Raw genomic sequence first — 55,187 nt, 5'->3', positions numbered from 1 at the left:
CACGCTGGTCGACACGATCATCTCCGACACCAATCGCCTCGACTTCCGTGGCTGCCCGTTCATCAACGCGGCGGCCGAGTTCCCGGATCCGGCTCACCCCGTCCGCCGCGCGATCGTCGCGCACCGCGACTGGTTCACCTCCTTCCTGGAGTCGCTCCTCGAGCGCGTCGGCCATCCGACGCCGGGCGCGGCGGCCGACGAGCTCTACCTGCTGCGGGACGGCGCGATGGCGGGCGGCTACGCCGGCGACCCGATCGCGGCGACCTCCGCGCTCACCCGCGCCGCCGAGCGCGTGCTCCGCGAGGCGCTCGGCTGAACGCTCTCCGCTGAGGGCTCTCAGCACGAGTTGCGGCGGGTCCGAGGAAGGGCTGGGTTCGGCGGTGATCGGGCTGGGTTCAGCAGGCGATCGGGCCGGGTTCAGCGGTGATCGGGCTCGGTTCAGCAGGCACCGAACGCCTTCAGCAGTGACGGCAGGGCCGATTCTTCCTGCTGAACGCCCCGGATGCCTGCTGAAGGGCTTGTCGCCTGCGCGCCGGCCGGCTCAGCAGGCACCGGGCCGGCTCAGAAGGCACCGGGCGGGCTCAGCAGGCACGGGGCGGGCTCAGCAGGCGCCGGGCCGGCTCAGCAGGCACGGGGCGGGCTCAGCAGGCGCCGGCCGGGCTCAGCAAGCGCCGGGCGGGCTTCAGCAGGCACCGGGCGGGCTCAGCAGGCACGGGGCGGGCTCAGCAGGCACCGGGCCTGATTGGGACCCTGGTTCAGCAGGAACAAACCCGCCTCAGCAGTAGCCGGCGGTCAGGTTTCGCCTGCTGAATGCCTTGCGTTCCTGCTGAAGCGATCCCCGCCTCGATCGAGCTGATCCGCCGGGCGAGACGCTCCGCAGATCCGCCCTCGCCGTCAGTGCTCGGAGGCGCGGTCGAGAGCGGCGACCTGCGAGCGCGTGAGGTGCACCTCGGCGGCCGCGACGAGGTCGGCGACCTGCTCGGGCCTGCTCGCGCTCGCGACCGGCGCGGTGACGAGCGGCTTCGTGAGCAGCCAGGCGAGGGCGACGGTCGCCGGAGCGACGCCCTGCTGCTGCGCCACCTCGTCGAGGGCCGACAGCACGCGGAAGCCGCGCTTCGTGAGGTGCTGCTCGATGAGCGCGGACCGGGAGTGGGCGTCGGCTCCCCGGCCGCTCCTCGACCGGTACTTGCCGGACAGGAAGCCGTTCGCGAGGGCGACGTAGGGCAGCACCGCGAGACCCTGCGCCTTCGCGACCGGGAACAGCCGGTGCTCGAACTCCTCGCGGTGCAGCAGGTTGTAGTGCGCCTGGATGCCGGCGAACCGGGGCAGGATCAGCTGCCCCGAGGTGATGCGGGCCTCCATGAGGCGCTCCGGGGAGAACGCGGATGCGGCGAGGTGCCGGACCTTGCCGCTGCGCAGCAGCGAGTCCGCGGCGGTGAGGCTCTCCTCGAGGGGGACGCTCGGGTCGTCGGCGGCGAAGACGAGGAGGTCGACCGAGTCGACGCCGAGCCGGGTGAGGGACGCCTCGGCCGAGCGGACGATGCTCTGGGCGGACAGGCCCGGGTTCTCCGCGCTGCCGGAGATCTTCGTCGAGAGCACGATCCGGTCGCGGTTGCGGCGGGAGCGGAGCCAGGCGCCGACGAGGGTCTCGCTGCGGCCGGCGGAGTAGGAGTCGGCGGTGTCGATCGCGTTGCCGCCCGCGTCGACGTAGGCGTCGAGGATGCCGGCTGTCGCGTCCGCGCTCGCCGTCCATCCGAAGGTGCTGCCGCCGAGGACGACGGGGAACACGGCGAGGTCGGTGTCGCCGATCCGCCGCAGGCGGGGCCGGCGCTCCGGCGGGTCGAGGAGCGGACGGGTCTCGGTGGCCGCCATCTCCGCCAGCGAGCCGGCGATGACGGTGAGCGCCTCGTCGACCGCGGGCTCGACCTCGCGCACCTCGACGGCGACGGGCGACGGCTGCGGGGCCACCGGCGCGGCGGTCTGCTCGTGCTCGGCCTCGGCCGGCCAGTCCCAGAGCGGAACCTGCAGAGTGCGGTTGCCGGGGTCCTCCCGGCGCTCCGGGCGGTGGTCCGCGTCGGGGCGCGGGGCGCGGTCGTCCGTCACAGGCGCCCCTCCGTCCCGACAGGTCCGCGCGGGACGCGCAGACGCTCGCAGAAGGCGAGTCTACGGGCCGCGAACCGGACGACGGCCGGGACCTTCGGCCATCAGCACCCCCAGTTCAGGCGGGCATCAGGGGTTTCGCGCAAAGCTCAGGCGGTGACGCGGTCGAGCATCGCCAGCTGGTGGCGGGTGAGCATGAGCTCGACGGACGGCAGCTGGTCGAGCAGCGCGGGCCCGTCCTTCGCCCGGACGACGACGGCGGCGATGCCGGGACGGCTGAGGATCCAGGCGATCGCGACCCTGCCGATGTTCTCCCCCACCTCGTGCGAGATGGTCTCGAGGGCCTCCAGCACCTTGTTGCCCCGGCGGCCGACGTACCGAAGCGCCCCGGCGAACATCGGGGAGCTCGGCAGGTCGTCCCGGGTGCGGAAGTCGCCGCGCAGGTAGCCGCTCGCGAGGGGCAGGCGCGCGACCGCGCCCAGCTGCTCGCTCGCGACGATCGGCGCCAGCTCGGTCTCGTAGCGCTTGCGCTCCATGAGGTTGTACTCGGCGAACACCGCCTGGGGAGCGGGCAGCCCGAGGGACGCCGCGACCCGCCGGGCCTCGAGAAGGCGGGCGCCGGAGAAGTCGGACACCGAGAGGTGCCGCACCCGGCCCGCGGCCATCAGCTCGGCGACCGCCGTGAGGCTCTCCTCGAGGGGCGTCTCCGGGTGGTCGCCGTCGAAGGAGAGCAGGTCGATGTAGTCGGTGCGGAGCCGCTCGAGCGACGCCGCGACAGCGGCGCCGATGCTGCCCGCACGGAGTCCCGGAGCATCGGGGTGACGGCCGATCTTGGTCGCGACCACGACCTGCTCGCGCTGCGGGTGCCGCGCCAGCCAGGCTCCGATCATGACCTCGCTGCGGCCGCCGGCGTAGTGGTCGGCGGTGCTGATCAGCGTGCCGCCGGCGCCGTGGAACTCGTCGAGCACGTCGATCGCCGCCTCGAAGCCGGCGGTCCAGCCGAAGACGGATCCGTCGATGCCGTACGGGAACACGCCGACACCGGTGGTGCCGATCTGACGGCGCAGCGGCGCGGGGGCCACAGGGCTCATCGCGCCTCCTTCTCGATGGGGTCCCTCGTGCGAGTGTATGGGGTCAGCTCCCCCACCCGCGCCCCCGAAGGGAGGCACGGCAACGGCGAAGGCCCGCCCCGCTTCGCGGGACGGGCCTTGTGGATGGGACCGGAATCAGATCGCCGCGGCGGGCTCCGACTCGGCGGCCTCCTCGATCACCGGGGCGAGCGACAGCTTGCCGCGGTCGTCCACCTTGGTGATCTCGACCTGGATCTTCTGGCCGACACCGAGGACATCCTCGACGTTCTCGACCCGCTTGCCGCCGGCGAGCTTGCGCACCTCGGAGATGTGCAGCAGGCCGTCGCGGCCGGGCATGAGCGAGACGAACGCGCCGAACGCGGCCAGCTTGACGACGGTCCCGAGGAACCGCTCGCCGACCTCGGGGTTGTGCGGGTTGGCGATCGCGTTGACCGCGCTGCGCGCCGCCTCCGCGGACTCGCCGTCCGTCGCCCCGATGTAGACGGTGCCGTCCTCCTCGATGGAGATGTCGGCGCCGGTGTCGTCCTGGATCTGGTTGATCGTCTTGCCCTTGGGACCGATCAGCTCGCCGATCTTGTCGACCGGGATCTGCACGCTGATCACGCGCGGGGCGGTCGGCGCCATCTCGTCCGGGCCGTCGATCGCCGCGTTCAGCACCGCGAGGATCGCCGTGCGCGCCTCCTTGGCCTGCGTCAGCGCGCCCTGGAGCACGCTCGACGGGAGGCCGGACAGCTTGGTGTCGAGCTGGATCGCGGTGACGAAGTCGCTCGTGCCGGCGACCTTGAAGTCCATGTCGCCGAGAGCGTCCTCGGCGCCCAGAATGTCGGTCAGCGCCGCGTAGCGGGTCTCGCCGTCGACCGTGTCGGAGACGAGGCCCATCGCGATGCCCGCGACCGGGGCGCGCAGCGGCACACCGGCGTTGAGCAGCGCGAGGGTGGATGCGCAGACGGAGCCCATCGACGTCGAGCCGTTGGAGCCGAGAGCCTCGGACACCTGGCGGATCGCGTAGGGGAACTCCTCGCGGGAGGGCAGCACCGGCACGAGGGCGCGCTCGGCGAGGAAGCCGTGCCCGATCTCGCGACGCTTCGGCGACCCGACGCGGCCGGTCTCACCGGTCGAGTAGGGCGGGAAGTTGTAGTGGTGCAGGTAGCGCTTGCTGGTGACGGGCGACAGCGAGTCGATCTGCTGCTCCATCTTGAGCATGTTCAGCGTGGTGACGCCGAGGATCTGCGTCTCGCCGCGCTGGAAGATCGCGGAGCCGTGGACGCGCGGGATGACCGCGACCTCGGCGTCGAGCGGGCGGATGTCGGCGAGGCCGCGGCCGTCCATGCGGACGCCCTCGCGGAGGATCCGGCCGCGGACGACCTTCTTGGTGACGGCCTTGTACGCCGCGCTGATCTGACCGAGGAGGTCGGCGCCGAGCTCGCCGGCCTCGACCTTCTCCGCGATCTGCGCCTTGACGCGCTCCTTGAGGGCGTCGTCGGCGTTCTGGCGCTCGACCTTGCCCGCGATCTGGTAGATCGAGGTGAGCTCCTCCTCGGCGAGCGCGGCGACGGCCGCGAACGCCTCATCGGAGTAGGGCAGGAAGACCGGGTACTCGCGGACCTCCTTCGCCGCCTGCGCGGCGAGCGAGGCCTGCGCGTCGACGAGCTGCTTGAGGAACGGCTTCGCCGCCTCGAGGCCCTGCGCGACGACGTCCTCGCTGGGCTTGGTGGCCCCGCCCTGGATGAGGGCCCACGAGCCCTCGGTCGCCTCGGCCTCGACCATCATGATCGCGACGTCCTCCGCACCCGACGCGTCGGTCACGACACGGCCGGCGACGGTCAGGTCGAAGACGGCGCGCTCAAGCTGCGACGCCTTCGGGAACGCGACCCACTGGTCGTCGATGAACGCGAGGCGCACACCGGCGATGGGGCCGTCGAACGGCACGCCGGAGAGCTGGCTCGACATGCTCGCCGCGTTGATGGCGAGGGCGTCGTAGAACTCGTCGGGCGCGATCGAGAGGACCGTGATGACGATCTGGACCTCGTTGCGGAGGCCGTCGACGAACGACGGGCGCAGCGGCCGGTCGATGAGGCGGCAGACGAGGATCGCCTCGGTGGAGGGGCGGCCCTCACGCCGGAAGAACGAGCCGGGGATCTTGCCGGCGGCGTAGGAGCGCTCCTCGACGTCGACGGTCAGCGGGAAGAAGTCGAACTGGTCCTTCGGCTGCTTGCTGATGCTGGTGGCCGAGAGGAGCATCGTCTCCTCGTCGAGGTACGCGACGGCCGAGCCCTGCGCCTGCTGGGCGAGGCGGCCGGTCTCGAACCGGATGGTGCGGGTGCCGAACTTGCCGTTGTCGAGAACGGCCTCGGCGAACTTGATCTCTGGACCTTCCAAGAGGTCACATTCCTTCCGTGCGGGGAAGGAGCAGACAGGACAGCAGGAAGGAGCGTGGCAAGCCCAGGTCGGGCTTCTGGTCATCAGTAGAAAGCCGCCGTGCCCCTGCACGGAAACCCACCACTAACGACCAGCTTCCTGCCGATCTGCTCCGGTGGTGCCCGGTCCTTTCGCGGACGGGCGCCTCGTGCATTCTAACTCAGGGGGGCGTGCCCGTCAGCCCCCGTCCGAGCGGCGCGCCGCTCCAGCGCGAACTCGACGGCGAGCACGAGAACCGCGATGGCGGCGCCCATGCCGGTGTCGACGATCCGCTCGGCGGCCAGGCCGGGCGCATCCGTGCCCGGCGCGCGAGCCGCGACGAGGAGCGCGAGCGGGGTGATGAAGACGAGCGCGAGCCCGTAGTGCCGCACGACGAGCAGCTCGACGACGTACTGGAGGGCGGCGAGCGCGAGGACGAGCAGCACGCCGTCCGGTCCGGCGAGGGCGAGCACGAGGAAGATGCCGGCCCCGAGGACGGTGCCGAGGATCCGGTGCGTGGCGCGCAGCGCGGTCAGCCGGCGGAGGACGCCGCTCTGCAGCACGGCGACGACGGTGACGAGCACCCAGTAGCTGCGGTGCAGGCCGAGCGGAATGCTCACCGCGGTGGCGAGGACGATCGCGACGGCGACGCGGGCGAGGACGATGCGAGACTCGTCGGTCAGGGCGAAGCGCAGCGGGGCGGGCGGACCCGCGTCCCGTGATCGGGCTCGGACGGCCGGCAGCGCGAGCGGGGCGAGCACGACGAGGTACGCGAACGCGAGCCCGACCGCGAGCACCCCGAGCACCACGAGCGGGTCGTCCCCCGCGCCGCCGAGCGAGCGCGGCGCGACGAGCGACCCGATGATGCCCGGCACCATGACGAAGAAGACGCTGCCGGGAGGGCCGGCGCGGTAGCCGAGGGTGAGCACGGCGGCGGCGAGAGCGATCCCGGCGAGCACGAGCGTGCCGAGCACGGGAACCGGCGCGGCGAGAGCGGCCAGCGCGGCGCCGGCGAAGAGCCCGGCGGCGACGAACGGCAGCCGGCGGGCCCGCTGTGCGGCCGGCCGGTCGCCGAGGTGGAGGGTGAGGAACGCGCCGTTCGAGGCGACGAGTCCGAGGGCCGGCTCTCCGGCGAGCGTGAACGCGAGAGCGGGCACGGCGAGCGCGATCGCGGCGCCCGTGGCGATCGGCCACCGCCGGGGCGACGGCCGCACCTCGATCAGGCGCCGCAGCCCGTCCCTGATCCCCATTCCTCCGACCCTACGTCCGAGTGCGACGCGCCCGTTGCAGCGGGAAGTGCCCGGTGCAGCCGTCACCCGGCGCCGCATCGGGCACCTCGGCACCGCACATCGCGGAAGCGGGGCGCAGGGTCTCCCCTGCGCCCCGCTCGCACTGTTCCGGCTACTGGATGCCGCCGACGCCCGTCGGGTCGAAGCCCGAGGGCAGGGCGAACGGGTCGCGGAGCGACGCCGTGCGAGTGGAGCGGCGGACCCTCTCCGCGAACTCGGCGGCCGCACGGTCGATGCGCTCCGGCAGCGGCTTCACCGCGTCGTCGGCGTCGCCCCAGTCGTCCGTCGCAGCGAACACCCCGGTGGTCGCGGCGTCGGCATGCAGGTAGGCGAACAGCGGGCGCAGCGCGAAGTCGATCGCGAGCGAGTGCCGGGCGGTTCCGCCCGTTGCGCCCATCAGCACCGGGAGCTCGGCGATCGCGCCCGGCTCGAGCACGTCGAAGAACGACTTGAACAGGCCGCTGTAGCTGGCGCTGAAGATCGGCGTCACGGCGATGAGCCCGTCGGCGGACGTCACCTTCTCGATCGCTTCGCCGAGGCGGACGCTCGGGAAGCCGGTGAGGAGATTGTTGGTGATGTCCTGCGCGAGGTCGCGGAGCTCCACGAACTCGACGGACACGTCGTCCCCGGTCTCCCGAAGGCGGGCGGCGGTCGCCTCGGCGAGGCGGTCGGCCAGCATACGCGTGGACGAGGGCTTGCTGAGCCCGGCGGACACGACGGCGAGGGTGCGGGTGGTCATGGCGCCCCTCCTATCGGGCCGACTCGGCGGCGGCGGCAACGGCCTGCCCGGCCTGCTCCGCGGCGCGCTTCTTCTCGAGCAGCGACTGGTGGGTCGGGGCGTCCGGCACCGACGCGGGGCGGTCCTTCGCGAGCTCCTTGCGGAGCACCGGGACAACCTCCTCGCCGAGCAGGTCGAGCTGCTCGAGCACGACCTTGAGCGGCAGGCCGGCGTGGTCCATGAGGAACAGCTGGCGCTGGTAGTCGCCGAAGTGCTCGCGCATGGCGGCGTAGCGGTCGATGACCTGCTGGGGGCTGCCGACGGTCAGCGGTGTCTGCGCGGTGAAGTCCTCGAGCGAGGGTCCGTTGCCGTAGACCGGCGCCTGGTCGAAGTAGGGACGGAACTCGTCGACCGCGTCCTGCGAGTTCTTGCGCATGAACGCCTGGCCGCCGAGCCCGACGATCGCCTGCTCGGCGGTGCCGTGCCCGTAGTGCTCGAAGCGCTGGCGGTAGAAGCCGATGAGCTGCATATAGTGCTCCTTCGGCCAGAAGATGTTGTTGGCGAAGAAGCCGTCACCGTAGAAGGCGGCCTGCTCGGCGATCTCCGGGGAGCGGATGGAGCCGTGCCAGACGAACGGCGGCACGTCGTCGAGCGGGCGGGGCGTGGCGGTGAAGCCCTGCAGCGGGGTGCGGAACTTGCCGCTCCAGTTGACGACGTCCTCGCGCCACAGCTTGTGCAGCAGCGCGTAGTTCTCGATGGCGAGCGGGATGCCCTGGCGGATGTCCTTGCCGAACCAGGGGTAGACGGGGCCGGTGTTGCCACGGCCGAGCATCACGTCGGTGCGCCCGTCGGAGACGTGCTGCAGCGTCGCGAAGTCCTCGGCGATCTTCACCGGGTCGTTCGTGGTGATGAGCGTCGTGCTCGTCGACAGGATCAGCCGCTCGGTCTTGGCGGCGATGTAGCCGAGCATCGTGGTCGGCGAGGACGGGATGAACGGAGGGTTGTGGTGCTCGCCGAGCGCGAAGACGTCGAGTCCGACCTCCTCCGCCTTCTGGGCGATCGTGAGGATCGCCTTGATGCGCTCACCCTCGGTGGGTGCGCGACCGGTGGTGGGGTCGGTGGTGACGTCCCCGACGGTGAAGATGCCGAACTGCATGATGCCCTTCCTCGCTCGATGCGTTTGCATCGATCGAGTGCTCAAACAGACCCGGTGCAGTCGTTATTCCCGAGCTGCGGACGCCGTTTTCCGGCGAGGCGTCAGAGGGTCTCGCCGACGAGCAGCTCGACGCGCACGCCGTTCTTCGTCTCGAGCACCTCGACGGGGATGCGCGCCGGCTTGCCCGACTTCTCCAGACGGCCGAGCGCGTCGAGGACGGGCGGCTCCAGCCCGCGGGGAACCGTGCCGACCGGGCCGACGATGCGGCGCTCGACGAACAGCCGCACCTGGATGGGCGCGTCCGAGCGCTCCTCCTCGATCGTGCGCTGGCCGCCGGCCGTCGTCACGCCCTCGACGCCGACGAGGTCGCGGAGCAGGTCCTGGTGCGGGTCACTGCCGGCGAGCCGGATGCGGACCCGCCGGTTCTTCGGCGTCAGGTCGAAGCGGTAGTCGTTCAGCGAGCCGCTGCCGGCGTCGCTCTTCGGGAAGTCCCCCGGGTCCTGCCGCCGAAACCATGCCATGTGCACAGGCTAGCCGGGGAGAACCGCGGGAAGCAGCAGGGCGAGACCCGTGAACGTCGCGGCGGAGAGCACGACGGCCGTCGCGAGCAGGATGGGGAGGCCGCGCCGGCGTCGGACCTCGGCCTGCGCGAGCTCGGCCTCGAGCCGCTCCCATCGGAGCGCGTGCCGGAGGGTCTCGGCGCCCTCGGGCAGCCAGGTGGTCGGCAGCTCGGCTGCGTCGGCCAGCCGATCGACGAGGAGGGCGGAGCACAGCTCCGGCAGCGACCGCAGCCACGGCACCAGCTCGGCCGCGTCGAGCACCTTCGCGGCGCGCGCCGGAGTGCGGACGACGATGCGCTTGGGCTCCCGGAACACCACGACAGAGGCGACGGCGACCCCGGGCACGAGCACCGGGCCGAGGCACTGCTCGATGCCGGTCACCGCCGCCTCGGCGCGCAGCAGGGCGTCGGACGAGGCCCCATCGACCGCGATCAGGTCGGCAGACACCCACACGGAGGCGTCGACGGCCGCCTGCGGGAAGATCGCGTACACACCGGCGGGGCCGAGAACCAGGTGCGGCACCACGCCGCCCGGCAGCGGCACCGAGTGCAGCACCGTCCAGTCGGCGGGCAGCCGGGTGAGGAGTGCGCCCACCCCGCGCTCGAGCAGGGCCTGCTCGCGGTGCGCGTGCGCCTCCGCGCGGAGCGGCACGATGCCGAGCAGCCGCTCGATCCACGAGCGCCGCGGTGCCGCGACGTGCGCCGCGAGGCACTCCTCGACGGCGGCGTACCCGGGCTCCCGCGAGCGCAGCGTCGGGGGCGGCGCCGGTGGCGCGGGCGCCGCCATACGCCGTGGCGCGCCCGTGCGCAACCGGATCCCCGTCATCTTCCCCCCACCGGTCCCGCGCAGGGTCACCCGCCTAGGCTCGTGCCATGCACTGGCGGACCGTGTCGGAATTCAAGCACGAGGGCCGCACGATGCTCGTCAAGCGCCTCGGCGCGGATGAAGGGCCGCAGTTCGTGCTCGTGCACGGCATCGGGGTCGGCACGAGCTACTACCACCGCCTCGCGCGCGCGCTCGCCCGGACGGGCGGCGTGCACGTCGTCGAGCTGCCCGGCATGGGACGGGCGCCGCGGCCCGAGTCGCCGATGTCGATCGGCGAGTTCGCGGACATCCTCTCCACCTATCTGATCGACGCCGACGTGGCGGATCCGGTGCTCGTCGGCCACTCCATGGGCACGCAGATCGTCGTGGAGGCGTCGCTGCAGCATCCCGACCTCTTCCGCCGGCTGGTGCTCATGGGCACGGTCGTCGACCCGCGCGAGCGCAGCGCGGTGCGGCAGGGGCTCCGGCTGCTCCAGGACTGCCTCTTCTTCGAGACGCCGCCGTCGAACGTCGCGGTGCTGAGCGACTACCTCCGGACGGGCGTCCGCTGGTACGCCGCCACGCTGCCCGCGATGCTCTCCTACCGCACGGAGGACGCGGTGCGCCGGGTGACCGCGGAGACGGTCGTGGTGCGCGGCGAGCGCGACCCCATCTCGCGCCGCTGGTGGGCAGAGCGCCTCGCGGAGGCGATCCCCGCCGCGCGCTTCGTCGAGGTGCCGCGGAAGGGACACGTCGTGATGTACACGGCGACCGACGAGGTGGTCGACGCCATCGTGGGGCTCGCGAAGGTCCGGGAGCCGGGGCTGGAACCGCGATGATCCGGCTGCTGGGGAACGGCTGGTTCTGGCTGCTCGACTACCTCTACGTCGGGTACTGGCAGGTGCAGGGGTTCCTCTTCCGGATCGACCCGAGCACGTACCGGCGGGAGGGGGCGACCCGCCAGCCGGTGCTGCTGCTGCCCGGCATCTACGAGACGTGGCAGTTCATGCGCCCCGTCGCCGACCTGCTCCGCGACCGCGGTCATCCCGTGCACGTGGTGACGACCCTCGGCTGGAACACCGCGTCCATCCGGTCGAGCGCGGACCTGGTCGCGGCGTACCTGGCGGAGAACGACCTCCGGAACGTGCTCGTCGTCGCGCACAGCAAGGGCGGCCTGATCGGCAAGTACACGATGCTGCGCTGCGACCCGGAGTCGCGGATCGAGCGGATGATCGCGATCTCGACGCCGTTCTCCGGGTCGGTGTACGCGCGCTACGTTCTGATGCGCTCCATCCGGGACTTCTCCCCCACCGACACGACGCTGCGGATGCTCCGCGAGCACCTCGAGGTCAACGCGCGGATCACGTCGATCTGGGGAACCTTCGACCCGCACATCCCGGGCGGCAGCCGCCTCGACGGCGCCACCAATGTGCTGCTCAAGGCGTCCGGCCACTTCCGGATCTTCGGGACGCGCGAGCTGCTCGACGCCGTCGATCGGGCGGCGCAGGGCAGGCCGCAGTCCGCCGCCGCCAGAGAGCGTGCCGAGGGGACTCCACCGGCGAGCGCGATCACGCCCGACACGGTGCCCCCGGCTGCGGCTCAGGAGTAGGCGCGGTCCTCGTAGCCACCGGGACGGTAGGTGTAGTCGGGCCCGTCCGGGTCCAGCTCCCACACCTCGTCCACCGACTCGCCGTTGACGTCGACGCTGCGGGTGATGGTCCGCTGCGGCGCGCCCTGGATGAGCTCGAGCTCGATGGTCTCGGAGGAGTCGCCGCGCGCGAGGGTGGCCGTATAGGTGTTGTCCGCCATGGCGGCAATCTACCCCGCGCCCCTCGGCGCTTCCCCGGCACGCCTCAGGGGTTGACGGGGCCGGCGCAGGAGGGTCAGGCGGCGGTCGGCGGGTCGGTCGGCTCCGTCATCGGCCACTCGGTGAAGCGGGACGCGCGGCCGTCCTCGCCGAGCTCGACCACCCACATCGTGCGGTAGACGTTCCCGCTCGTGTAGACGGCTCGCCCGTCCACGACGCGCGTCGGGCCCTGCTCGGCGACGGCCTGCCACTCGTACGTCCAGTCCTCCGGCGCGTCCTGGCTCTCCAGCCAGCTGGCCACGATGGCCTCGTGCCCGGTGACCGGGTCGTCCCAGGGGTGGTAGCGGTACTCCGCGTCCTCGGTGAAGAGCGCCCGGATGTCGTCCGGATCGTTGCTCGTCCACGCGGTCAGGTAGCGCTCCACCCAGCTCGTCAATTCGCTCGAAGCAGTCATGCCGATGGTCTACACGAAACGGGGGCGCGAGCGCTTGCTGCCCCGGGAATCTTCCGAGCGCAAGAGCCGTTGTACCCGCTGATGGGAAAGCAATTCGAAGAGTTCGAGGACGGCGGGGTCGTCCTCAAGTACCGACGTCACTCCAACGGGCGCGGCCTCGTCGCCATGACGGCCAAGGCCGACCCCACCGCATATGTCGCCCCCACGGCGTACATCGAGGCCGACTCCCGCGTCGACCGCGATGTGCTCATCGGTGAGGGCAGCTGGATCGAGCGCGACGCCATCGTGGGCCGCGGGGCCATCCTCGGCGCCAACGTGCACGTGGGCGCCGGCTCCGTGATCGGCCCGGGCGCCAAGATCGGCAGCCACTCCCGGGTCGGGGCGGGCAGCACGATCGGCGCGGGCTCGCGCGTTCCGCACGACTCCAACATCCCGGCCGGCTCGCGCATCCGGTCTCCGCACTCGAGCAACCTCGGTCGCGCGGCCTGATCCCCTTGGCAACCGTCGCACGGAGGTTCACGCTGTAGACAGCGCCCGCGGTGATCGCTCGGCGGACCCCGGCACGAGCCGGGAGTCCGCCTTCAACGTCTCCGGGCTCGGGAGGAGTGCGGCGTGGCACGGCAGGTATCGCTGCGGGTCGCTCTGGGGATCGCCGTCGCGGCGGCGACCCTTGCGGCGCTCGCAGCAGTGCCGCGCGGCCTGCCCGCCGACACCCCTCCATCGGGCTGTCCCGAGCCGTTCCCGCGCGCGGTGCTGCCGCTCAGCCTGGGCGCCGGGTCGTCGGGCGTCCGGATCTGCACGGATGCCGCCGGCGCCTCCACTCTCGTGATCAACACGGGCCCGGCCGTGTGGGTCCTCGACGGGGCTCCCCCGCAGCGGTCCATCCGCGTGCGGCTGAGCGACTCGACGCGATCCTTCGTCGACCTGGTCGGCGGTCCCGCTGGCGCCATCCCGAGCGGTGCGGCGGCCGTCGCTCAGCGCTCGCCGTCCGAGGTCGGCCTCCGCGTCGACGCGCGGCTCACCGTCGCGCAGCTCACGCACGATCAGCTGCTGCGGGCGCTCGACCACGGGCGCGGCCTCGCCGATGCCGCGATCGCGCCGCGCCCGAGCGCCGCGCGGCGCGCGCTCTCGGCCTGCCTGACGACGGTGCTCGACGCCCTGCCGCCGGCGGGCGAGGTCCTCACCTCGGCCGAGCCGGCCGGGACGTTCGCGTCATCCCTCCGCTCGGTGGATCTCGCCGACGGCTTCTGCGGAAGGAGCTGGCTCGAGGCGCAGGTCGTGTCCGGGATGCCGTCGGGCTCCATCACCGGGTTCGCGTACGACGCGTTCGGCTGGGCCGAGGACCAGGAGTTCACGATCCGGGTCGAGGGCGCCGCGCGCATGTACCGGCGGCTGCTGTCCGAGGACCAGGCCACCGCCTACCGGCGCCTCGAGTGGCAGGCGGGTCCGTGATCCGCCGCGTGCTCGCCGTGCTCGCCGCGCTGCTGACCGGGCTCCTGGTGCTCTCGGTCGTCCAGCCGGACCCGGTGCCCGCGGTCGAGCGGGACCGTGGCTGCCCTCGAGCGTTCCCGCAGCGGCTCACCGCCGACAGCGACGGCCGGCTGTTCTCGCGGGCCGTCGCCGAGTTCGTGGTCTGCGCGGACGCCGCCGGGACGACCACCCTCATCGCCAACGGCACCGAGGCGGTGTGGACCCTGCTCTCCCCCACCGGGGTCGCCGTGCACAGGGACTGGGCCGACGCGCTGTCGCGCTCGTTCCTCCGCTTCGTCGACTCGCCCACGCCCGTCGTGCCACCCGGCGCCGTCGTCGTCGTGGCCCGGCCGCCGTCGCACGTGCACGCCGTCATCGACCCGACTCTGACGATCGCGAAGCTCGCCCACGACGAGCTCGCCGCATCCCTCGCCGCTCAGAGCCCGCTGCTGCTCGACGCCACCATCGAGGGGGCGCTGACCGGCAACCGGAACGCTCTGACCCGCTGCCTGCGGGACGTGCTCGCGCGCATCCCGGACGCCGCCGAGTCGCTGCTGATCAGCGGCAACCCCGCTCCCCGGATCATCGACGCCGCCGAGGAGGTGGCGGTCCAGGGCGAGGGCTCCTGCCGGGAGTCCTGGCAGTCGGCGAAGATCGGCGCCGGCATCCCTGCCGCCGACGCGGAGTCGCTGGCCGCGGACGTCTCCCGCTGGCGCCAGGACGAGCGCTTCATCATCCGCGCCGTCTCCGCCTCGATCTCCTACCTGGCGCTCACCCGGCCCTCCGCCGCCTGATCGCGGCGAAGGCATGCGGCGACCGGAGCGACATCCGGCAGCCGGAGACCGTTGCCGGATGTCGTTCCGGTGCCGGGAACGCAGAACGGGCCGCCACCCGAAGGTGACGGCCCGTTCCGAAGAAGCTCGCGTTGTCAGCGAAGAGCCTGCGTGGCTCGCCCTAGCGGCGGAGGCCGAGACGCTCGATCAGCGACCGGTAGCGGTTGATGTCGATGTCCTGCAGGTACCCGAGCAGCCGGCGGCGCTGGCCGACCAGGAGCAGCAGGCCACGACGCGAGTGGTGGTCGTGCTTGTGCTCCTTGAGGTGCTCCGTCAGATCCTTGATCCGGCGGGTCAGCATGGCGACCTGGACCTCAGGGGATCCGGTGTCACCGGGGTGCGTCGCGTACTCTTCGATGATCGCCTTCTTGACGTCTGCTTCGAGTGCCATAGATGGGATCCCCTTCCTCTCGTTGCGCGGTGCCCGTCACCCGATGTGCGAGCTCTCTTTCTCCGCGGCCGTTCGAACGGCAACCGAAGAAGCTTAGCAGAGCGGCGCCCCGCCAGAACGGGCCGGGCCGCTGTTCTCGCGCGGCGGACGGGCCGTTCGGGCCTTCCCCCCTTCCTCCAGCACATCGTGCGGGCCGCCGGGCGGATGTGGGACACTCGGGCGCGATCGCAGTTCCGTAGGAGAGGAGACGGCGGTGCCGGAGGACAGCCAGAGCGCGGGCCGCGACGACGTTGCGGCGCGCCTCGCCATCGTGATCGGACGCCTCAACCGGCTCATCCGCTCGAGCGCCGGCGACCTGACCCAGTCGCAGCTGTCGGCGCTCTCCACGATCGAGCACCTCGGGCCGCTGCGCTCCGGCGATCTCGCGCGCATCGAGTCGGTGACGGCGCCCAGCATGACGCGCCTCATCGGCGGTCTGGAGACCGACGGCTTCGTCGATCGGACGCCCGACCCCGTCGACGGCCGCGCCGCCCTGCTCACCGCGACGCCCGCGGGCCAGGAGGCGGTGCAGCGCGCCCGCATCTCGCGCGCCCGCAAGCTCGCGGTCCTGCTCTCGTCGCTCGACGACGAGGAGATCGCCGTCCTCGAGCGCGCCGCACAGGTGCTGGAGACGACGATCACGGTCGACCCGCCCATCCCGGCGCGCGTGCCCCTGGAGGAGCCGGGCGCCTGACCGGGCCGTTCCGGCGTATCCGGGCCGCCGCGACGGCCCGGGGATGCCGAACCGGCCTGCGTGCTGCACCCGCACGCTGCTCCCGAGAAGAGGCGCCGCCTCCCCGACCCCCCGCGCGTTCTCGGCGTTCCTCCGGCTCCCGTGGGGCAGGCTGTAACCTCCGCTCGTAGGCGGACGGGCGAGGAGGGAAGGGACGTTGACGCTCCTCCTCGACGTGCTGCTGGCCCTGCTGCTGCTCGGCTACCTGCTGTACGGGCTCCGCGCCGGTCTGCTGCGCAGCGCCTTCCCGATCGCCGGGGTGGTCGCCGGCGGCGTGGCGGGGATCCTGCTGCTGCCCGTGCTCACCGGCATCGTGCCCGACCCGGGCTGGCGGATCGCGGCGTCCATCGCCCTCGTCGTCGGCCTCATCGCGATCGGCAACAGCGCCGGCGCCGCCCTCGGCGCGCTGGTGTCGTCGACGATCGCGCGCGGCCCGTTCCGGTTCGTCGACCGCATCCTCGGCGGGGCGCTCACCCTCGTCGTCGCGGCGCTCGTCACCTCCATGGTCGCATCGGGCGTCGGCACCCTCGGCGTTCCGTTCCTCAGCCGCTCGCTCGCCGAGTCCAGCGTCCTCCGCACCATCGACTCGCTGACCCCGGCGCCGGTCGAGAGCACCATGGCCCAGCTGCGCTCCCTCCTCATCGAGGACGGCATCCCGCGGATCGCGGACGCGCTCGGCGCCGCGTCCGAGCCCCCGGCGCTTCCCGACGTCGACACGGGCGGCCCCGGGCTGCAGGCCGCCTCCCGGTCGGTCGTGCGGATCACGGGCAACGCGTTCTCCTGCGGTCAGAGCCAGACGGGCAGCGGCGTCGTCGTCGCGCCGGGTCGGGTGCTGACGAACGCGCACGTCGTCTCCGGCGTCGAGGCCCCGGTGATCGAGTCGCCGAACGACGGCACCGCGGAGGGACGCGTCGTCTACTTCGACCCGGTGGACGACATCGCGGTCCTCGCGGCCGACGGGCTCGCCGCGCCGCCCCTGCAGACCTCCCCCACCCTTCCCGCGGGCAGCGACGCGGTCGTCGACGGCTACCCGCTCGGCGGCCCGTTCTCGTCGAGGGGCGCCGAGGTCATGTCGGTGCAGACCTTCGACGTCGCCGACATCTACGGCGACATCGACAACCCGCGCAGCGTGTACACGCTGGCCGCCGACGTGCAGCAGGGCAACTCGGGCGGTCCGCTCCTGACCACGGACGGCGCCATCGCGGGCCTCGTCTTCGCGAAGAGCGCCACGACCGCCAACATCGGCTACGCGATGACGATGGAGGAGCTCTCCCCCGTCCTGTCGCAGGCGCCGGCCCTCGCGGACCCGGTCTCCCCCGGGGCGTGCGTGCGGGGCTGAGCGCGCCAGGAAGAATGGACGCATGAGCGAAGCATCCTTCTCCCGCGAGACCGTCCGGCACGAGCTCGCCGCCCGCGAGCTGCGGGTGGTGCGCCGGGAACGGCTGACCTCATCCCTCACGAGGATCACCGTCGGCGGCGACCAGCTCGCCGGCTTCTCGGCACTCGGTCCCGAGGACCACGTGAAGCTCTTCTTCCCCTCGCCGAACGGGGAGCGCATCTCCCGGGACTACACACCCGCCGCCTTCGACGCGGACGCGCTGGAGCTCTCGCTCGACTTCGTCCTGCACGGCGACGACGGCCCCGCGAGCCGGTTCGCGAGCGGCGCCCTGGCGGGCGACCCGCTCGTGGTCGCGGGTCCGCGCGGCTCGCGGATGCCGCCGAGCGGCGCGAAGAGCTACGTGCTGCTCGCCGACGAGGCGGCGCTGCCCGCGCTCGGCCGCTGGGTCGCCGCGGTCGGCGTGGAGGCGCAGGTCACCGCGTTCGTCCAGTCCGACCACGCCGACGTGCTCGACTACCCGCTCGCGTACGGGAACCGGGTCACGGTCACGGCGATCCCCACGGGCGCGGACGCCGCACTCGCCGCCCTGGAGGGCCCCTCGATCGACGCCGCGACGTACGTGTGGGCGGCGGGCGAGGCGGCGGCGCTCATCCCGGTCCGCCGGGCACTCCGCGCCGGCGGGCTCGCCAAGGACCGCGCGAAGGTGGACGGCTACTGGCGGAAGGGCGTGGCCGGCCTCGACCACCACGCCCCGCTCGACCCCGAGAACCCCGAGGACTGACGCGGGCGGGCGTCAGTCGGGGACGACGTCGAGCGCGGCCACCCGCAGTCCCGGCACCGTCGCCCGACCTCCGAGGGCCGCGAGCTCGATGACGACGCTCGCCCCGACGACCGTGTTGCCGGCCTTCTCGAGCAGGCGGCGAGCGGCGGCGAGCGTGCCGCCCGTGGCGAGCACGTCGTCGACGAGGAGCACGCGCAGGCCCTGCGGAGTGGTGTCGCGAAGCTGCAGCTCCGCCGAGCCGTACTCGAGGTCGTAGGTCTCCGAGATCACCGGCGGCGGCAGCTTGCCCGGCTTGCGCAGCGGCAGCACGCCGACGCCGGCCGCGTGCGCCATGGCCGCCGCGAAGAGGAAGCCGCGCGCCTCGGCACCGGCGACCGCGTCGAACTCGCCCGCGAACGGCTCGGCGAGCCCGTCCACGACGGTGCGGAACGCGGCTCCGTCGGCGAACACCGGCGACAGGTCGCGGAAGAGGATGCCCGGCGTCGGGAAGTCGGGGGTCGTCGTGGTGAGGGCGCGGACCAGGTCGGATGCGGAGGCGCTCGTCACCCCTCCAGCCTACGGCGTGGGCACGGGCCCCGGCGCCGCTACCGCTGCAGCGCCACCGGGTGCCGCTCGGCCGCCCGGCGTGCCCGCGCCTCCCGCCGCAGCTCCCGCGCCTTCGCGGCGGTGAGGATCAGCACCGTGAGCGCGCCGAGCACGGCGCCCGTCGAGTTCGACCACACGTCCCGGATGTCGGCGACTCGGGTCGTGAAGACGAGCAGCTGCGCGAGCTCGATCGCGACGGACAGGGCGAAGCCGAGCAGCATCGCCATCCACCACTTGCCCCGACCGAGGAGCAGCACGAAGAACATGCCGACCGGGAAGAACATCGCGATGTTGGCGGCGAACTCCACGTCGGCGTAGTCGATCCAGCGCGTGCCGGGGATGCGCTCGAGCAGGCTGAGCACCGTCCAGACGAAGCCGTCCGTGCCGTCGCCCACCGGCAGCTGGGGCGACAGGGTCAGCCAGCCGACGAACCCCAGGTAGGCGAACGTGACGACGCTGAGGAGGGGATGGCGCCGGAACATCCCTCCATCCTGCGCCACCTGCCTCCGCCCTCCCTCGGAGACACCCGCGAATGCGTTATCAGGACCCTTCGCCCGGCAGGATCACCGTGAGCCGCTGCGTCGCGCGGGTGAGCGCGACGTAGAGCGAGCTGGCGCCGCGCGGCTCACCGGCGACGATGCCCTCGGGGTCGACGACCACGACGGAGTCGAACTCGAGCCCCTTCGCGGTGTGCGGGCCGAGCACGGTGATCCGCCGCGAGAGGGTGTCGAGTCCGCGTCCCGCCTCCGCGCCGTACTCCTGCGCGAGCGCCGCGTAGAGCTCGGCGACGCGAGCATCCGGCGCGATGACCGCGAGGGTGCCGCCGGCGTCGATCGCGGTGTCGAAGCTGACCGCCCGCACCGTCGCACCGGTGACCTCGGCGGGTGCCACCCGGACGCGCCGCGGCTCCCACTCGGAGTCGCGGACGGAGCGGGACGGCGTGACGTCGAGCCCGTGCTGGCGCGCCGCCGCCTCGGCGAGCTGCGCGATCTGGGTGGGCGTGCGGTAGTTGACCGTCAGCTCCTCGAGCGTGAAGTCGGTCGTGAGCGGCTTGACCGCGTCCGCCCAGTTCGAGGCGGCGGACGGCGAGCTCGCCTGCGCGATGTCACCGACGATCGTGAACGACCGCAGCGGCGCCCGGCGGCGCAGCAGCCGCCACTGCATGGGCGAGAGCTCCTGCGCCTCGTCCACCACGACGTGCCCGTAGGTCCAGGTGCGGTCGGTCACCGCGCGCTCCGCCGCCGTGAGACGCGGGCCGGTCGCCGTGAAGTTGTCCGCGAGCGACTCCGCGCTGACGAACCCCTCGACGCCCATGTTGCGGATCGCGTTCTCGGCGTTCTCGATGTCCAGCTGGCGCTGTCGGCGGGCCGCGGCCTCCGCGGCGCCGGACGCGCTGGGGGCCTCGCCGAGGAGCTCGGCCGCCTCATCGAGCAGCGGCACGTCGGCGACCGTGAACGGCGCCTCCCGCGGGCGGGCGAGCAGAGCTCGGCGCTCGGCGGGCCAGGTCGGGGTGAGCGACGCGAGCCAGGACGGCCGCGAGTAGAGGTCGCCGAGCAGCTTCTCCGGGGTGAGCGGCAGCCACGCGGTGTTGAGCAGCACCCGCACCTCCTGGCTGGTGCGCAGGTCCTCGCGCAGCATCCGCAGGTCGTCGTCCTCGACGGTGTCGCCGCCGTCGCGCAGCTGCTCGGCGAGCTGCGCCGTCAGGGCGGCGAGGGCGGCGGAGACGAAGGTGACGCGCGCCTCGTTGTGCGGCTTCCGGGTGTCCTGCGCGCGGCGGATGGCGCGGGCGATCAGCTCCGGCTCGACCTCGAGCCGCTCGCCGTTGATCTCGATGACCTGCGTTCCCTTGGGCACCACCTGGCGGGAGTGCACGGCGCGCTTCAGCAGCTCCGCCATGCGGAGGGAGCCCTTCAACGCGGCCGCGGCCGGGGCGTCCTCCTCCTGCGTGTCGAGTCCCGGGTAGAGCTGTCCCACGCTGGAGAGCACGACGCCGGTCTCGCCGAGCGAGGGCAGCACCTGCTCGATGTACTGCAGGAAGCTGCGGGACGGGCCCACGACGAGGAGGCCCGACGACGCGAGCCGCTCACGGTAGGTGTAGAGCAGGTACGCGGCGCGGTGCAGCGCGACCGCGGTCTTGCCGGTGCCCGGTCCGCCCTGGACGACGAGGACGCCGCGCAGCTCGGAGCGGATGATGCGGTCCTGCTCGGCCTGGATGGTGCCGACGATGTCCTGCATCCGGCCGGTGCGCTGGGCGGTGAGCGCGGCCATGAGGGCGCTCTCGCCCGTGAGCTGCCGCTCCTCGTCGTCGACGTCGACCTCGCCGAAGACCTCGTCCTCGATCCGGGTGATCGCCCGACCCTGGGTGCTGAGATGGCGGCGGGCGCGGATCCCGAGGGGCTGCGCCGCCGTCGCCTGGTAGAACGCGCTCGCCTGCGGGACGCGCCAGTCGAGCAGCAGCGGCTGCAGGTCCTCGTCCCGGAGACCGATGCGGCCGATGTAGCGGAGGTCGCCCTGCTCGGTCTCGAGCCGGCCGAAGGCGAGGCGGTCGTCGACCTCGCGGAGCTGCGCGATCCGGTCCTCGAAGATGCGCGCCATCGCGTCGCGCTCCGACCGGTTCTGATGCGTTCCCCCCGCCGGCGCACGGCGCACGCGCGCGAGCTCGTCGGCGGCCTGGGCCTTCACGGCGTCCAGGCGCTCGTAGAGCCGCGACAGGTAGGCCTGCTCGCGATCGAGCTCGCGGGACTGGCCGGACGCCGCGGTCCTGGAATCGGTGGTCACACCCTCACCCCGCCTCGGGAAGTGCGCGGGAGGGACTGCCGTCCACCGCGCGAAATCGGGGAACGAGTCTACCCGGGTTCAGGACGCGTTGGCCCGTTCCGGCTCGCCGCCGAGGATCTCGTCGGCCCGCGCGCACGACGACGGGTTCACGCGCTCGATGACCCGCTCGGCGAGCGCCGCCAGCGTGGCCTTCTCCTCGTCGGTCAGCACGTCGAAGAAGAGCCGGCGCAGCTCGGTCGCATTGCCGCGGGAGGCGTTCAGCACGGCCCGGCGGCCGTCCGGCAGAAGCGTGACCCAGCTGCCGCGGAGGTCCGTGGGACACTCCCGCCGCTCGACGAGGCCGCGGGCGACCATGCGCGTCACCTGGTGGGACACGCGGCTCTTCTCCCAGCCGAGCAGCTCGACGAGGTCACGGGCACGCAGCTGGTTGCCTGGCGCCTTGAAGAGCGGCAGCAGGATCTCGAAGTCGGGACCGGAGACGCCGGCGTCCTCCTGGAGCCGGTGCTCGAGGGCGCGGTCGAGCTGCCGCCGCATCATGACGAACGAGCGCCAGACGGACCAGTCCGCCTCGCTGATGTCGCTCACCTCGCTCATGGCGACCACGGTACACCCGTCAAGTTGACATGTCACCAAGTTAGGAAATAATGATGACACGTCATCCAATCGACGAACCGAACACAGGAGAAGAAGTGTCCGATCTGAAGATCGCCGTCATCCTCGGCAGCACCCGTCCTGGCCGCAACGGCGAGGCCGTCGCCAAGTGGGTCCTCGAGCAGGCCTCGACCCGCACCGCCGCCACCTACGAGCTCGTCGACCTCGCGGACTTCCCGCTCCCCCACCTCGACGAGGCCATGCCGCCGTCGATGGCGCAGTACGCGAACCAGCACACCCAGGCGTGGGCGCAGAAGATCGCCGGCTACGACGGCTACATCTTCGTGACCCCCGAGTACAACCACAGCACGTCGGGCGTCCTCAAGAACGCGATCGACTACCTCTACACCGAGTGGAACAACAAGGCCGCCGCGTTCGTGGCGTACGGCAGCGTCGGCGGCGCCCGTGCCGTCGAGCACCTCCGCGGCATCGCGTCCGAGCTCCAGCTCGCGCACGTCCGCCAGGGCCTCAACTTCTCGCTGTTCTCCGACTTCGAGAACTTCAACTCCTTCGTCCCGGGCCCGCAGCACGCGGCGGCCGCGGCGACGCTGTTCGACCAGCTCGAGTCCTGGACCCGTGCCATGAAGACGGTGCGCGAGCCGGAGTCCGTGCTCGCCGTCTGACGCTTGCGCTCCGGGCTCCCGCGGAGGAGCCTGGAACCACTCGTCCGTCCGGGATCCCCGGACACCCAGCGCTCGTCGCCCGGAAGAGAGACAGGCTCAGCCGCCTCCCCGGGCGACGAGTCCGTTAAGGGCCACCGCAGGCTCGGTGGGTCCGTCCTCTCGGCAGGAACTCGACCCCTTCAGCAGGAAGCCGTCCCCTTCAGCAGGAAGCCGTCGGCTTCCGCAGGAAGCGCCGCGGAGCTTCAGCAGGAGCCGAGGAGGCTCAGCAGGAAGACACGCCGGCGGGCTTCCTGCTGAACCTCACCGCCACCTGCCGGACCGGCATCAGGATGCGCGCTCGCGCTCCTGCTCCGCCTCCCGCACCCGTCGCCGCGCCCGCACCTTCGCCCGCCGGGTGCGGCCGAGCGGGCCGGACTTCGGCATCGCGCTCCTGCGCCTCCCGAGTCCCCAGCCCAGCAGCTCGAGCACGTGCAGCAGGTACTCGCCGAGGAGCGCCACCGCGCCGATCGGCAGGAACAGCACCCCGGCGTAGATCAGGACCCCGATCGCCGCAGCGTCCGCGCCCCAGATCAGCACGCTGATCGCGGGCAGCGGCAGGACCAGGGCGCCCCACCAGCCGAAGACGCCGAGCAGGGCCGCCCAGATGGCGGCGACCGCAGCGACCGTGTGCACCGCCATGGCGACCGCCTGCCAGCGGCGCGGCCCCCAGTACCGCTCGAGGGTGACCGCCGCGACGAGCAGCTTCGTGCGCAGCGGAGTGCTGCCCGACTCCCGCAGCGAGACCTCGAACAGCCGGTCCGCCTCCCGCCGCTGCGCGATCCAGACGTCGGCGTCCGGGTTCAGTGCCTCCCACCACAGCTGGTCGTGCAGCAGCGCGGGCGCCGTCTGCCGGCCGTGACTCGCGATGAGGCCCCAGAGGAACGGCGGCACCGACGCGAGATCCGACGCGTTCGACCCCTTCGCAGGGCGGCTCTCGTCGTGCGCACGGATCACGATCCGCTCCGACTCGGGGCGCCCCTTCTCGAGGAACGTGAACGGCTGCGTCAGCTGCCAGGTGCCCGGCGCCCGCTGGACCAGGTGGATGCGGTCGAGCCGGCCGCCGCCCATCCGCGCGAACGGCACGGCTCAGCCCGCGGAGGGGCGGACGCTGGCGCCTCCCGCCACGTTCAGAACTCCTCGTGGGTGTCCGGGTCGCCGTCCCACAGGCGCCCCGACTCCAGCCCGCTGATCGCCGCCACCTCGGCGTCGGTCAGCTCGAACCCGAACACGTCCAGGTTCTCGCGCTGGCGCTCCCGGTTCCCCGACTTCGGGATCGGAATGGACCCCAGCTGGATGTGCCAGCGGAGCACCACCTGCGACGGCGTGACCCCGTGCGCCGCGGCAGCCGCCCGCACCGGCTCAGACTCGAACACGTTCGAGCCCTTGCCGAGCGGACTCCAGCTCTCCGTGCGCACACCCAGCCGCTCGTGCACGGCCCGCAGATCGGCCTGCGGGAAGAACGGGTGCAACTCCACCTGGTTCACCGACGGCACGACGCCCGTCTCGTCGGCCACCCGCCGCAGGTGCTCCTCCGTGAAGTTCGACACACCGGCCGAGCGCAGCAGCCCGTCCTCGCGCAGCTTCACGAACGCGCGGAACGAGTCCACGTACTTGCCGACCCTCGGGAGCGGCCAGTGGATCAGGTACAGGTCCAGGTAGTCGAGCCCCAGGCTCGCCCGCGACTCCTCGAACGACGCCAGCGTCTCCTCGAAGCCGTGCGCGGCTCCCGGCAGCTTGCTCGTCACCACGAACTCCTCGCGCGGCACCCCCGAACGGCGGATCGCCTCCCCCACCTCGCGCTCGTTGCCGTAGTTGAACGCGGTGTCCAGCAGCCGGTAGCCCGCCTCGATGCCCGCCACCAGCGCGGCGATCCCCTCCTCACCCCGCAGGCCGTATGTGCCGAGCCCGATCACCGGGACCGACAGGCCGTCATTCAAGGAGTAGGAGCCCGGAGCCGTCATGCGTTCAGCCTACGCACCGCCGCGACCCCGTTTCGGGGCCCGATTGGGGCGTCGCGACGACTTGCCGCACCGCTCCCTCGGGCGCATGCTGAAGACCTACAAGGAACTCGTCGGACCGGATCGAGTCGGAGGCAGCGCCCCGCCACCGGACGGCGAGTTCCTTTTTTTGCGCCCTGTCTCGTTTCTTTGGCGCTACCGCGCTGGGCGGGGGCGTCCACCGCTGCTCAGACAGTTGCGCGCCAAGCGTGGCGCGCAAAACTCGCCTCGGCGGACGCCCCCGCCCACCGCTCGGTTTCAGCGGAAGTCAGCCGCCGCCAGTGGACGAGCGCTTCGCGCCGTCCGACGGCGGAGTAGGGATTGCTGGTGGCGAGTCGGGCGCTGCGCGCCCGACCTGTGCTGACGGCGCGGCGGCGCGCCGCAAGGGCGTGCACCAGCTCGCCCCCGTGAACGCGGAAGGCGCGCCCCGAGCGGGGGCGCGCCTTACAGGTCAGCGGTGGGTCGGGGTCAGGAGACGCCGAGGAGGTCGATCACGAAGATGAGGGTCTTGCCGCTCAAGCGGTGGCCGCCGCCGGCCGGACCGTAGGCGAGGGCCGGCGGGACGACCAGCTTGCGGCGGCCGCCCACCTTCATGCCCGGGATGCCCTGCTGCCAGCCGGCGATCAGGTTCGCGAGCGGGAAGTTGATCGACTGCCCGCGGTTCCAGGACGAGTCGAACTCCTCACCGGTCTCGTACTCGACGCCCAGATAGTGGACGTTGACGGTGGAGCGGGCGGCGGCCTCCGGGCCGTCCCCCACCACGATGTCGGTGATCTCGAGGGTGGCGGGTGCGGGCCCCTCAGGGGCTTCGATCTCGGGCTTCTCGCCTGCGGCAGTCATACCGCCAGTCAAGCGAGAATGACGGGGTGGAGCAACTCGCCGACCTCTGGGCGCGAGTCACCGCCCCCTCGCCCGCGCTCGACGCGCTGCCCCTGTGGGTGGCACTCGCGGTCGCGGTGCTCGCCGTCCTTCCGCCCGTCTGGCGGCACTCCCGCCATGCGGTCACCATCGTGCACGAGGCCGGGCACGGCTTCGCCGCGACCGTCACCGGCCGCCGGCTGAGCGGCATCCGGCTGCACTCGGACACCTCCGGCGTGACCGTCAGCGTCGGCCGCCCGCGCGGGCCCGGCATGGCCCTCACCCTGCTCGCCGGCTATCCTGCGCCCGCCCTCGTCGGCCTCGGCACCGCCTGGCTGACCGGGATCGGCCACGCAGCCGCCGCGCTGTGGGCGCTGCTGCTGCTCGTCGTGCTCGTGCTCGTCCAGATCCGCAACTGGTTCGGGCTGTGGTCGGTGCTCGTGGCAGGGGCCGCCGTGTTCGCGGTCACCTGGTGGGCGCCCACCGCATGGCACGGCTTCGCGGCCACGGCGGTCAGCGCGTTCCTGCTCCTCGGGGGCGTCCGCACGGTCGGCGAGCTGCAGTCCGCGCGCCGCCGGGAGGGCCGGGGCCGGCGCGGCACGACGGACGCCGACCAGCTGTCCCGCGTGGCCGGGCTGCCCGGCATCGCGTGGGTCGGCCTGTTCCTCCTGCTCGCACTCGCGTGCACGGCTTCGGGAGGTGCACTGCTGCTCCGGCTCCCCCTGGCCTTGCCCGCGGCCTGAGGACCGTCAGGCCAGCAGGATCCGCCGGTCGTCGCTGATCCGCGCGAGCAGCGACTGCTCGTCCGGGGCCGAGCCGATCTGGGCGCGGCCGACGAGCAGCCGCTGCCGGGTGTGCGCGAGCCGCGTGGCGTCCCGCACGAAGCGCTTCATCGCGGCCACGCGACTGATGCCGCCCGCCCCGCCCGGGTGGGTGCGCGCCCACTCGAGGGCCCGGCGCCGCCCGCCCGAGGTGGCGAGCAGGTCGACCTCGCCGGGGGTGAACCAGCCGACCGCCGCGTACTCGGCAAGGCGGGCCCGCGTGAGCTTCCGCTCGTGCACCCGGAGCGCGATCACGATGGCGACCGCGCCGAGGAACAGGGGCACCTGCACGAGGACGTAGTAGGCGATGATGTCCGAGAAGATGTAGAAGGCGCCGTTCCAGAGCGCGTGCAGCAGCACCGCCGGGATGAGCCCGAGCAGGTAGAAGCCGAAGGCGCCGGCGGGACCGGTGAGCCGCGAGGCGAGCCCCAGCGCGAAGCCCGTGCAGCTCGTGAACATCACGTGCGCGAACGGCGAGAACAGCCCCCGCACGACGAAGGTGGCCGCCAGCTGCCCCGTGCCGCCCTCGATGAGGGACTGCCCGAAGTAGAGGATGTTCTCGGTGAACGCGAACCCGCCCGCGACCGTGGCCGCGTAGACGAGCCCGTCGAGCGGACCGTCGAAGTAGCGCCGCGCCACCCAGAGGATGAGCAGCACGCCGAAGCCCTTCGCCCCCTCCTCGACGATGGGTGCCTGGATCACCGCGCCCCCGAACTCGCCGACGCCCGCCGATCCGGTGGCGTAGGCGGAGATCTGCAGCGTCAGATCGACGAGCAGCGCGACCGCCACGGAGACGCCCGCACCCCAGAGGAACGCGAACCACAGCGCCGACCGGGGTTCCGGCTCCCAGCGGTCGATCCAGCGGATCGTCAGCAGCACGATGGCGAGCGGGATGAGCGCCGCGATGCCGGCGATCAGGAGGCCGGCGGGACCGAAGCCGAGCACCATGTAGGCCAGCACCCCGAGCAGCAGGAGCGCGCCGAGCGCGATGCCGATCGCGGCGAGCACGACGGTGCCGGTGCCGGCTCCGCGGTACTGCTGTTCGTGCCAAAGAGGGGTGACCGGGGCCGGCGGAGCGGTGGGCGCGGGGTGCGTCATGGGCACAGATTAGCGACGGGGAGCGGCCCCGCTCGTCGCCTTGACAGCACGGGATCGGCGCCGCTCGGGCGCACATCCCCCGGTGGAGGCGCCCGCGCGAGCGCTCGGGTCGGGTACAAATACCGTGCGCACGCTCGCGTTCGGGGTACGAATGTCCCCCGAATGGGGCGGCATGGCCGCGCTCCCATCGATGGGGTCCTAAGTCCCTAGCCCGAACGGATGCGGCTCCGCTAGCCCCTTGTTGGCACCCGTGAAATCCCTGTATGCATAGTCGTACCCCTTTTCCGCGGGCGTAGCTTGGTGGCCAGCACGGCGATGTGCTTGGCCGTTGAGGGAGCAACCATGAGCATCATCCGTACCGTCGAGCGTCCCCTCGAGCAGTACGACCAGACGACCCCGTATCACCCGTTCGCACGGCAGATCGACGAGGACCAGTGGATCGTCGAGGAGCCGGGGGTGTCCCGGCCGCTGGGCTACGTGCGCTCGCGATTCTCGCCCGTCACCGGAATGCTCGAGTTCGTCGTGTTCCCGTGGCACGACGAGTCCATCACGGTGCCGCCGTTCGACGGCTCGCACCCGACCCTCTTCCACGCGGTCTCCTGGCTGCGCTGGCACGAGTCGCCGCACCGCTGAGCCGTCCGCCGCGCCCCTGATCCGACCGCGGGCGGGTCGGACCAGCGGCGCCGGGGTCACTCGGCCCCGGACTCCAGGGAGTCCATGGCGAGCTCCGGCTCCGTGTCCCGGAACGGGTGCAGCTCCTCGTCGACCGGCACTCGGCCGACGGTGTTGACGACGTTGATCGCGACGACGAGCCCGCCGAAGGCCACCAGCTGAACCCGCTGCGGCGCCGAGAAGGCGGCGGCGACGCGCTCGTACAGCTCGTCGGGGAGCCCGTGCGGGCTGCGGGCGAGCTGCCGGCCGAACTCGACGAGCAGCGCGTCGCGCTCGGTGCGCGGCTCCTCCGGATCCTCGCCCGCCTCCTCCAGCACCCGGCGGAAGAACAGCGCGCACGCCGTGTCGGCGTTCTCCGCCGAGATGGCGTGCGACAGGAACGCCACTCCGAGCTCGCCGATCACGGGCACGAGCTCGTCCTTCAGCGTGTACCACTCCAGGTAGGCGCGGAAGCTCGGCACGTGGCCGAGCAGCGCGGCCCGGACGTTCGAGACGCGGCCGCGGGATTCGAGGAGCTGAGCCCTGGCCGAGCGCGCCTCATCCGTGAGGTCGTCCGCGGGAGGGATGGGGAGGAACGCCATGGCGCCAGCCTAGGTCGCCCGCAAGCCCCTGCCCAGGCCGCGCCCGTCGCGGACCGATCCGCCTAGCATCGGGGCATGTCCGACAAGGCGAGCACCAGCCGCAGCAGGCCTACCGACTCCGGCCGCAACGAGACGGAGAACGAGCGACTCGACCGCAACTGGAACGAGATGCTGCAGGAGCTGCGCGTCACCCAGACGGGCACCCAGATCCTCACCGGCTTCCTGCTGACGCTCGCCTTCCAGCCGCGGTTCGCGGACCTCGACGACTTCCAGGTGGCCGTCTACCTGGTGCTCGTCGGCCTCGCGGCCCTCAGCACGGCGCTGGGCCTCGGACCGGTCAGCCTGCACCGGGCGCTGTTCCGCAAGCGCAAGAAGGACGCGGTCGTGAAGATCGCGGACCGCCTGATGATGGGGATCCTCCTCTGCGTCGGACTGCTCGTCACCGGCGTGGTGCTGCTCATCTTCGACTTCGTGCTCGGCCGCGCCGTCGGAGTCGTCGCCGGGATCGTCACCGCGATCCTCGTGGTGCTCGTGTGGATCGCGCTGCCGTTCTCGCACCGGCCGCGGGGCGGCGGCGACTAGGCCCGCTTGCGCTTCTTCGGAGGGGCGGGGGCCTCCTCCTCCGCCGGCTCGGCAGGAGCCTCGGCCTTGTCGCCCTCGCCGCGGTCCTGGCGGTTCTTCTCGACGCTGCGGCGGAGGGCCTCCATGAGGTCGAGGACCTCGCCGCCCTCCTCCTCGCCGCCCTCGCCGAACGTGGCCTGGGTGTCGATCGCGTCGCCCTGCTCGAGCTTCGCCTCGATCAGCTTCTTCAGCTGGGCCTGGTACTCGTCCTCGAAGTCGCCGGGCGTGAAGTCGCTCTCGAAGCTCTTGACGAGCGAGGACGACATCTTGAGCTCCTTGTCGGAGATGTCGACCTTCTCGTTCAGCGACTTGAAGTTCGCCTCGCGCACCTCGTCGCCCCAGAGCAGCGTCTGCAGCACGAGCACGTCGCCGCGCACCCGCAGCGCCGCGAGCCGGGTGCGCTGGCGGATCGCGAACTTCACGATGGCGGTGCGGTCCGTCTGCTCGAGCGTCTGGCGCAGCAGCACGTAGGCCTTCGGCGAGCGCGAGTCGGGCTCCAGGTAGTAGCTGCGCTCGAACATGATGGGGTCCACCTGGTCGCTCGGCACGAACTCGACGACGTCGATCTCGCGGTTCTGCTCGACCGGCAGCGACGACAGGTCGTCCGGCGTGAGCACCACGGTGCGGTCCCCGTCGTCGTACGCCTTCTGGATGTGCGAGTACTCGACGACCTCGCCGTCGATCTCGCAGATCCGCTGATAGCGGATGCGCCCGCCGTCCTTGTCGTGGACCTGATGCATGGGAACGTCGTGGTCCTCGGTCGCGCTGTACAGCTTGACCGGCACGTTGACCAGGCCGAACGTGATCGCGCCCTTCCAGATGGACCTCATGGACCCAGTATTCCGCGTTTGATCAGGCGACGGGTAGCGTTGACATCCCGGTTCGGCAGCACCTACCGCTCGGGAGGAAAGAGGCGGGATGGCCCGGTCGAGCGGCGACACCGTCGTGGTCGACGGCCGGCGCCTGCGACTCACCAACCTCGACAAGGTGCTCTACCCCGAGACCGGCACGACGAAGGCCGAGGTCCTCGACTACTACGCGCGGGTCGCGGACGTGCTCATCCCCCACACCCGCGACCGGGCGCTCACCCGCAAGCGATGGGTGAACGGCGTCGGCACCGAGGAGAAGCCGGGCGAGGTGTTCTTCCAGAAGAACCTCGACGACGGCGCGCCGGACTGGGTGCCCCGCCGCATCCAGCACCACAAGTCGCACACGATCGAGTACCCGCTGCTCAACGACCGGGCGACGCTCGCCTGGGTGGCGCAGGTGTCGTCGCTCGAGCTGCACGTGCCGCAGTGGAAGTTCGACTCCACGGGCGCGACCCTCAACCCCGACCGGCTCGTGCTCGACCTCGATCCCGGCCCCGGAGTCGGCCTGCCGGAGTGCGCCGAGATCGCGCGCCGCATCCGGCCGATCCTCCGGGGCGTCGGGCTCGAACCGTTCCCGGTCACGAGCGGCAGCAAGGGCATCCACCTCTACGCGCACCTCGACGGGACCCGTTCGAGCGAGGAGATCTCCGCGTTCGCGCACGAGCTGGCGCGGGCGCTCGAGGCGGACGACCCGGACCTCGTGGTCAGCGACATGAAGAAGTCGCTGCGGCTCGGCAAGGTGCTCGTGGACTGGAGCCAGAACAGCGCGGCCAAGACCACGATCGCGCCCTACTCCCTCCGCGGGCGCGCGCAGCCGACGGCGGCGGCGCCCCGCACCTGGGCCGAGCTCGACGACCCGGGCCTCGCCCACCTCGGCTTCCGGGAGGTGCTGGAGCGCGTCGCCCGGGACGGCGATCTGCTCGCGGCCCTCGACCCCGCCCGGGTCCTCGAGCCGACGCCCGAGCGGATGGCGACCTTCGAGTCGACGCCGGAGGCACGGGACCGCCTCGCGACCTACCGGAGCATGCGCGACGCGTCGAAGACCCCCGAGCCGGTGCCCGCGGATCCCGCCGTCCCATCCGACGGGCGCAGCTTCGTCATCCAGGAGCACCACGCGAGACGGCTGCACTACGACTTCCGGCTCGAGAACGAGGGCGTCCTCGTGTCCTGGGCGGTGCCGAAGGGGGTCCCCGAGACGCCCGCCGAGAACCATCTCGCGGTGCACACCGAGGACCATCCGCTCGAGTACGGCACCTTCGAGGGCCGCATCCCCGCCGGCGAGTACGGCGCGGGTGAGGTCACCATCTGGGACGCGGGCACCTACGACCTCGAGAAGTGGCGGGACGACGAGGTCATCGTGACCCTGCACGGACGGCCCGACGGCCCGCTCGGCGGTCCGGTGCGGGTGGCGCTCCTGCGCACCGGACGCGGCGGCGACGAGAAGAACTGGCTGATGCACCGCATGAAGCCCGAGCACGGGCCCCGGTCGGCCTCCCCCGCGGCTCCCGCCGCCGCGCGGCCGGTCACGACGACGAGAAGGTCGCCGGCGGCGGACGTCGTCTCGGCGGCGCTCGAGCGCGGCCCCATGCTCGCGACCCTCGGCAAGCCCGGCCTGGTCGGCGGCGGCGACCGATGGGCCTACGAGATGAAGTGGGACGGCATCCGCGCGCTCGTCGAGGTGCGGGGCGGCGCCGTCCGGCTCGTCAGCCGCAACGGCAACGACCTGACCGCCGCGTACCCGGAGCTGCAGGACGTGCCCGCCGCCGTCCGCGCCGGCACCGCCCTGCTGGACGGCGAGATCGTCGCGATCGGCCGCGGCGGCAGGCCCGACTTCGGGCTGCTGCAGCAGCGCATGAACCTGGTGGGCGCGGCGGACATCGAGGGCGCACGCCGCCGCGTCCCCGTGCACCTGATGGTGTTCGACCTGCTCGAGGCGGACGGGCGCTCGCTGCTCGACGAGCCGTACGACGAGCGCCGCCGCCTCCTCGCCGAGATCGTGCGCTCGGCCGGCGTCGTGCAGGTGCCGCCGGAGTTCTCGGGTGCTGGGCGCACCGTCGACGAGGCGATGGAGGCGAGCCGGTCGCTCGGCCTCGAGGGCGTGGTCGCGAAGCGCCGTGAGTCGACCTACACACCGGGCCGGCGGTCCGGGGCCTGGGTGAAGCTCAAGCACCACAGCGCGCAGGAGGTCGTGATCGGCGGCTGGCGGCCCGGGCAGGGCGGTCGGGAGGGCACGATCGGCTCCCTCCTGCTCGGCATCCCGGAGGGCGACTCGCTGCGCTACGTCGGCAAGGTGGGCACCGGGTTCACGAGCCGCAGCCTCGCCGAGATCGCCGCACGCCTCGCCCCGCTCGAGCGCGACGAGAACCCGTTCACCGACATCCCGCGCGCCGACGCCAGGGACGCGCACTGGGTCGAGCCGCGGCTCGTCGGCGAGGTCGAGTTCGCCGAGTGGACCGGGCCCGGACGGCTGCGTCAGCCCTCCTGGCGCGGCTGGCGCGATGACAAGGGGCCAGCCGACGTCGTGCCGGAACGCCCGTGAGCCGCGGGCACCGCATCGTCGGACGCTCCGACTGGGCCTACGCCATCCGGCGCACCGGGCACTCCTTCGCGCGCGTCCGCGGCTGGGATTCCGCGGCGTCCCTCACCTTCTTCTCCGCCCTCACCGTCTTCCCCGCCGCGCTCGCCGTCATGTCGGCGCTCGCGGTCGTCGACGGCTCCCGGGCCGTCGACTTCGTCCTGCAGGTGGTCGGCGAGATCGGCACGAACGACCTCGTGGACACGATCCGCCGTCCGCTCGAGCAGTTCACGAACCTGGACAATCCGGGCGGCGCCTTCCTCGTCGGCTTCGCGCTCACGCTCTGGACCGGGTCGGCGTACACCACCGCGTTCGGGCGGACGGTGAACACGCTCTACGGCGTGCAGGAGGGGCGGCGCATCTGGAAGTTCCGGTCGCTGATGCTCGCCGTCACGCTGCTGCTCACCGTGGGCATGACGGCCGCACTGCTGCTCCTCTTCGCGACTCCGCGCGTGGCGGAGGCGGCTGCTCGGGTCGCGGGCGTCGGTGAGCCGTGGCTCACCCTCTGGAACGTCGCGCGCTGGCCGGCGCTGCTCCTGCTCGCCGCCGCGCTCATCGCCATGCTCTACTACTTCACCCCGACGGTCGACCGGGAGACGGCGCCCTGGTTCTCGGCCGGCGCCGTGCTCGCGCTCGCCGGCTGGACGCTCGGGACCGGCGGCTTCTGGCTGTACATCGTCGGCCTGGCCCACTACGACGAGCTCTACGGCTGGGTGGGCGGCGCCGTGGTGGTGCTGCTCTGGCTGTTCCTCAGCAACCTCGTGCTCGTGCTCGGCGCGGGCCTCGACGCCGAGCTCACCCGCGTGCACCACCTGAGAGCCGGCATCCCGTCCGAGTCGACCATCCGCGTGCCCATGCGCGACACGAGCCGCAACCTGGTGCTCGCCCGCTCCCTCGCGCGCGACGAGGCCGAGGGACGGGCCATCCGGGAGCAGTCCGAGGCGCTCCTGGCAGCCGGTCTGCCTCCCGTCAACCTCCCCGTTCCGCTCCAGGCCGTCCGGCGTAGGCTGAGCGCCATGAACGAACGCGACCGCCAGATCCCCGACGAAGGAGCAGTCGAAGGGGACTTCTCCACGCCGGCGGACCCCGATCTCAAGGGTCCCGGAAACGCCGACTACACCACCCCCGGCGAGCCCATCACCGACTCCGAGCACTCCGTCGAGAACGCCGAGGAGGAGCGGACCGCCCGCCAGTCCACCCCCGGCAACCCCATCGAGGAGAGCTGACGGTGCGCCTGCGACTCCTCCTCATGTCCGGTCTCGCCGCCGGCTACGTCCTCGGGGCGCGAGCCGGCCGCGAGCGCTACCTGCAGCTCAAGGAGCGCGCCGACGGCGCCTGGCACGACCCGCGCGTGACGAAGGCGCGCGAGGACGCCCTCCGCTACGCCCGCGAGCAGGCGCCCGTCCTCCGCGAGGCGGCCACCGGCGCCGCCGCGAAGACGGGTGAGGCGGCGATCGACGCCGCCTCCCGCGCCGCCCACCTCACGTCCGAGGTCGCCGAGAAGACGGTGACCACCGCGCGCGACGTCGCGGGGAAGGCGGTCAGCACCGCGCACGAGGTGACCGACAAGGTGACCGGCGCCGCGTCCGGCGTGCGCGAGCGGGTCAGCGGCACGGTGTCCGGCGTGCGCGAGCGCGTCAGCGGCACGGCGAGCGACGTGCGCGAGCGGATGTCGGGGAAGGCGAGCGATGTGCGCGAGCGGGTGTCCGGCAAGGCGAGCGACGTGCGCGAGCGCATGAGCGGCCGCGCCACCGATGTTCGCGACCGAGTCAACGACCGGGCCTCGGACGTGCGCGACCGCATGACCGGCACCGCGGACGAGATCAAGGAGCGCGGCGAGACCGCCATCCGGAGCGCCGCCGAGGCACGCGACGAGGCCCTCGCCTCGCTCGACGACGTCGACGAGCCGGAGCAGTCCGGCGTGCTCGGCTCGGACGAGGAGCCCGCGGGCACCGCCTCCGAGGTCCGCGCCGCGACGATCGGCGAGGCCGGCCCCGCCGCCGTCGACACCCCTGCAGGTGAGGGCGAGCCCACCGGCGGCGTCGCCCCCGCCGGCAAGTCCGGCTCCTCGGGGAGCTGAGCCCCGCCCTCCGCACCCTCCCCGGTGATTGAGGAGCTCGCGCAGCGAGCGTCTCGAAAATCACGCGACCGGTTCTCGAACGCGACCATCAGTGGTCCGGTCCAGAGATCGGCTCGCGGGATTTCGAGACGCCGCCTTCGGCGGCTGCTCAATCACCGGGGAAGGGCCGCCTTCGGCGGCTCCTCGATCACCGGGTGGCCGGCACCGCGCTCAGCGCTCGGCGGGGGCCGGGAACTGCTGCACGGGCGGCAGCACCGGGAGCGGCGCGATCGTGGCGGGCTGCCCCGCCAGGCGCTCGAGCGCGAGCAGGCGGGTCACCTCCTCGCGGGTGAGCAGTCCCGACTCGACGACGAGGTCGGCGACATCCCGCTGGCCGCTGAGGGCCTCCTTCGCGAGCGAGGCCGCCGCGGCGTAGCCGATGTACGGGGTGAGCGCGGTGACGATCCCGACCGACGCTCCCACCATCTGGGCGAGCCGGCGCTCGTTCGCCGTGATCCCGTCCACGCAGTTGACCCGGAGGGTGCGGCAGGCGTTCTCGAGCCAGCTGAGGCTCTGCAGCAGCGAGTGGGCGATGATCGGCTCGAACGCGTTGAGCTGGAGCTGCCCCGCCTCCGCCGCCATGGTCACGGTGACGTCGGCACCCGCGATGGAGAACGCGACCTGGTTGACGACCTCGGGGATGACCGGGTTCACCTTGCCGGGCATGATCGACGACCCGGCCTGCCGCGCGGGCAGGTTGATCTCGCCGAAGCCGGCCTGAGGGCCGGAGGAGAGCAGGCGCAGGTCGTTGCAGATCTTCGACAGCTTGATCGCCGAGCGCTTGAGCGCGCCGGACAGGGACATGAAGACCCCGGCGTCGGCGGTCGCCTCCACGAGGTCCTGGGCGGTCACGTGGTCGAAGCCGGTGATCTCGCGCAGGTGCCGGTTGACGGCGGGCCCGTAGCCCGGGTCGGCGGTGATGCCGGTCCCGATGGCCGTCGCCCCCAGGTTGTGCTCGTAGAGCAGCGGGATCGTCTCGCGCAGCCGCGAGTGGTCCTCGCCGAGCGTGACGGCGAAGCTGCGGAACTCCTGGCCGAGGGTCATGGGCACCGCATCCTGCAGCTGGGTGCGGCCCACCTTGAGGATGTGCGCGAACTCCTGCCCCTTGTAGGCGAACGCGAGGCGGAGCTGGTTCAGCTCGTCGAGGAGCTGCTCGAGGCCCATGCACAGCGCGACCTTGATCGCGGTCGGGTAGACGTCGTTGGTGGACTGGCTGCGGTTGACGTCGTCGAGCGGGTGCAGGAAGGCGTAGTCGCCCTTCGGCCGCCCGGCCAGCTCGAGGGCCCGGTTCGCGATCACCTCGTTGGCGTTCATGTTGGTGCTGGTGCCGGCACCGCCCTGCACGACCCCCACCACGAACTGCTCGTCGAGGAGCCCGGCTCGCACGTCGGCGCACGCCGCGTCGATGAGGGCCGCCTTCTCGGGCGGAAGGACGCCGAGCTCGGCGTTGGCCCGCGCCGCCGCCTGCTTCACGGCGCCGAGGGCGTGCACGAAGTGCGGGTAGACCGAGATGGGGCGCCGGGAGATCGGGAAGTTCTCGAGCGCACGCGCCGTGTGGATGCCCCAATAGGCGTCGGCGGGGACCTCGACGCTTCCCAGCGAATCGAACTCGGTGCGCACCGCTCGGGTGTCGTCGGCGTCGTCGTCCACGTTCCCGACCCTAGCGCCCCTTCCTGGCCGGAAGGCGTAGCGTGCAGGCATGACCGATCGCAGCTCCGAGCACCTGAACGAGGACGTCAGCGCCGAGGGCGCCGTGCCCGACGAGGGCCGGGGAGGGGCGGCCGGAACCCCGGTCGTCGATCCGCGCGGGATGGGCGTGCTGCCCTCGTCGCTCGTCCCGGACGAGGACGACACCGCCAACCCGATCTGAGCCGTCCGAGGATCAGTCCGGAAGGTCCGCTGCCGCCGCCCGGTACTCGCCCAGCCGGCCGTCCGCACGCTCGACGAGCAGCGCGGCGAGGGAACCGAGCCGGGGATCAGGGTCCCCCGCCTCCCGGCGGTAAGCGACGCCTCGCTCGAGCTCCTCGGCGACGGCGAGCAGGTCACGCCGCTCGCCGAGGGCGTCCTGCATCCGCTCGGCCACCGCCGCGACGGAGCCGGAACCCGGCACGAGGAGGTCCGCGTCGTAGCGGAGGCGCTTGGCCGCCTTGCGCACCTCGTGCAGCCGTCGCTCCCGCTCGCCTCCGGCGAGTCCCGTCGCGTCGGCCGCCGCCATCCGGCGCCGCATCCGCGCCAGGTCCCGCGCGAGGGCACCGCCGGTCCCTTTCGCCGAGTTCCCATCCGGCGGAGCGTCCCGGAGCGAGCGGAGATCGGCCATCAGGTCCGCGAAGGCCTCGGAGCGCAGCACCTCGGCGGCACGCGTCTTCGCCTCGGCGGTGACCGTCCGCCGGCGCTCCACGAGGTCCGAGAGGTCGACGTCCGGGAACTCGCGGGCGAGGCCGGCCAGACCGTCGAGCAGCACCTCGGCGTCGCGTGCGTCGCCGAGGGCGCCCGCGACCTCCTTGACGGCTTCCCGGAGTCGGTCCGCGGCCACGCGGCCGAACGCGGGCCGTGCCGCTGCCAGGACGCTGCGCAGCTTCCGCATGGCCACACGCAGATCGTGCAGCGCGTCGTCCTCGTCGCGGACGGTCGCGGGCGCGAGTCGCTCGATCTCGCCGACGAGCCCCTCGACCGCGGTCATGGCCCGGTTCCGGAGCGATGCCACGTCCCCTCCTCGCACGCCTGCGGCCGACGCCCCGTCAGAGGCGCAGGACCACCTTGCCACGGAGGTGGCGGCCCTCGAAGTGCCGGTACGCCGCCGCGACGTCGGCGACCGGGAACACGCTGTCGACCGGGAGGACGAGGTCGCCTGCGGCGACGAGCTCGACCGCCCGGACGAGCGCGGCCGGGTCCGGGGGCTGCTGAGGGAGGCCACTCACTCCGAGCTCGTCGGCCGCCTCCCGGTCCGCGATCGTGAGGATGCGGCGAGCGTCGACGCCGAGCTCGACGCCCGCCTCGAGCGTCTCCCGGCCGTGCAGGTCGAGCACCGCGGTGACCGCCGACGGAGCCAGCCGGCGGACGCGCTCCCCCAGCCCCGGTCCGTAGGGGACGGGGAGAACGCCGAGCGACTCGAGGAATCGGGCGTTCGCCTCACCCGCGGTGCCGAGCACGACCGCGCCCGCGATCCGCGCGAGCTGCGCCGTCACGACGCCGACGCCGCCGGCGGCCGCGCTCACGAGGACCACGTCGCCGGGCCCGATGCCGGCGGCGCGGACGAGATCGGCGGCGGTCCGGGCGGAGAGGTCGAGTGCTCCGGCGACCTCGACCGCCATCCCGGGCGGTCGCCGCACCACGTCGGCCGCGGGGACGCGGACCACGTCGGACTGTGCGCGGAAATTGGCGTGCCCGAGGACCGAGTCGCCGGGCGCCCAGCCCGCCACGCCGTCGCCGACCTCCTCGACCACACCGGTGAAGTCGCTGCCGTTGCCGGCGGGGAAGCGCACACCGCCGGCAACGCCGCTGCGGCGCTTGGTGTCGTAGACGTTGAGGCCGGCGGCCTCGACGCGGACCCGGAGCCGCCCCTCAGGGGTCGGCGCGTCGTCGACCGGCTCGTAGTGCAGCACCTCCGGCCCCCCGTATCGGGAGAAGCGGACGGCCCGCAGCTCGGTCATCCGCCGTGCAGCGCCGGGACGATCAGGTAGACGCCGATCAGCACGACGATGCCGCTGAGCGCGAAGCAGACGATGCCGGCGGCAGTCGCCGACTTGGGCCGGGTCGGGGAGCTGACGTCGTCGGTCTCGTCGTCGCGCGCGGGTGCGACGCTGGCGGAGCCCCTCGGCGGGACCGCGAGCAGCTTGATGCCCGTCGCGAACAGCGTCACCGTGATCGAGGCCGCGAGGATCGAGGCGACGAGGACGATGACGAGGGCGAGCCAGTCGATGGTCATGCGCTCTGGCTCCTCGACTTCGACCGGTCCTTCTTGATCTTGACGGCCTGACCCGCGGCGTTGACCTCTTTCTCGAGGCTCGCGCTGTCGACGCGGTCGTGCCTGCTGAGCACGAAGATGCCGATGATGAAGGCCAGACCGAGGATCGCGTCGATGACGATGCCGACCGTCCCGAGATGCGCGAGGAACGCGGCGACGGCGCCGACGGCAGCAGCGGCGGGCAGGGTGAGCAGCCAGCCGACCAGGATGCGCCGCGCGGTGCCCCAGCGGACCGACGAGCCCCGGCGACCGAGGCCGGAGCCGATCACGGATCCGGACGCGACCTGGGTCGTCGAGAGGGCGAAGCCGAGGTGGCTCGAGGCGAGGATCGTCGCCGCCGTGCTCGTCTCCGCCGCGAAGCCCTGAGCCGGCTTCACCGCGGTGAGGCCCGTGCCCATCGTGCGGATGATGCGCCAGCCGCCCGAGTAGGTGCCGATCGCGATCGCGAGGGCGCAGGACGCGATGACCCAGAACTGCGGACCGGAGCCCGAGTCCTGCAGGTTCGCCGCGATGAGGGCGAGCGTGATGACACCCATCGTCTTCTGCGCGTCGTTGGTGCCGTGCGCGAGGGCGACGAGGGAGGAGGAGAAGATCTGGCCGTAGCGGAAGACTCCGCGCCCGTCGGGCCGGCCGTCGTGGCGACGCGTGATCGAGTACGCGATGCGGGTCGCCGTGAACGCCGTGAGGCCCGCGATGAGCGGCGCGAACAGCGCCGGCAGGATCACCTTGGAGACGACGACGCCGAAGTCGATGGCACCGAGGCCGGCGCCGACGATCGCCGCGCCGATCAGGCCGCCGAAGAGCGCGTGGCTCGACGACGACGGCAGGCCGAAGTACCAGGTGGTCAGATTCCAGACGATCGCCCCGATGAGGCCCGCGAAGATGAAGTCGGGCGTGATCTGGAGGCCGCCCTCACCCTCTCGGATCATCCCTCCGGAGATCGTCTTCGCGACCTCGGTGGAGAGGAAGGCGCCGATGAGGTTGAGGACCGCGGCGAGGGCGACGGCCGTCTTCGGCTTCAGCGCACCGGTCGCGATGGGCGTCGCCATCGCATTCGCGGTGTCGTGGAAGCCGTTGGTGAAGTCGAAGAACAGCGCGAGCGCGATGACGAGGACGACGATGAGGGTCAGGTCCACGGCAGGCACCCCCGTGCGTCGTCGGTCCCGGTGAGCACGGCACGACTCTAGCGTTGATTCGCGTTCCCCCCGCGTTCACCTCGCGTTCAGTGCCCCACCGGCGTACGTTCTCCCCATGAGCGAGCGGATCGACACCCCGGCCGACGGCGTGGAGCCGGACGGCGTCGAGAAGACCGACCCCACCCCGGAGCAGCAGGCCCGGGAGGCCGCGGAGGCGGAGCGCGACAGCGCGTACAACGACCCGCTGGGCGGCCTCCCCATCGCCTGACCTTCAGGAGGCGCTCAGCCTCCCCCCTGCCCTCGCGGCTACCGTCGAAGGCGGGAGGTGTGAGCGTGGACGTTGGAACGCTCGCCCTTCGCTATGTGCCGTTCCTCGCGATGCTCGCCGTCGCGACGATCGTGGTGCTCGACGCACGCGTGCGCGTGAAGCGGCCGGGTCGTGCGCGCTGGAGCGCGCCCCTGCAGCTGCTCCTCGCGCTCGGGATGCTCGTGCTCGCGATGGTCGCGATCGTCGTGTCGCCCGAGGTCGGGCTGGTGGAGGCGGCAGAGGGCGGTGCGTCCCTCGGCACCCTGTCGGGAACGCTGACGGCGTTCTCCGGAGCCGGCGCGCTCGCGCTCGTCACCCTCCTCTGCGGGCTCGCCTGGCCGGCGACTCCGCATCCGCGCCGCGGGCTGACGGCCTGCGCGGTGGTCGTCGACCTTCTCGCCGTCGTGATGACCGGGATGCAGGCCGCCGCCTAGGAGTTCGGGACCGTCTCGCCGGTGTCGGTGTCGGTGTCGCCGGTGCCGATGTCGCCCGGGGGCACGCGGTCACCGCGTGGACCGAACCGATCACCCCGGTCTCCGGGGAACCCGGAGGATGCCGAGGCGGCGGTTCCCGCGCCGAACACATACCCGGCGGCGAATCCGCTGCCCGCGATCAGCAGGGCGGCGAGGGCGGCCGCGACCCAGAGCACCCACGGCCGCCGCCAGCGCTGCCCTCGGCGCGGCGGCGCGGCATCCGCCTGGCCCACGTCCTGCGCCGGTTGTGCCGCCGCCTGCTGCTGCGGCTCCGCGCCGGGCGCGGAGGCGGCGTCCTTCTCCTGCTCGGGGCTCGTCGTCGACATGGTGGAACCTTCCTTCTCGTCGGATTCCCAATGTCGGGCCTGCGCCTCGGTGTCAACCATGGTGATGCCAAGAACCGCATGAGCATCCCCGGAAGTAGGCTCGGGGACATGACCGAGAGCACCGTTCCCAGCAACTCCGGGCCCCAGGACGACGACAAGCTCGACCAGGAGAACGAGGGACTCGTCAACGACGAGCTCGAGGAGCACGGACTGCCGCCGCTGCCCGAGGCCGAGCCGGCCGACGGCAACGCTCCCGCCGCCTGATCCGTGGGCTCCTCCGACAGCGGCCGCGTGGACGACGCGCTCGCGAGCTGGATGACGCGCCAGCGCTGGTACTCGGGAAAGGGCGGCGGCGCCGACCTGCGCGAGGTCGGCCGCTGGCGAGTCGCCACCGATGAGCCGGGCACGAGCGCCGAGGTGCTGCTCGTCGAGGAGCGCGGTGCCGGTGCCCTCTACCAGGTGCCCCTCGTGCGCCGGGAGGCCGGAGCCGACGGCCGCTCCCCGCTCGCTCCAGGAGACGACCGGTACGACGGAACGGCCGACCCGGCGTTCGTCCGCGCGCTCTTCGAGCTCGTCACCCGCGGCGGAACGGCCGACGGCGGCAGCGTGGAGGCCACCGGCGAACCCGCCGCGGGCTCCGGCGGGCGGTACCGCTCGTCCCGCGTGCTGAGCGGCGAGCAGTCGAACACGTCGATCATCGTCGACACCGAGGACGACGCGGGAAGCCCGGCGGCCCCGGTGATCGTCAAGGTCTTCCGCGCCCTGCATCCGGGCGACAACCCCGACGTGGTGCTGCAGACCGCCATCGCAGCCGCCGGCTCCGACCGGGTCCCCCGCTCGGTGGGCGCCCTGCGCGGCGTCTGGGGCGACGGCCTGCGCGGGCACCTCGCGTTCGCGCAGGAGTTCCTGCCCGGCACCCAGGACGCCTGGCGGGTCGCCACGGCGGCGGTCGACGCCGGCGAGGACTTCGCCGAGCGCGCACGGCGGCTCGGCGACGCGACCGCCGAGGTGCACGCCGTCCTCGCCGAGGCACTGCCCACCGTCGAAGCGGACGAGGAGCGCACCGCCGCGCTGCTCGCCTCCATGCGCTCCCGGCTGGCCGCCGCGGTCGAGGTCGTCGACGGCCTCGGCGACCGCGCCGAGGCCATCGACGCGGTGTTCGACGCCGCCGCTGCCGAGCCGTGGCCGCGCCTCCAGCGGGTGCACGGCGACTACCACCTCGGCCAGGTCCTTCTCGTGCCGGACCGGGGCTGGGTGCTGCTCGACTTCGAGGGCGAGCCGCTGCGTCCGATGGAGGAGCGCTCGCAGCCCGACCTCGCCCTCCGCGACGTCGCCGGCATGCTCCGCTCGTTCGACTACGCGGCGGGAGCGTCGCGTGAGGCGAACCCCGGCGAGGAGCACGCGGCGGCCACCGAGCGCTGGGCTCAGGAGGCGCGCGCCGCGTTCCTCGAAGGCTACGAGGCCCGCTCGGGCGAGCCCCTCGCCCGGCACGAGCGGCTGCTCGCGGCCCTCGAGCTCGACAAGGCGCTCTACGAGGCCGTGTACGAGGCTCGCAACCGCCCAGACTGGCTGCCCATCCCGTCCGCCGCGATCGCTCGGCTCGCCGGATGAGCACGCCGCCCGTCGCCGACCGCCGGCCCACCCCACGCACGCACCACGGCCACACCTTCGAGGACCCCTACGAGTGGCTCCGCGCCAAGGACGACCCCGAGGTGATCGCCCATCTCGAGGCCGAGAACGCCCACACGGACGCGACCCTCGCCCCGCTCGAGCCGCTCCGCGAGCGCATCTTCACCGAGATCTCGTCGCGCATCCTGCAGACCGACCTGTCGGTGCCCGTCCGCGAGGGCCGGTGGTGGTACTACACCCGCAGCGTCGAGGGGAAGCAGTACGGCATCTCCTGCCGGGCGCCCGTGACCGACCCCGCCGACTGGACGCCGCCCGTGCTCGAGCCCGGCACCCCGGTCGAGGGCGAGCAGGTGCTGCTCGACTCGAACGAGGAGGCCGAGGGGCACGACTTCTTCTCGCTCGGCACCTTCGACGTCTCCGCCGACGGCGGGCTGCTCGCCTACGCGGTCGACACGGTCGGCGACGAGCGGTACACGCTGCGGATGCGCGACCTCGCGACCGGCGAGAACCTGCCCGACGCGGTCGAGGGCACCGCACCCGGCGCCGTCCTCTCCCCCGACGGCCGGCACGTCTTCTACACGACGGTCGACGAGGCCTGGCGGCCCGACACGGTGTGGCGGCACGAGATCGGCGGCAGCGGCGATGACGCGATCGTCTTCCGGGAGCCGGACGAGCGGTACTGGGTCGGCATCGGCCTCAGCCGGTCCCTCCGCTACCTGACGCTGGAGCTCGAGTCGAAGATCACCTCCGAGGTGTGGCTGCTGCCCGCCGAGGACCCGACGGGCGAGTTCCGCGTCGTCTGGCCGCGCCGGGAGGGCGTCGAGTACTCCGTGTCGCACGCCGTCCTCGGCGGCGAGGACCGGCTCCTCGTGCTGCACAACGAGGGCGCCACCAACTTCGAGCTCGTCTCCGTTGCGGCCGAGGATCCTCAGGGGCCCCGCGAGACCGTGCTCGCCCACAACCCGGACGTGCGGCTCGAGGGCGTCAGCTCCTTCGCGCGGCACGTCGCGGTGTCCTTCCGCCGCTCCGGACTCGCCCGCGTCGGGCTGCTCGCCTTGCCCGGGCTCGCCGCGCCCGAGTCGGCCGGACCGGGCCTCCTGCGCGAGATCGACTTCGGCGAGCCGCTGTTCACCGCGGGCCTCGGCGGCAACCCCGAGTGGGACCAGCCGACCCTGCGCATCGGCTACGGCTCGTTCGTGACGCCGTCGACCGTGTTCGACTACGACGTCGAGTCGGGGTCGCTGCGGCTCCGCAAGCGGCAGCCCGTGCTCGGCGGCTACGACCCCACCGACTACGACCAGCGCCGTGTGTGGGCGCGCGCCGGCGACGGGGCGCTCATCCCGATCTCCCTCGTGGCGCGGCGGGAGGCGTTCGACCGCCCCGACACGGCAGGTCCGCCGCCGGTGCTGCTCTACGGCTACGGCTCGTACGAGGCGAGCATGGATCCCGCGTTCTCCCCGTCCCGGCTGTCGCTGCTCGATCGAGGAGTCGTCTACGCCGTCGCCCACGTGCGCGGCGGCGGCGAGCTCGGCCGCGAGTGGTACGAGCAGGGCCGGCTCCTCGCCAAGCGCACCACGTTCACCGACTTCGTCGCGGCTGCCGACCACCTGATCCGGGAGGGCTACGCGTCCCCTGACCGGCTCGTCGCCGAGGGCGGCAGCGCGGGCGGCCTGCTCATGGGCGCGGTGGCGAACCTCGCGCCGGACCGCTTCGCCGGCATCCTCGCCAGCGTGCCGTTCGTCGACCCGCTCACCTCCATCCTCGACCCGAGCCTGCCGCTCACCGTGATCGAGTGGGACGAGTGGGGCGATCCGCTCCACGACCCCGAGGTGTACGAGTACATGCGCTCCTACTCCCCCTACGAGAACGTGACGGAGCAGCAGTACCCGCGCATCCTCGCGATGACGAGCCTGCACGACACGCGCGTCCTCTACGTGGAGCCGGCGAAGTGGGTGGCCCGCCTCCGCGAGGTGGGGGCCCCGGTCCTGCTGAAGACGGAGATGAGCGCGGGACACGGCGGCGTCAGCGGCCGCTACTCGGCCTGGCGCGAGCGCGCCTTCGAGCTCGCCTGGATCCTCGACGTGCTGGGGCTCGCCGACGCCTAGCCCGCCCGCCGTCCGCCGCGCTCGCGCGGGTCGTGCGGACAACTTGCGCCGGTAGACCGTCGCAAGTTGTCCGCCTGACCCGCAGATCCGGGCACCCTCCCCACGCGTCGAAGCGTCCGTCGGCTTCACCGAGTGGTGGATCGCGTCCCAGGGACGGCCGGCTCGCACCAGGGTGCCGTCATGCATCCCTCGACGGCCGCCAGTTGGAACCTCATCATCGCCGCGTCGGTGCGTGCGACCGGGGAGGACACCCGCCGGTATCGGCGCGAGGCGGAGCGCGGCAGCCTTGTTCGGCTGCGACGCGGCGTCTACATGGAGACCGGGATCTGGAACGCTCTGACGGAGCGTGAGCGGCAGGTGCAGCGACTGCGCGCGTATGCCGCGATCACTCACGAGCCGCCGGTGTTCTGCCATCAGTCCGCCGCCCTGCTGCACGACCTGCCGCTCCTCACCCCGCCGAGCCGGCTTCACGTGGTCACCCGTTCGGCCGCGGGCGGCCGGTCCGAGGGCGATGTCCGCAAGCACCTCGTGAGCCTGAGCGAGCACGACGTGCTCGAGCTCGACGGCCTGCTGACAGTGTCCGCACCGATCGCCGTCGCGCTGCTCGCGGCCGACCTCCCGTTCCGCGAGGCGGTCGTGGTGGCCGACGGCCTCCTCCGGCGCGACCCGCGACTCGCCGGCGACATGGTCGCGCGGACCCTCCCCGGGGTGCGCGCGTACCGGAAGGCGGCGCGAGTGCTGAACTTCGCCTCACCGCTCGCGGAATCGCCCGGGGAGTCGCTGAGCCGCGCCCTCATCTCCGAGCTCGGTCTGCCCGCTCCCGTTCTTCAGCACCCCTTCTTCGATCGGCGCGGACGCATCGGAGTCGTCGACTTCTGGTGGCCCGAGCACAATCTGATCGGTGAGTTCGACGGACGGGTCAAGTACAGCGGCGGCTACGGCCCCGCCCACGAGGTCCTGTGGAACGAGAAGAAGCGCGAGGACCGTCTTCGCGCCGTCGGCCCGAGCGTCACCCGATGGACGTGGGAGCTCCTGGCCTCACCAGCTCGTCTGCTCGCACAGCTCACTGCGGCGGGGTTGCCGCGCCCCGCGGGTCGTGCGGACAAGTTGCAACGGTAGACCGTCGCAATTTGTCCGTATGACCCGCGGGAGCGGGTGGGCTAGCGGCGGGCGCCGTCGATCGCGTCGTCGAGGATCGACATGAGGGCCTGCAGCTGGACGGACACCTCGGCCTGCACCTCGGCGTCGCTGCCGTCGAGGGCGCGGGCCGCGAGGCCTGCCTTGCTGTCGATCAGCTCGGCGATCTTCGAGTCGATCGTGTGCGCGGCGATGATGCGCCACGCGGTGACCGGCATCTCCTGGCCGATGCGGTGCACGCGGTCGATCGCCTGCTGCTGCTCGGCGGCCGTCCAGGACAGCTCGGCGAGCACCACGTCGGACGCGGCCTGCAGGTTGAGGCCGACGCCGGCCGCGGTGAGCGAGCAGACGGCGGCCTGCACCTCCGGGTCGTTCTGGAACGCGTCGATCTCGCGCTGGCGCTGAGCGGCCGACTGGTCGCCGCGGATCGAGACGGTGCGGATGTCCCGCTTCGCGAGCGTCTGCTCCGCCTGGTCCATCACGTCGATGTGCTTCGCGAAGAACACGACCTTGCCGACCGACCGGGCGAGCTGCGCGGCGTAGTCGGCGGCGAGGGCGGCCTTCGCCTGGCCGATCTTGCGGACCATCGTGAAGACGTTCTCGCCGGACTTCGCGGCCTTCGACTCCTCGAGCTCCGCCTGCGCGACGAGGCGCACGACGTCGGCGCGCTCGGCGCGGGACACCGACTTCGGGTCGACGCCGCGGTTGCCGAGGACGGCGCGGTAGCGCGCGAGCAGACGCTGGCCGAGCTCGCGCTCCGCCTGGCGGATCGAGCGCCCCAGGTCGTCGTCGAGCTCGACGGGCAGGTCGACGACGCGCTTCGCGGGCAGGTCGGCGGCGACGTCCACCTTGCGGCGGCGGACGATGCCGAGGTCGACGACCGTCTTGCGCGCTGCCGGGAAGAACCCGAAGTCGGCGGGCGTCAGCCCGTTCTCCTCGAGCTGGGACAGCAGGATCGGGCGCGGGCCCTTCTCATCGATCCAGCCGAGGAACTGCCAGATCGCGCGGAAGTCCTCGACCGTGTTGATGAGCGGCGTTCCCGTGAGGGCGATCATCAGCGGGTCGCGGTTGCGCTCGCGGAGGCTCTTGGCGAGCGCGAGCACGTTGCGGGACCGCTGCGACGTGAGGTTCTTGATGAAGTGGGCCTCGTCGACGACCATGCCCTTGAAGCCGTAGTTCTTCAGCCAGCCCATGTGCCGGTCGAGCACCTCGTAGTTGACGACCACCACGTCGGCGAAGGCGTCCAGGTCGTCGCCGTCGCCGTGGATCACGGTGGCGCGGCGGGACGGAGTCCACAGCTCGACCTCCCGCGCCCAGTTCATCTTCACGACGTTGGGCACGACCGCGAGCAGCGGGTACGCGCTGGCGACGTTCGCCGCGATGAGGCTCTGTGCGGTCTTGCCGAGGCCCGGCTCGTCGGCGAGCAGGAAGGTGCGGTGCCCGCGGCGGACGGCCTCGAGGAACTTCGACTGGTGCGGCATGAGCTCGGTGCCGGACGGCGCGACGCGGTCGCGCTCGGCGGGCTCGGGCAGCTCCATCGTCGCCGCGCCGGCGCCGGTGCCGTACTCGAAGCTCTTGAACAGCGGACCGAGCAGCTCCCAGTTGGCGAGCCGACGGGCGGGAGCGGGCGGCGCGAAGGCGGCCGCGTCGAAGTCGGGCGCGAGGAACGGGTTCGCCAGCTGGCGACGCCGCACGGCGTCCGGCACGACCTGGCGCTCGGCGGCGTCCGCCTCCTCGGCGGGAGCGGGCGGCGGCGGCGTCTCCTCCTCCACCTCGATGCCGGCGTCCTCGAGCATGCGCCGGCGCATCGATCGGGCGGCGTCACTGCCCGGCTTGTCGCTCTCGAGCAGCGCGATGAGGGACGTGTCGCGGGCGGCCGTCTTGGCGAGGATCGTCGCGACGCCGTCGAGCCGCTTGAGGGTCTCGGCGCGGTCGGGGTCCGAAAGGCTCGCCTCCGCCTTGGCGCGCTGGCGCTCCTCGCGCACGAGCAGCGCGATGACCTGGAACTTGGTGCGGTTGGCAGGGCTCAGCGGGCCCCGCTGCGCGGCGCCCTCCACCTCGCGCACGGCACGGGCGAGCACGGGGAGAAGCCCCTCGTTGTCGCCTCGTCCACCGCGCACACGGATGGCCTGCGCCTGGCTCGATCGAGCCATCGTCCTCCTTGGATCGGATCCCCGGGACCGCCGGAGACGGCCTCGGTCAGCCGGACGTGAGCGGAGTCGCACACGCCGACCGGGAGTGTCCCGTCGCGGGCCGGGCGCCCCGGATCGGGGTCTTTCCGCGCAGAAGTCGGGATTCCGGAACCTATTCTAGCGCGGAAGCGGCCCTGAGCGGCGCAGGCTCACACCGCGGCGAGGTCGTCCGTGGTCGGCCCCTCGATCCGGGTGCCGTCGGGGCGGTAGCGGGACGCGTGCAGCGGGCAGTCCCACGACAGCTCCTGGTCGTTCCAGCGGACGATGCCGCCGAGATGACGGCAGACGGCGCTGACCTCGCGGGTGACGCCGTCCACGGTGCAGACGGCGACCGGTCTGCCGCCGACGGAGCGGACCTCGCCCTGCCCCTCGGCCGGCGGCTGGGCGGCGCCGGTCGTCCTGAGTGCGCCCGTCCAGCCCCGGACGAAGTCGGCGCCGACCTCCGCGTTGGTGGCCGCGCCGAGCGCCATGCTGCGTGGCCGGGTGACCCGACGGCCGAGCGTCCTCGCCCAGGGGATGTGCCCGCCGAGCAGCTCGCCGGAGAGCCGCAGTCCTGCGGCGACGGCGTTCGTCATCCCCCACTTGTCGAAGCCGGTGGCGAGGAACACGCGTCCCCGCGAGCGGGGCAGCCAGCCGACGAAGGGGATGAGGTTCGCCGACCGGTAGTCCTGCGCCGACCAGGCGTGCGTCCGCTCCGCCCCCGGGAAGCAGCCCGACGTCCACATCTCGAGATCGGCGACGAGGTCGCGCGGATGGGGGTGGTGCCCGACCCGGTGCCCGTTGCCGCCGACGAGCAGCAGCTGGCCCGCGTCCTCGCCGAGGCCGTCGGCGGGCACGACGGGGATGCTCCGCAGCGTGCGCTTCGGCTCGTCGGTGGAGAGGTACATGCCGAAGTCGTCCGGCAGCGTCCCGGGCGAAACGCGGAAGGAGAGGGCGTAGGAGCGGGAGTGGCTGAGCTTCGCGAAGTAGAGGCCCCGGTCGAGGAACGGGATGCCGGTCGCGAGGACCACCCGCTCGGCGGTGACGTCCCCGGCGTCGGTGTGCACCAGGCACCGGCGGTCGGGCGCGGTCACGGCTCGGACCCGGTGCGCCCGCACGCCCTCCACGAGGGTGCCGCCGCGCCCGCGGAAGTCCGCGGCGAGCGCGGTGAGCACGTCGAGCGGGTCGAACTGCGCCTGATCCCGCAGCCGCACGGCGCCGTAGGTGGGGAACGGGAGGTCGAGGTCGCGCACCTTCTCGACGGGCAGGCCGAGCCGGAAGGCGGCGGAGAGCTCGTCGTCGACCGCCCGCACGCCGTCCGCGGAGCCCGCATAGGTGTACGCATCACGGCGCTGGTACGGCACCCCGTGGTCGTCGAGGTACCGCAGCAGCCACTCGAAGCCCTCGCGGTTGCCCTCGACGTACGCCTTGCCGACCCGGGTGGAGGTGTGCCGGAGCATCTGCTGGTACTTGACGCCTTGCAGGAGGCTCAGCTTCGCCGTCGTGTTGCCGCTCGTGACGGCGCCGATGTGCTCCGCCTCGACGATGGCGACCCGCCGGCCGGCGCGGACGAGGAGCAGCGCGGTGACGAGCCCGGTGAGGCCCGCGCCGATCACGATCTCGTCGTAGGGGGCGCCCGGCGCGAAGTCGGAGGCGGGATACGTGGCCCCGTCCTCGCCGGCCCTGCTCCGACGGTCCAGCCACAGCGACGTCATGTCCTCACGCTAGCCCGCGCGGCTCGTGCCGCCCAGTGCCCGGGAAACGGGTGCGGCGCCCGTGGCGCTGGCCCTAGGGTGGGCCACGATGGCGACGATCTACGAGGTCGCGGCCCGGGCGGGGGTGTCCCCCGCGACCGTCTCCCGGGTGCTCAACGGCGCCCGCGTCGCCGAGGACCTCGCGTCGAAGGTCCGGGAGGCCGCCGCCGAGCTCGACTTCACGCCGAGCCGCACCGCCCGGTCGCTCCGCCGCCGCCACTCGGACCTCATCGCCCTCCTCATCCCGGACATCGAGAACCCGTTCTTCACCGCCGTGGCCCGGGGCGTCGAGGACCGGACCCGGGCGGCGGGCTACTCGCTCGTCCTCTGCAACACCGACGAGGATCCGGACCGGGAGCGCGAGTACCTGCGCGTCGCCGCGGGCGAGCAGATGGCCGGCGTCATCCTCGCGCCGACGGGCGACCGGACCGACCTCTCCGCGCTCGCCTCCCGCCCGGTGGTCGCGGTCGACCGCGCGCCGCACGGCGTGATGGTGGACACGGTGACCATCGACAACCGGCGGGCGGGATGGGACGCGACCCGCCTGCTGCAGGGTCGCGGCTGCCGCCGGATCGCCTGCATCACCGGCCCGGCCGGAGTGGACACGGCGGACGAGCGCGCCGAGGGCTGGCGCGACGCGGTGCGCGAGGCGACCGGTGCCGCGCCGGATCCCGGGCTCCTCCGGCACGGCGACTTCCGGTACGAGTCCGGTGGCGCCGAGCTGACCGCGCTGCTCGCCGGCGACTCGCGGCCCGACGGGGTGGTGGTCGCCAACAACCTGATGGGCGCGGGAGCGCTGAGAGCACTGGGCGCTTCCGGGGCCGAACGCGGAGCGGTGCAGCTCGCCGTCATCGGCGACCTGCCCTTCACATCCCTCGAGCCGGCGGGCGTCGCGGTCGTCCACCTCCCAGCCCGGGAGCTCGGCGATCGGGCCGCGGCCCTGCTGCTGGAGCGGATCGGCGGCGACGACTCCCCCGCGCGTCGTGTCCTGCTGCCGGCCGAGTCCCCCGCGACGCGCAACTAGACGCGACCAGGGGCTCCTGGTCCGACTCCGCCCGTTCGCCCGCTGTTCTCCGAGCCGACATGGAATCGATGCCGGGACGCCCCGTCAAGGATCTTGACTGTGCGAATCATCTCCGTAGCGTGGAAATCGCGACAGGGAAGGAGCCTTCGAATGGCTCGAGCCGCCTCGGAGGGCGACAGTCGGACGGAGCAGCAGCGCCGCCTGCAGAACCGGGAGACCGTGACGGATCTGCGGATCGCCGAGCACCCGCGCCCCGACCACTTCCTCCTCCACTTCAGCGACACCCACTTCGTCGGCGGCGACCGGCGACTCTACGGCCGGGTCGACAGTGAGGCGCACCTGCGGCGCCTCGCCGACGAGTTCGCGGCCTCAGGCCACCGCCCCGAGGCGATCGTCTTCACGGGCGACCTCGCCGACCACGGTGAGCCGGACGCGTACGCGCGTCTGCGAGGCATCGTCGAGCCGTTCGCCGATCGCCTCGGCGCCCAGGTGATCTGGTGCATGGGCAACCACGACGAGCGCGCCGCCTTCCGGACCTCCCTCCTCGACGAGGCGCCGTCGACCGATCCGTTCGACCGTGTGCACGACGTGGGCGGGCTGCGCGTGATCGTGCTCGACACGACCGTGCCGGGCCACCACCACGGCGAGGTCTCCCCTGCGCAGCTGGCGTGGCTGGCCGAGGTGCTCGCGACTCCCGCGCCGCACGGCAGCGTGCTGGCGCTCCACCATCCGCCCGTCCCGTCGGTGCAGGACCTCGCGGTGCTCGTCGAGCTCCGCGGCCAGGCGCGCCTCGCCGAGGTGCTGCGCGGCAGCGACGTGCGGGCGATCCTCGGCGGTCACCTGCACTACTCGACGTCCGCGACCTTCGCCGGCATCCCGGTGTCGGTGGCGAGCGCCACCTGCTACACGCAGGACCTCACGGTGGCCGCACGCGGCACCCGGGCGCAGAACGGAGCGCAGGCGTTCAACCTGGTGCACGTCTACGCCGACACGGTGATGCACTCGGTCGTGCCGATCGGCGGCCACCCCGAGGTCAGCTACGTGTCCCCGGAGGAGACGGCGCGCCGGCTGGAGGCGGCGAAAGTCCTCATCCCGCCCCCGGCGAACGCGCCGGTCCGGGCGCGCTCGCTCGCGCGCCGCTGACCCTGCCGGACCTGGTCAGCTCGCGGTGAGCTCGGCGGGCTCCTCGCCGACCTCGACCACGGTGCTCTCCCACGGCGCGGGGATGGCGTAGTAGCGCTCCAGGAAGGCGCGCATCGCCTGCGCGCGCTCCTCGGCGCTCACCTCCGGGAAGCTGCCGTCGTTGAGGCAGAAGAAGTCGAACGAGCGCTTGCGGAGCAGCCGGTCGAGCAGGGCCAGGCCCTTGCGCGTCGTCGTGTCGACGTAGAGCACCTTGGCGCCGATCTTCTGCACCGCGCGCCCGGTGAAGAGCGCGAAGTAGTGGTACAGGGAGTTCGTCACCGAGATGTCCGTGGCGGACCGGAACCGCGACGCGGCGGTCCGCGCGAACTCCTCCGGGAAGGTGCGCTCGAGCTCCTCCACCACGCTCTTCTTGAACGGCGCCGCGGTGTGCTCCAGGTGCCGCGTGGTGACGCGGCCGAACCGCTCGCGGAGCAGCCGCCGGTTGACCCGGGCGGCGTTTTCGAATCCGCTCCGCCTCGGGTCGTTCTCGCCGAGGCCGATGCGGGTGGTCGCCTCGATGAACTTGGTGAGGCCGCCGGGCGAGAAGAACATCTCGGGGCCGACCGGGCGCCCGAAGAACATGTCGTCGTTGGAGTAGAGGTAGTACTCCGAGAGGCCCGGGATCCGGTGCAGCTGGCTCTCGACCGCCTGCGAGTTGTGCGTCGGCAGGACGGAGGGGTCGGCGAAGAACTCCTCGCTCCGGACGATGCGGACGCGCGGGTGCTCGGCGAGCCAGGCCGGCGCGGGCGAGTCGGTGGCGATGTAGATGTTGCGGATCCACGGGGCGTAGAGGTACACGGAGCGCAGCGCGTAGCGCAGCTCGTCCACCTGGCGGTAGCGGGCCTCGGCGTCGTCGCCCTCGCCCACCACGTAGCTCTCCATGCGCTGCGCTCGCGCGCGCTGGAACTCGATGTCGGTGCCGTCGACCCAGCTGAAGATGATGTCGACCTCGAAGTCGACGTCGCTCGCGAGCGGGTCGAACATGTGCTCGAGGGTGGTCCAGGTGTGCCCGTAGCGCTCGACGCTCGCCTCGACGAACTCCTCGAGCGGGAGGCGGCGGCGGGTGAGCGCGTTCTCGACGGGGACGAGGATGTCCTCGCTCGCACGGCGCCACACCTCGAGCTGCACGGCGAACGCGGCGCCGTAGCTGAGCGATCCGCTGCGGTCGGCCCGCGGCCGGTACAGGCGCAGGACGCGAGGCGCGGCGGAGGTCGACAGCCGCCCGGCTGCGACGAGCACCGGCTCGCCCTTCAGGGTCAGGTCCTTCGGCCGCAGCGTGTCCGCGTAGAACGGCTCGGACGCGGACGCCGCCACCAGCGCGGCCTCGGCGGCCGGGTAGTCCTCGGCCTCGATGGCGAGCGTCGGGCGGGCGTCGTCGTGGCGGATGAGCAGCGCCCGGATGCCGTTGGCGTCGAGCACCCGGCGGACGAAGAGCAGGTCCTGGACCATCGCCTCGTGCGGGGTGCGGGTCTCGTTGACGAGGGTCAGTCTGCCCGCGCGATCGACGATGTCGGTGCGGGCGAGAAGCCCGGGCGGAACGAGTGAAAGGGCCGGTCGCGGGGTCTTCTTGGGCATGAGGCGGCTCCGCGAGTCGGGGAAGATGGTCGATCGCTCACTTTAGGTGAGGGAACGATCCCATCCCCAGTCAGACCCCTCCGCCGCCTCCGCCTCCTCCGCCGCCGCCCGAGGAGCCCCCGCCCGACGAGCCGCTGCTGGAGCTCGACGAGCTGCTGCCGGAGTAGGAGGTGGACGCCGAGGAGCTGAGGGCGGAGATGCCGGAGGAGAAGCCGGCGGCGTTGAACCCGGCGGATCCGCCGTACCAGTCCGGCTCCGTCCGCTCCCGCTCGTACCAGGTGCCGAGCACCTCGGCCCAGTCGCGCTCGACGCCGAAGAGCACCGCGTGCGGCAGCAGCTGCTCGTACAGCTGGACAACGGAGCCGCCGCCCGCCGCCTCGGTGCGGAGCGCGCCCTCGGGGCTCTGCAGCACCCGCATGCGGTCCGCCTCGGCGAGACGCAGATAGTCGCGGACGCCCAGCAGGTGATCGCGGACCTCGGCGCCCTCCGCCGTGAGGGGCCGCTTGGCGGGCAGCACGAGGGCGAGCACCCCGACCAGGGAGAGCAGGAGGGCGAGGAACGGCAGCGCGCCGCCCTGCGCCGAGGCGAGCAGGACGACGGCGGCCACGACGGTGAGCACCATGCCGGCGAGGCCGAGGATGGCGAGCCAGACGCGCGGGCGCCGGGGCGGCCTGCGCTGATAGCCGCGGTCGAGCGCATCCTGCGGCAGCTTCTGCAGCACGGCGTGCACGCTCTTGCCGAGCTCGGTGTCCTTCGGGTCGAGCGTCCGCCGCTCGCCCGGCTTCGGCTTCCCGAACAGGGCGCGCACCAGGCGCTTCTCCGCTCCGGTCGCCCCGCGCGGGCCTCTGCCGAGGCGGGGCCGGCCCTCGGCGTCGACGAACTGCACGGCGAAGAGCGGCTTCCGTCCCGACGCCGGCTCCTCCACGATGCGGATCATGCCGCGCACCGCGAGGGAGACGAGCGCGGCGGCGACCGCGCGCTTCGTGCGCCCGAGGAGGTGGGCCGACAGCAGCAGGTCGGGCTCGCGCAGCGGCAGGTACTCGGGAACGAGGGTCGGCCGGCCGGGCGCGTCCCGCAGCCGGGTGACGCGGACGACGACGGCCGCCACCGCCGCGGCGGCGAGCACCGCGAGGCCGAGCAGCAGGACGACGCCGAACGGGGACGCGAACAGCGAGTCGTCCCGCGGCACGAACGTGCCCGGGACGAACCCCACGGCGAGCGTGACGTTCTCGCCCGGTCCGAGGTCCGCGGCCGACACGGTGACGACGGCCCCGTCCTCCGACTGCTCCGCGGTGACCGGGCACTGCTCGGTCGAGCCCTCGGCGCCCTGGTAGCAGGCCGCGCTGCCGGTGAACTGCCGGGCCAGGTCGGCCGGGACGTGCAGCCGGGCGGTGACGCTGCCGAACGGCTGCGCCCAGCCGGTGCCGTTGACGTCCCAGTAGAAGTCCTCGACTCCGGCGTCCTCGTCGAACAGGATCACGTTCCGCTGCTCGTAGGTGATCACGTACGTGTGCGACCCATGGAGGTAGTCGTCGCCCGCGATCGTGAGGACGGT

Annotated in this window: 56 protein-coding genes (2 of these 56 cut by a window edge); 25 read left to right on the top strand and 31 right to left on the bottom strand. The window is 72.6% G+C overall.

The features are described 5' to 3' along the window. Nucleotides 1-316 carry the 3' portion of a TetR/AcrR family transcriptional regulator gene (locus J3P36_RS13905; RefSeq protein WP_307807106.1) on the top strand. Its footprint begins 278 nt before the window's first position, so only the last 316 of its 594 coding nucleotides appear in the window; its start codon lies off the left edge, out of view; it ends in the stop codon at nt 314-316. Between the two features lie 578 nt (nt 317-894). Here J3P36_RS13905 and J3P36_RS13900 read toward each other — a convergent pair. The 8 genes from J3P36_RS13900 to J3P36_RS13865 all read right to left on the bottom strand — a co-directional run bounded on the left by J3P36_RS13900 (nt 895) and on the right by J3P36_RS13865 (nt 10,097). After that, a complete protein-coding gene (locus J3P36_RS13900) occupies nt 895-2,103 on the bottom strand; it encodes an aldo/keto reductase (RefSeq protein ID WP_307807105.1) in 1,209 nt (402 codons plus the stop codon). A 146-nt stretch (nt 2,104-2,249) separates the two neighbouring features. Continuing rightward, nucleotides 2,250-3,191: an aldo/keto reductase gene (locus J3P36_RS13895; RefSeq protein WP_210508822.1), complete on the bottom strand. Its 942-nt coding sequence runs from the start codon at nt 3,189-3,191 to the stop codon at nt 2,250-2,252. Nucleotides 3,192-3,326: 135 nt separating this feature from the next. Further along, entirely contained in the window at nt 3,327-5,570 is a 2,244-nt protein-coding gene (locus J3P36_RS13890; RefSeq protein WP_210508821.1) for a polyribonucleotide nucleotidyltransferase, read from the bottom strand. Nucleotides 5,571-5,764: 194 nt separating this feature from the next. Further along, entirely contained in the window at nt 5,765-6,838 is a 1,074-nt protein-coding gene (locus J3P36_RS13885) for an FUSC family protein (RefSeq protein WP_210508820.1), read from the bottom strand. Between the two features lie 151 nt (nt 6,839-6,989). Beyond that, entirely contained in the window at nt 6,990-7,616 is a 627-nt protein-coding gene (locus J3P36_RS13880; RefSeq protein ID WP_210508819.1) for an FMN reductase, read from the bottom strand. A gap of 10 nt (nt 7,617-7,626) precedes the next feature. After that, on the bottom strand, nt 7,627-8,751 hold the full coding sequence (locus tag J3P36_RS13875) for an LLM class flavin-dependent oxidoreductase (protein WP_210508818.1): 1,125 nt from the start codon (nt 8,749-8,751) through the stop codon (nt 7,627-7,629). Between the two features lie 101 nt (nt 8,752-8,852). Then, a complete protein-coding gene (locus J3P36_RS13870) occupies nt 8,853-9,272 on the bottom strand; it encodes a hypothetical protein (RefSeq protein ID WP_210508817.1) in 420 nt (139 codons plus the stop codon). Between the two features lie 9 nt (nt 9,273-9,281). Next, nucleotides 9,282-10,097 (bottom strand): nuclease-related domain-containing protein, encoded by an 816-nt coding sequence (locus J3P36_RS13865; RefSeq protein ID WP_210508816.1) that lies wholly within the window; start codon nt 10,095-10,097, stop codon nt 9,282-9,284. Nucleotides 10,098-10,183: 86 nt separating this feature from the next. Between J3P36_RS13865 and J3P36_RS13860 the strand changes: the two genes are divergently transcribed. Together J3P36_RS13860 and J3P36_RS13855 are read left to right on the top strand one after the other, a co-directional pair. Beyond that, nucleotides 10,184-10,954: an alpha/beta fold hydrolase gene (locus J3P36_RS13860; RefSeq protein ID WP_210508815.1), complete on the top strand. Its 771-nt coding sequence runs from the start codon at nt 10,184-10,186 to the stop codon at nt 10,952-10,954. Beyond that, nucleotides 10,951-11,724: a triacylglycerol lipase gene (locus J3P36_RS13855; RefSeq protein ID WP_210508814.1), complete on the top strand. Its 774-nt coding sequence runs from the start codon at nt 10,951-10,953 to the stop codon at nt 11,722-11,724. The genes J3P36_RS13860 and J3P36_RS13855 overlap by 4 nt, the downstream gene beginning before the upstream one ends. Here J3P36_RS13855 and J3P36_RS13850 read toward each other — a convergent pair. After that, a complete protein-coding gene (locus J3P36_RS13850) occupies nt 11,715-11,924 on the bottom strand; it encodes a hypothetical protein (protein ID WP_210508813.1) in 210 nt (69 codons plus the stop codon). The genes J3P36_RS13855 and J3P36_RS13850 overlap by 10 nt on opposite strands. A gap of 74 nt (nt 11,925-11,998) precedes the next feature. Then, nucleotides 11,999-12,376, bottom strand: a complete 378-nt coding sequence (locus J3P36_RS13845; RefSeq protein ID WP_210508812.1) for a nuclear transport factor 2 family protein — start codon at nt 12,374-12,376, stop codon at nt 11,999-12,001. Nucleotides 12,377-12,457: 81 nt separating this feature from the next. Here J3P36_RS13845 and J3P36_RS13840 point away from each other — a divergent pair, with 81 nt between their 5' ends. The 3 genes from J3P36_RS13840 (at nt 12,458) to J3P36_RS13830 (ending at nt 14,640) form a co-directional block, all read left to right on the top strand. Then, on the top strand, nt 12,458-12,865 hold the full coding sequence (locus J3P36_RS13840; RefSeq protein WP_210508811.1) for a transferase: 408 nt from the start codon (nt 12,458-12,460) through the stop codon (nt 12,863-12,865). A gap of 123 nt (nt 12,866-12,988) precedes the next feature. Further along, nucleotides 12,989-13,828 (top strand): hypothetical protein, encoded by an 840-nt coding sequence (locus tag J3P36_RS13835; RefSeq protein WP_210508809.1) that lies wholly within the window; start codon nt 12,989-12,991, stop codon nt 13,826-13,828. Further along, nucleotides 13,825-14,640, top strand: a complete 816-nt coding sequence (locus J3P36_RS13830; RefSeq protein WP_210508808.1) for a hypothetical protein — start codon at nt 13,825-13,827, stop codon at nt 14,638-14,640. The genes J3P36_RS13835 and J3P36_RS13830 overlap by 4 nt, the downstream gene beginning before the upstream one ends. A gap of 160 nt (nt 14,641-14,800) precedes the next feature. Here J3P36_RS13830 and rpsO read toward each other — a convergent pair whose 3' ends face one another. Continuing rightward, a complete protein-coding gene (gene rpsO, locus J3P36_RS13825) occupies nt 14,801-15,070 on the bottom strand; it encodes a 30S ribosomal protein S15 (RefSeq protein ID WP_210508806.1) in 270 nt (89 codons plus the stop codon). A 253-nt stretch (nt 15,071-15,323) separates the two neighbouring features. On the opposite strand from rpsO, the gene J3P36_RS13820 reads away from it, so the two are divergent. The 3 genes from J3P36_RS13820 to J3P36_RS13810 all read left to right on the top strand — a co-directional run bounded on the left by J3P36_RS13820 (nt 15,324) and on the right by J3P36_RS13810 (nt 17,962). Then, a complete protein-coding gene (locus J3P36_RS13820) occupies nt 15,324-15,803 on the top strand; it encodes a MarR family winged helix-turn-helix transcriptional regulator (RefSeq protein ID WP_210508803.1) in 480 nt (159 codons plus the stop codon). 196 nt (nt 15,804-15,999) lie between these two features. Beyond that, nucleotides 16,000-17,181, top strand: coding sequence for a MarP family serine protease (locus J3P36_RS13815; protein ID WP_210508801.1), 1,182 nt, complete (start codon nt 16,000-16,002; stop codon nt 17,179-17,181). A gap of 22 nt (nt 17,182-17,203) precedes the next feature. After that, nucleotides 17,204-17,962, top strand: a complete 759-nt coding sequence (locus J3P36_RS13810; protein ID WP_210508799.1) for a siderophore-interacting protein — start codon at nt 17,204-17,206, stop codon at nt 17,960-17,962. Nucleotides 17,963-17,974: 12 nt separating this feature from the next. On the opposite strand, the gene J3P36_RS13805 is transcribed toward J3P36_RS13810, so the two are convergent. The 4 genes from J3P36_RS13805 to J3P36_RS13790 form a co-directional block, all read right to left on the bottom strand. Then, nucleotides 17,975-18,508: an adenine phosphoribosyltransferase gene (locus J3P36_RS13805; protein WP_210508797.1), complete on the bottom strand. Its 534-nt coding sequence runs from the start codon at nt 18,506-18,508 to the stop codon at nt 17,975-17,977. 38 nt (nt 18,509-18,546) lie between these two features. Beyond that, nucleotides 18,547-19,029, bottom strand: coding sequence for a VanZ family protein (locus J3P36_RS13800; RefSeq protein ID WP_210508795.1), 483 nt, complete (start codon nt 19,027-19,029; stop codon nt 18,547-18,549). A 58-nt stretch (nt 19,030-19,087) separates the two neighbouring features. Continuing rightward, nucleotides 19,088-21,325, bottom strand: coding sequence for a UvrD-helicase domain-containing protein (locus tag J3P36_RS13795; protein WP_210508792.1), 2,238 nt, complete (start codon nt 21,323-21,325; stop codon nt 19,088-19,090). A 78-nt stretch (nt 21,326-21,403) separates the two neighbouring features. After that, nucleotides 21,404-21,919: a MarR family winged helix-turn-helix transcriptional regulator gene (locus tag J3P36_RS13790; protein ID WP_210508790.1), complete on the bottom strand. Its 516-nt coding sequence runs from the start codon at nt 21,917-21,919 to the stop codon at nt 21,404-21,406. Nucleotides 21,920-22,014: 95 nt separating this feature from the next. On the opposite strand from J3P36_RS13790, the gene J3P36_RS13785 reads away from it, so the two are divergent. Continuing rightward, nucleotides 22,015-22,599 (top strand): NAD(P)H-dependent oxidoreductase, encoded by a 585-nt coding sequence (locus J3P36_RS13785; protein ID WP_307807104.1) that lies wholly within the window; start codon nt 22,015-22,017, stop codon nt 22,597-22,599. A gap of 324 nt (nt 22,600-22,923) precedes the next feature. Here J3P36_RS13785 and J3P36_RS13780 read toward each other — a convergent pair whose 3' ends face one another. The 3 genes from J3P36_RS13780 to J3P36_RS13770 form a co-directional block, all read right to left on the bottom strand. Next, nucleotides 22,924-23,721 (bottom strand): DUF1353 domain-containing protein, encoded by a 798-nt coding sequence (locus tag J3P36_RS13780; protein ID WP_210508787.1) that lies wholly within the window; start codon nt 23,719-23,721, stop codon nt 22,924-22,926. 44 nt (nt 23,722-23,765) lie between these two features. Continuing rightward, the gene (locus J3P36_RS13775) at nt 23,766-24,599 is read right to left on the bottom strand and encodes an aldo/keto reductase (protein WP_210508785.1); all 834 of its coding nucleotides are present in this window, start codon (nt 24,597-24,599) and stop codon (nt 23,766-23,768) included. A gap of 504 nt (nt 24,600-25,103) precedes the next feature. Continuing rightward, nucleotides 25,104-25,475 (bottom strand): FKBP-type peptidyl-prolyl cis-trans isomerase, encoded by a 372-nt coding sequence (locus J3P36_RS13770; protein ID WP_210508783.1) that lies wholly within the window; start codon nt 25,473-25,475, stop codon nt 25,104-25,106. Nucleotides 25,476-25,501: 26 nt separating this feature from the next. On the opposite strand from J3P36_RS13770, the gene J3P36_RS13765 reads away from it, so the two are divergent. After that, the gene (locus J3P36_RS13765; protein WP_210508781.1) at nt 25,502-26,236 is read left to right on the top strand and encodes a M50 family metallopeptidase; all 735 of its coding nucleotides are present in this window, start codon (nt 25,502-25,504) and stop codon (nt 26,234-26,236) included. Between the two features lie 6 nt (nt 26,237-26,242). Here the strand turns inward: J3P36_RS13765 and J3P36_RS13760 are convergent, their stop codons facing one another. Further along, nucleotides 26,243-27,412: a PrsW family intramembrane metalloprotease gene (locus tag J3P36_RS13760; RefSeq protein ID WP_210508779.1), complete on the bottom strand. Its 1,170-nt coding sequence runs from the start codon at nt 27,410-27,412 to the stop codon at nt 26,243-26,245. A 342-nt stretch (nt 27,413-27,754) separates the two neighbouring features. Between J3P36_RS13760 and J3P36_RS13755 the strand changes: the two genes are divergently transcribed. Continuing rightward, on the top strand, nt 27,755-28,045 hold the full coding sequence (locus J3P36_RS13755) for a hypothetical protein (protein WP_210508778.1): 291 nt from the start codon (nt 27,755-27,757) through the stop codon (nt 28,043-28,045). A 56-nt stretch (nt 28,046-28,101) separates the two neighbouring features. Here J3P36_RS13755 and J3P36_RS13750 read toward each other — a convergent pair whose 3' ends face one another. After that, entirely contained in the window at nt 28,102-28,665 is a 564-nt protein-coding gene (locus J3P36_RS13750; protein ID WP_210508777.1) for a hypothetical protein, read from the bottom strand. Between the two features lie 75 nt (nt 28,666-28,740). Between J3P36_RS13750 and J3P36_RS13745 the strand changes: the two genes are divergently transcribed. Further along, entirely contained in the window at nt 28,741-29,247 is a 507-nt protein-coding gene (locus J3P36_RS13745) for a DUF6328 family protein (protein WP_210508776.1), read from the top strand. On the opposite strand, the gene J3P36_RS13740 is transcribed toward J3P36_RS13745, so the two are convergent. Next, nucleotides 29,244-30,116, bottom strand: coding sequence for a Ku protein (locus J3P36_RS13740; RefSeq protein WP_210508775.1), 873 nt, complete (start codon nt 30,114-30,116; stop codon nt 29,244-29,246). The two genes, J3P36_RS13745 and J3P36_RS13740, sit on opposite strands and share 4 nt — an antisense overlap. An 88-nt stretch (nt 30,117-30,204) precedes the next feature. Here J3P36_RS13740 and J3P36_RS13735 point away from each other — a divergent pair, with 88 nt between their 5' ends. The 3 genes from J3P36_RS13735 to J3P36_RS13725 are packed head-to-tail and all read left to right on the top strand — an operon-like array spanning nt 30,205 to nt 34,810. Then, complete coding sequence (locus J3P36_RS13735; protein ID WP_210508773.1) at nt 30,205-32,694, top strand: ATP-dependent DNA ligase; 2,490 nt, start codon at nt 30,205-30,207, stop codon at nt 32,692-32,694. Next, nucleotides 32,691-33,956 (top strand): YihY/virulence factor BrkB family protein, encoded by a 1,266-nt coding sequence (locus tag J3P36_RS13730; RefSeq protein WP_210508772.1) that lies wholly within the window; start codon nt 32,691-32,693, stop codon nt 33,954-33,956. The genes J3P36_RS13735 and J3P36_RS13730 overlap by 4 nt, the downstream gene beginning before the upstream one ends. Nucleotides 33,957-33,958: 2 nt before the next feature. Continuing rightward, nucleotides 33,959-34,810: an apolipoprotein A1/A4/E family protein gene (locus J3P36_RS13725; protein WP_210508771.1), complete on the top strand. Its 852-nt coding sequence runs from the start codon at nt 33,959-33,961 to the stop codon at nt 34,808-34,810. Between the two features lie 210 nt (nt 34,811-35,020). Here the strand turns inward: J3P36_RS13725 and J3P36_RS13720 are convergent, their stop codons facing one another. Beyond that, a complete protein-coding gene (locus J3P36_RS13720; RefSeq protein WP_307807103.1) occupies nt 35,021-36,499 on the bottom strand; it encodes an aspartate ammonia-lyase in 1,479 nt (492 codons plus the stop codon). 49 nt (nt 36,500-36,548) lie between these two features. Here J3P36_RS13720 and J3P36_RS13715 point away from each other — a divergent pair, with 49 nt between their 5' ends. After that, a complete protein-coding gene (locus tag J3P36_RS13715; protein WP_210508769.1) occupies nt 36,549-36,719 on the top strand; it encodes a hypothetical protein in 171 nt (56 codons plus the stop codon). A 12-nt stretch (nt 36,720-36,731) separates the two neighbouring features. On the opposite strand, the gene J3P36_RS13710 is transcribed toward J3P36_RS13715, so the two are convergent. Genes J3P36_RS13710 through J3P36_RS13695 form a run of 4 tightly spaced genes read right to left on the bottom strand, consistent with a single transcriptional unit; the run spans nt 36,732 to nt 39,949 of the window. Continuing rightward, the gene (locus tag J3P36_RS13710; protein ID WP_210508768.1) at nt 36,732-37,553 is read right to left on the bottom strand and encodes a CHAD domain-containing protein; all 822 of its coding nucleotides are present in this window, start codon (nt 37,551-37,553) and stop codon (nt 36,732-36,734) included. 34 nt (nt 37,554-37,587) lie between these two features. Beyond that, nucleotides 37,588-38,499, bottom strand: coding sequence for an NADP-dependent oxidoreductase (locus J3P36_RS13705; protein ID WP_210508767.1), 912 nt, complete (start codon nt 38,497-38,499; stop codon nt 37,588-37,590). Then, nucleotides 38,496-38,774, bottom strand: coding sequence for a hypothetical protein (locus tag J3P36_RS13700; RefSeq protein WP_210508765.1), 279 nt, complete (start codon nt 38,772-38,774; stop codon nt 38,496-38,498). The genes J3P36_RS13705 and J3P36_RS13700 overlap by 4 nt, the downstream gene beginning before the upstream one ends. After that, nucleotides 38,771-39,949, bottom strand: coding sequence for an inorganic phosphate transporter (locus tag J3P36_RS13695; protein ID WP_210508763.1), 1,179 nt, complete (start codon nt 39,947-39,949; stop codon nt 38,771-38,773). The genes J3P36_RS13700 and J3P36_RS13695 overlap by 4 nt, the downstream gene beginning before the upstream one ends. Before the next feature lie 115 nt (nt 39,950-40,064). Here J3P36_RS13695 and J3P36_RS13690 point away from each other — a divergent pair, with 115 nt between their 5' ends. Next, nucleotides 40,065-40,217, top strand: a complete 153-nt coding sequence (locus J3P36_RS13690) for a hypothetical protein (protein WP_210508761.1) — start codon at nt 40,065-40,067, stop codon at nt 40,215-40,217. 59 nt (nt 40,218-40,276) lie between these two features. Further along, on the top strand, nt 40,277-40,690 hold the full coding sequence (locus J3P36_RS13685) for a hypothetical protein (protein WP_210508760.1): 414 nt from the start codon (nt 40,277-40,279) through the stop codon (nt 40,688-40,690). Here J3P36_RS13685 and J3P36_RS13680 read toward each other — a convergent pair. Next, a complete protein-coding gene (locus J3P36_RS13680; protein ID WP_210508759.1) occupies nt 40,687-41,055 on the bottom strand; it encodes a hypothetical protein in 369 nt (122 codons plus the stop codon). The genes J3P36_RS13685 and J3P36_RS13680 overlap by 4 nt on opposite strands. A gap of 108 nt (nt 41,056-41,163) precedes the next feature. Here J3P36_RS13680 and J3P36_RS13675 point away from each other — a divergent pair, with 108 nt between their 5' ends. The 4 genes from J3P36_RS13675 (at nt 41,164) to J3P36_RS13660 (ending at nt 45,908) form a co-directional block, all read left to right on the top strand. Further along, complete coding sequence (locus J3P36_RS13675) at nt 41,164-41,319, top strand: hypothetical protein (RefSeq protein WP_210508758.1); 156 nt, start codon at nt 41,164-41,166, stop codon at nt 41,317-41,319. A 27-nt stretch (nt 41,320-41,346) separates the two neighbouring features. Next, on the top strand, nt 41,347-42,666 hold the full coding sequence (locus J3P36_RS13670) for an aminoglycoside phosphotransferase (protein WP_307807102.1): 1,320 nt from the start codon (nt 41,347-41,349) through the stop codon (nt 42,664-42,666). Next, on the top strand, nt 42,663-44,789 hold the full coding sequence (locus tag J3P36_RS13665) for a S9 family peptidase (protein ID WP_210508757.1): 2,127 nt from the start codon (nt 42,663-42,665) through the stop codon (nt 44,787-44,789). Before J3P36_RS13670 ends, J3P36_RS13665 begins: the two co-directional genes overlap by 4 nt. A gap of 180 nt (nt 44,790-44,969) precedes the next feature. Further along, nucleotides 44,970-45,908, top strand: a complete 939-nt coding sequence (locus J3P36_RS13660) for a hypothetical protein (RefSeq protein WP_210508756.1) — start codon at nt 44,970-44,972, stop codon at nt 45,906-45,908. Nucleotides 45,909-45,949: 41 nt separating this feature from the next. Here J3P36_RS13660 and J3P36_RS13655 read toward each other — a convergent pair whose 3' ends face one another. Further along, on the bottom strand, nt 45,950-48,079 hold the full coding sequence (locus J3P36_RS13655) for a DEAD/DEAH box helicase (protein ID WP_210508755.1): 2,130 nt from the start codon (nt 48,077-48,079) through the stop codon (nt 45,950-45,952). Between the two features lie 188 nt (nt 48,080-48,267). Beyond that, complete coding sequence (locus tag J3P36_RS13650) at nt 48,268-49,812, bottom strand: FAD-dependent oxidoreductase (protein ID WP_210508754.1); 1,545 nt, start codon at nt 49,810-49,812, stop codon at nt 48,268-48,270. 88 nt (nt 49,813-49,900) lie between these two features. Here J3P36_RS13650 and J3P36_RS13645 point away from each other — a divergent pair, with 88 nt between their 5' ends. Together J3P36_RS13645 and J3P36_RS13640 are read left to right on the top strand one after the other, a co-directional pair. Further along, nucleotides 49,901-50,875, top strand: coding sequence for a LacI family DNA-binding transcriptional regulator (locus J3P36_RS13645; RefSeq protein ID WP_210508753.1), 975 nt, complete (start codon nt 49,901-49,903; stop codon nt 50,873-50,875). 150 nt (nt 50,876-51,025) lie between these two features. Further along, a complete protein-coding gene (locus J3P36_RS13640; RefSeq protein ID WP_246854755.1) occupies nt 51,026-52,018 on the top strand; it encodes a phosphodiesterase in 993 nt (330 codons plus the stop codon). A gap of 15 nt (nt 52,019-52,033) precedes the next feature. Here J3P36_RS13640 and J3P36_RS13635 read toward each other — a convergent pair whose 3' ends face one another. After that, nucleotides 52,034-53,632, bottom strand: a complete 1,599-nt coding sequence (locus J3P36_RS13635; RefSeq protein WP_210508752.1) for a stealth conserved region 3 domain-containing protein — start codon at nt 53,630-53,632, stop codon at nt 52,034-52,036. Between the two features lie 70 nt (nt 53,633-53,702). Further along, nucleotides 53,703-55,187: the 3' portion of a DUF2207 domain-containing protein gene (locus tag J3P36_RS13630; RefSeq protein ID WP_210508751.1), read on the bottom strand. It continues 330 nt past the right edge of the window; 1,485 of the gene's 1,815 nt are visible here — the last part of the coding sequence; its start codon lies beyond the right edge, outside the window; its stop codon occupies nt 53,703-53,705.

It is taken from the genome of Naasia sp. SYSU D00057 (genome assembly GCF_017916505.1).
In the GTDB taxonomy this organism is placed as follows: domain Bacteria; phylum Actinomycetota; class Actinomycetes; order Actinomycetales; family Microbacteriaceae; genus Naasia.
The sequence above is the reverse complement of the archived record's forward strand: the minus strand, read 5'-3'. Positions and strand labels throughout refer to the sequence as shown.

Coding starts and splice junctions, on each gene's coding strand:
- J3P36_RS13870 (WP_210508817.1), bottom strand. CDS start 9,272: ATGGCATGGTTTCGGCGGCAGGACCCGGGGGACTTCCCGAAGAGCGAC.
- J3P36_RS13705 (WP_210508767.1), bottom strand. CDS start 38,499: ATGACCGAGCTGCGGGCCGTCCGCTTCTCCCGATACGGGGGGCCGGAG.
- J3P36_RS13850 (WP_210508813.1), bottom strand. CDS start 11,924: ATGGCGGACAACACCTATACGGCCACCCTCGCGCGCGGCGACTCCTCC.
- J3P36_RS13775 (WP_210508785.1), bottom strand. CDS start 24,599: ATGACGGCTCCGGGCTCCTACTCCTTGAATGACGGCCTGTCGGTCCCG.
- J3P36_RS13865 (WP_210508816.1), bottom strand. CDS start 10,097: ATGGCGGCGCCCGCGCCACCGGCGCCGCCCCCGACGCTGCGCTCGCGG.
- J3P36_RS13845 (WP_210508812.1), bottom strand. CDS start 12,376: ATGACTGCTTCGAGCGAATTGACGAGCTGGGTGGAGCGCTACCTGACC.
- J3P36_RS13645 (WP_210508753.1), top strand. CDS start 49,901: ATGGCGACGATCTACGAGGTCGCGGCCCGGGCGGGGGTGTCCCCCGCG.
- J3P36_RS13855 (WP_210508814.1), top strand. CDS start 10,951: ATGATCCGGCTGCTGGGGAACGGCTGGTTCTGGCTGCTCGACTACCTC.
- J3P36_RS13680 (WP_210508759.1), bottom strand. CDS start 41,055: ATGTCGACGACGAGCCCCGAGCAGGAGAAGGACGCCGCCTCCGCGCCC.
- J3P36_RS13675 (WP_210508758.1), top strand. CDS start 41,164: ATGACCGAGAGCACCGTTCCCAGCAACTCCGGGCCCCAGGACGACGAC.
- J3P36_RS13635 (WP_210508752.1), bottom strand. CDS start 53,632: ATGCCCAAGAAGACCCCGCGACCGGCCCTTTCACTCGTTCCGCCCGGG.
- J3P36_RS13735 (WP_210508773.1), top strand. CDS start 30,205: ATGGCCCGGTCGAGCGGCGACACCGTCGTGGTCGACGGCCGGCGCCTG.
- J3P36_RS13760 (WP_210508779.1), bottom strand. CDS start 27,412: ATGACGCACCCCGCGCCCACCGCTCCGCCGGCCCCGGTCACCCCTCTT.
- J3P36_RS13715 (WP_210508769.1), top strand. CDS start 36,549: ATGACCGATCGCAGCTCCGAGCACCTGAACGAGGACGTCAGCGCCGAG.
- J3P36_RS13740 (WP_210508775.1), bottom strand. CDS start 30,116: ATGAGGTCCATCTGGAAGGGCGCGATCACGTTCGGCCTGGTCAACGTG.
- rpsO (WP_210508806.1), bottom strand. CDS start 15,070: ATGGCACTCGAAGCAGACGTCAAGAAGGCGATCATCGAAGAGTACGCG.
- J3P36_RS13875 (WP_210508818.1), bottom strand. CDS start 8,751: ATGCAGTTCGGCATCTTCACCGTCGGGGACGTCACCACCGACCCCACC.
- J3P36_RS13895 (WP_210508822.1), bottom strand. CDS start 3,191: ATGAGCCCTGTGGCCCCCGCGCCGCTGCGCCGTCAGATCGGCACCACC.
- J3P36_RS13650 (WP_210508754.1), bottom strand. CDS start 49,812: ATGACGTCGCTGTGGCTGGACCGTCGGAGCAGGGCCGGCGAGGACGGG.
- J3P36_RS13690 (WP_210508761.1), top strand. CDS start 40,065: ATGAGCGAGCGGATCGACACCCCGGCCGACGGCGTGGAGCCGGACGGC.
- J3P36_RS13860 (WP_210508815.1), top strand. CDS start 10,184: ATGCACTGGCGGACCGTGTCGGAATTCAAGCACGAGGGCCGCACGATG.
- J3P36_RS13660 (WP_210508756.1), top strand. CDS start 44,970: ATGCATCCCTCGACGGCCGCCAGTTGGAACCTCATCATCGCCGCGTCG.
- J3P36_RS13755 (WP_210508778.1), top strand. CDS start 27,755: ATGAGCATCATCCGTACCGTCGAGCGTCCCCTCGAGCAGTACGACCAG.
- J3P36_RS13655 (WP_210508755.1), bottom strand. CDS start 48,079: ATGGCTCGATCGAGCCAGGCGCAGGCCATCCGTGTGCGCGGTGGACGA.
- J3P36_RS13750 (WP_210508777.1), bottom strand. CDS start 28,665: ATGGCGTTCCTCCCCATCCCTCCCGCGGACGACCTCACGGATGAGGCG.
- J3P36_RS13840 (WP_210508811.1), top strand. CDS start 12,458: ATGGGAAAGCAATTCGAAGAGTTCGAGGACGGCGGGGTCGTCCTCAAG.
- J3P36_RS13745 (WP_210508776.1), top strand. CDS start 28,741: ATGTCCGACAAGGCGAGCACCAGCCGCAGCAGGCCTACCGACTCCGGC.
- J3P36_RS13800 (WP_210508795.1), bottom strand. CDS start 19,029: ATGTTCCGGCGCCATCCCCTCCTCAGCGTCGTCACGTTCGCCTACCTG.
- J3P36_RS13880 (WP_210508819.1), bottom strand. CDS start 7,616: ATGACCACCCGCACCCTCGCCGTCGTGTCCGCCGGGCTCAGCAAGCCC.
- J3P36_RS13790 (WP_210508790.1), bottom strand. CDS start 21,919: ATGAGCGAGGTGAGCGACATCAGCGAGGCGGACTGGTCCGTCTGGCGC.
- J3P36_RS13640 (WP_246854755.1), top strand. CDS start 51,026: ATGGCTCGAGCCGCCTCGGAGGGCGACAGTCGGACGGAGCAGCAGCGC.
- J3P36_RS13885 (WP_210508820.1), bottom strand. CDS start 6,838: ATGGGGATCAGGGACGGGCTGCGGCGCCTGATCGAGGTGCGGCCGTCG.
- J3P36_RS13770 (WP_210508783.1), bottom strand. CDS start 25,475: ATGACTGCCGCAGGCGAGAAGCCCGAGATCGAAGCCCCTGAGGGGCCC.
- J3P36_RS13700 (WP_210508765.1), bottom strand. CDS start 38,774: ATGACCATCGACTGGCTCGCCCTCGTCATCGTCCTCGTCGCCTCGATC.
- J3P36_RS13665 (WP_210508757.1), top strand. CDS start 42,663: ATGAGCACGCCGCCCGTCGCCGACCGCCGGCCCACCCCACGCACGCAC.
- J3P36_RS13810 (WP_210508799.1), top strand. CDS start 17,204: ATGAGCGAAGCATCCTTCTCCCGCGAGACCGTCCGGCACGAGCTCGCC.